This window comes from Leisingera sp. ANG59 (genome assembly GCF_013317235.1).
In the GTDB taxonomy this organism is placed as follows: Bacteria; Pseudomonadota; Alphaproteobacteria; order Rhodobacterales; family Rhodobacteraceae; genus Leisingera.
Genome location: NZ_WLCM01000016.1, coordinates 1 through 57,671, shown reverse-complemented (window position 1 = coordinate 57,671; position 57,671 = coordinate 1). Strand labels below are relative to the sequence as shown.

Here is a 57,671-nt window from a genome sequence, read left to right as displayed (position 1 = left end):
GGTAGATGTGATCGACCCGCTGGGTATTGAACGACGAGGCCCGGCGCTTGATCCCGTGCACCTCATAGCCCTTCTCCAGCAGAAACTCGGCCAAATAAGACCCGTCTTGGCCCGTGACACCGGTGATAAGCGCTTTTTTCATGTTGTGACCTGTCAAAGAGTGGCTCATGCCGTCTGGCCCCATACTTAGGGGGGGGGGCAGCGGAAGAGAAGCAGATTGTATCTTTATACGTCCCGCATGCGGCTTGCAGGGGAGCGCCAGGGAGGGGCATGCGGATCCGGATCATACCCCAGCCGGGCGCAGAGACTGTCATAGGTAGGCGCCTGCGCCAGGTCCGCCAGTACGGCTTCGGGCACTGCCCGGCGCGGGCGGGCCGCAATAACCGCGCCGCTGCGGCCGCTGTCACCGGATAGGCTCAGCGCTGCGATCCGCTGCTGAAAATCCCTGCTGGCGGGTAGTTCCAGCACTTGGCAGATCTTGCGCATGCCCGCGTCGGGCGCGGCTATGAATGCCTCATAGCACAGGATCTCCGTGCCCGCGTAATGATCCAGGAACAGATGATAGCGGCGGGCATATTCCTCCAGCGTGGCTGGCGCGAAATGCACCCAGTCCTGGCGCTGCAGGCTAAGCCAGGAATCCAGCGGGTGGCGCACGGACACCAGGCTAAGAAGTCGGTAATCCGCCGCCAGCAGCTCTTTCATCGAGGGCCGCTGCGGCAGGCCGCTGCCCGTGGCGACATTGGTGCAGAAATGACTGTGGCTGTGATCGCGCAACACCAGGTCGCGCCCCTCCGCTCGGGTGTCCGCCTCCAGCGCGGCCAGCCCGGCCCGAAAAATACGGGCCAGAACCGCCTGCCCCGGCGGGTTGGAGCCTGCCTTGGCCAGGCTGATCAGATCACGCGGCGCAAAGGGCATTTGATAGCCCAGTTCGCTGAACGGATCGACCTCACTCAGCAGCCGGGTGCAAGGCAGGGCGGCAATGGCTTTGGAAAACAGCGTCCCGCCCGTGCAGGCAAAATGATGCAGCGTACGCAGCACCGGCCGTTCCGGCTGCGGCAGCGCAGCCCGGCACTCCGCCAGAAGGCGGGCAATCTCCGGCCGCGGCAGCCTGGCCGCCAGCGCCTCCGGTCCGGCGACCAGGAAACGTTCAAGCTGAGCTCGGGCCGGTTCGCCGGAGGCATGACCGGGGCCAGCCCCGGTCATGCCTCCGGCTCCGCTGCATTGCCGCCGGGGTTGTTGCCGGCCAGTGGCGCCAGCCGGTCAGCCAGCCGCCGCAGCAGGTCCTCGTACGCTTCTTTCTGGTGCAAAAGCGCGCCGTAGCGCTGCTGCAACTCGGCCAGATCGGCCGCACAAAGGTCCAACCGTTGTTGCAGACCGGCCTGCGCCGCGCCGCTTTCCAGCGCCGCCGCATTGCGCCAGGCCACCGCGTGCGGCCGGTCAGGATCTTCCGGCGCCGCTTCGAGCCAGCTTGCATATCCCAGGTCCGCCAGCCGCTGCTGCAACTGTTCCAGGGTTGGCGCCGCCTGGTACAGGCTCTGGCGGCCCTCCTGCACCCGGATCGTCTGAAAGCGCTGCAAAAGGGACGCTGCCTGCAATGCTTCCAGAAGGGCCAGCGCCTGGCCCGGCGCTTCGATGACCAGCAGCCCCCGGCCCGCCTCCGGCAGCCCGCAGCCTTTCAGAATATCCGCAACCGCGCGCGTCTCTACCGGCAGCCGCGCCTCGACCCGGAGACCGGGGAACAGGCGGTACAGCGCGTCCGCCGGTTCACTCAGACTGTTGAGACCGGAAAAATTGCAGCGCATGAAAGTAGCCGGGCCGCCCTGCGGCGAAACCACGGCCTCCACCGCCTGCACCGGGCCAAAACGCTGCGCCAGAGCCTTCAGCCCGGGGAGCGCTTCGGAATCTGCTTCGACCAGAACTACCGGATCGAGCCCGGCCCTGACATATCCTTCGGCCGCCGCGCCGCTGCCGGCGCCGATATGCAGCACATAGTCTGCCGGAAAGCAAAGAGTAAATACCGCCATGATCTAACGTTTGCCGCGCAGAGCCCGGCGGGCCCGGCGCATCGGAGCCATCAGCCGGAAGGACCGGGAGTTGCGCAGCTGCTGCATCTGCGTCTTCAGCCTAGTAACGTTCTCCGCCTGGGCCCCGGCGGCCTGTTCCAGTCCGGCGATCCGGGCGCCGGCGGCCGCCAACACCTCTGCCTTGGCCTGCAGTCGACCTTTTAAGACTTCAGCTTCCACTTGCAGGCTGCCGAACCGGCCGCGGGCCTGCTCCAGCTGCCGCTCCAGCTGCAGCTTTTCCCGGTACAGCGTTTCCAACTGTTCATACATGCTGCGCTGCTGAGCCTGGAGCAGCGCCCGCTCCTCAGCCCCCGCTTGGCCCGAAAGAAACGCTTCCAAGGCCGCATCCGGATCCGCATCCGGCAGCAGGGCCGCAGCCGAAGCTGCGAATTCGCCCTCAAGGCGGTTCAGGCCGGGCTCCGCCTGCAGCCGGGCGCGGGCCAGAGCCAGAAGCACAGCATCGGGCGCAGCTCCCGCCGCCTTTTGCAGGCTTGCCTGCGCCGCCTCGCTTGCAGGCAAGCCGCAATAGACCAACAGGGCGCTCGGCGCTGCCCGGGCCGCAGCCGCATCCAGCAGCAGAATGCGCCGCCGGTTCTGGCGCTTCAGCGCCAGAACCGCTGCGGCTTCCTCCTGAGCCGCGGCCAAGGCAGCAGACAGCTCCAGCCCCTCATTCAGCGCGGCGCACAACACCCCGGCCGGCGGCCGCGCCAGTAGCAAAACCACGCCTACCGACGGCGGCGCAGCAGGCAGCGCGCGATGCCAGGTGACCGGATACTGCTCCTGCAGCGCGGCATGCAGCGCATCGCCCAGCGGCGCCTGTGCTGCCCACAGCACGACTCCCTGCCCCGCACCGGCCGCCGCCAGCGGGGCAATATCTGTCTTCTTGCCTGCCATATGCTCCCCAACCGCCATGCCCCTGCACCAGCGCCTTCAAAACTGCATTTCTGCTCCCGCACCTGCCCGTCAGAGCCGGCCCGCGCCGCAACCTTTTACGTCCCTGCCGGGTGGAATATCAAGGCGGCTCCCCCGAACTGTTTTTTTGCAAGGACACCGGGGCGCCAGGCTGTTATAGCGCCCCGGCACATCCCGGCAGCGGCAGGCAATCGGACGGCATGACATGATACGGATCTTCAGAACAGGCGCGCATGCCCACCGCACGCCGCTCAGCTATCCGGCGCTGGCGCCGCTGTTTAACGGCCAGATCCTTGAGGTGAACACGCCGGAGCAAGCCGATCTCTATGTTTTCGCTCACATTCTGGACATCCAGAATGCGCCGCAGGCGATAGCAGAGGACTGGCGGCAACGGCAGCGACCCATCGTGCTGCTGTCAGAAGAGCCGTTCTGGGACACCCTCTGGGGCCGCCAGCCGCTGGCCCGCCACCGCTTGGCCGACAGCCGCTGGGGGCGGTTTCCCGTACACCAACTGACCCATCACAGCAGCGCCATCTTCCGCTTTGACCGGATCCCCTACTATCTTCTGACCAACCACCGTTTCGCCAATGCCTATGCGGCGAAATTCGCCCGCAACGTCCGCCAGACCCCGGCCGGGTGGCGCCGCAGATTCCTGAAGCGGCGCAGCGATATCGCCTTCCTGTTCGAACGCCGTGACGGCGCGCATCATTCCATCCGCTGGCCGGAGGGCGATATCGCAGGCCTGTGCCACTGGCGCACCCAAGTCGCCGAAGCCTGCCGCCGCGGCCGCATTGAACGGCTGGGGCGCAGCTGGCAGCCGGGTCAGCCCGCCCGCAGTCAGCTAACCGACTGGCACCTGGACAAGCTGACGCTGCTGGACGGGCGGCCCCGGGTGATCGGTGCCTTCGAAAACACCCATCAGCCCAATTACATCACCGAGAAACTGTTTGACGCCTTTGCCTGCGGCGCCCTGCCTGCCTACGCCGCAGGGCCGCGCCACCGGGTGCACGATCTGGGCCTGCCCGGCGCCAGCTGGCTCAACCTTCACGGAACCTCGCCCGCTAGGGCGGCAGCCGTGCTGGACGGGCTGGACTGGGGCGATGCAGCCTGGCTGGAGGCCACCAGCGAGGCCTATGCTGCCGCCCAGCAGCAGCTGGCAGCCCTGCTCGGCACCCCCGGCAACTGGCTGCAGGAGCGCCAGCGGCTGCAGGCCGCCGTGCTGACCGAATTCCGCAGCATTCTTGATGGCGCCAGCGTCTGGCCGGATCTTTCCGCCGCCTAAGCGCCGCCCTACAGCATCAGCAATGGCTCAAGCTGCAGGCCTTCAGTATGCAGGCTGTCGTCCAGGAAAAACAGGTTCAGCTCGCAGCCCGTCGCCCTTGCCGCAAGCTCTGGATCGGAGGCCACATGCAGCAGCACCTCCTGCGGTCCCGGGGGCACCAGCCCGGGGGCCGGGGTATGGCACTCCTCAAAGCCGCCCTCAGGCAGAAAAAAGCGCAAAGCCAGACGGCAGGACAGCACACCGCCGCTGTACAGCGCAAGCCGCAGGCCCGCACGGCGCGCCTGCGCCAGTTCGGCCGCCTGCAGCCGCATTCCCAAGCAGGCCCAACGGCCGCTGTCGGCCTCCGCCACTTCCAGCCCCAGACTGCCCCCGTCCCGGCTCTCCAGCCGCATCCGGGCCCGACCAGCGGGATCGCACGACAGCCACAGGTCGGACCCCAGATCCAAATGCCCGGCCCGCACCTCCCGGGGCTCCCCGTCGGCCAAAGCGGCAATCTGTTCGCGCAAAGACGCCAGCGCAGGCAGCGCGGCAGGGGCATTCGGAAGGGTCACTGGGCAAGTCCTCAGATTGTCATGCAGCGCACAACTTCCGGGAAAACTCAATTAAATGCAAGCCGCCCCGGCCGGACAGTTGAGAACCTCAGAACAGACTGCTACAGGCGGAACTGCCGCCGCCGTGCGGCCGATTTCAGACAGCATGGAAGTCCCGCATGCCTGACTTGCCCGTCCTTGCCATTATCCTACCCTGCCTGACCGGCAGCGGCGGCCTCGACCGCACCCTGCACAACCTGGCGGAGCAGGTTGGCCCCTTCCGGCTGCACTGCCAGGTTGTGCAAGCTGCTCCGGCCCGGTGCCCCGACACTGCGCAGCAGCTGGCTTGGTGGCAGGAGCAGTTCCGCAGCGGCCGCCGTCGCGCGGAGTGCCAAGGCCTGGATTTCAGACATGGAATCGCCGCGGACAGCGGTCTGGCCAGTTGCCTGGAACATGGCATCGAAGCCTGCCCCGCCGACAGCATCTTTGGCTGGATGATGCCCGGGGATACCCTGGCGCCGGAGGTGCTGCAGAGGGCAACCGAAGCGATGCAGCACTTCCCGCCCGAGCAACTCTCCTGGCTGAGCGCCTTTTCCGAGCCGCTGCCGGACCCGGTGCTGCAGGCCGGGCTAAGCGATGGCATCCACTGGGAAGCATTGCCGCCGGCCGGTACGTTTTTCCGCAACTGGCTGTGGCGCAAAGCCGCCCTGGAGCCGACCGTGCAGGACTCGGATCCCGGCACTGCCGCTTGGGCCTTGTGGCGCCAGTTCAGCCAGCATGCAGGTCTGGTACAGTCCGCGCCGGCACAGGCAGGCCCGCGGCCGCAGCCGCTGCAGCCTGACGCCGCTGCGCTAGAAACCCTTCTGCCTGCCAGCCGCCGCCGCGCCGCCTTGGCCGCACTAGCGACACAAGCCGAAGCAGGCCCGCCACTGGCCTGGCGCAGCCTCAGCCGCTGCCCTGACCGGGACCAGTTGGTCATCACCGGTGAAGATGCCCGCCCCGCGCTAGCTCGCCAGTGCAGCCGCCTGCACGGCACCGCACCCGCCTTGCCAGACACCGCCGCCCAGCCCTCCCGGGAGATCGCCCGCGCCGCCGCGCCCGCCAACGCAGCGGACAGGATCACCTTCCAGGACAATATCTTGGCCTATGACAGCGGCTGGCAGTATCCTGCGGTCACCGAGCAGCACGCCTACCGCCAGCTCCGCGACCGGGGGTCGGTGCCCGAAGGGGTGACGTATCTGGCCTATCCCTGGGCTACGCTAATCGACAAGCTGCACCGGAAKACCGCAGATCTACAGCCCCGCCTGGCAGAGTTCCGCGCTTTCTGCGCCCGGGTTCCCAAAGACACGGTCAAGGTTACCGTCTGCCAGCACATCAAGATGAAGGAAGAGCTGGAGCTGTTCCGCCTGGCCGGGGTCACCGAAATCTTCTGGTCGCACGCCACCCATGAGGACACCGCGGCCCTGAACCTCGACGGGCTGCGCCTGCATCCGTTTCCGCTGTTTCCGGTGCAGGCCGCTGAGCCAGACAACGCCCCTGCCGGTTCCGGGCAGCGGCCGCATCTGTTCTCTTTCATCGGCGCGCGCGCCAACCAGCACTATCTGACCGGCTGCCGCAACTGGATCCTGGATCTGCTGCAGGACGACCCGCGCGGGCAGATCACCGGCCGCGACAGCTGGCATTACAACAAGGTGGTCTACGGCCACCAGATCCACAGCGACGGCAGCCGCCTGGCCGCGGCCGGGCTTGTCGACACCAGTGCCTCCAACGAATTCCGCGCCTCGCTGCGGGCGTCGGTGTTTTCGCTCTGCCCCTCGGGCACCGGCCCGAATTCGATCCGCCTGTGGGAAAGTCTTGGGCTCGGCGCGGTGCCGGTGATCCTGGCCGACAACTGGGTGCCGCCGGGCGACCCGGCGCTGTGGCAGGCCGGGGCGGTGTTCTGCGACGAAACCCCGGACACCATCCGCGCCCTGCCGGACCGGCTGGCCGCCTTGGCCGCCGACCCTGATGCGCTGGCGCGGCTGCGCCATGGCGGCCGCCAGCTATGGGCGCTTTATGGCCCGGACAGCTTCATCTATGACCTGCAGAAATTCATGCTGGAGGCGGCAGACGGGCTGGACAGCCCAGCCCGCCTGCCTGCCCTGCTGCCCGGCTTGGCAGAAGAGCTGACCGTCCCGCAGGCACTGAAGGCACGTCCGGAGACTGCCGCGCTGTATCTGAGCGGCCTGGCCAGCCGCCTGCTGCTGGACGGCAGCGCAGCGCTGGAGGCCCATTCCGGAGACCCGCTGGCGCAGGCCGCCGAAGCGCAGGCCCGCGCCGCCCTGGCGCCGGAACATCCGCTGGTGCGGCAGCTGGACCGGACCTTGGCGCTGATGCACCGCCGTGCCGACCGGCTGCCGGCCGCGCAGGCCCCCGCGGCCCCGGCGCTGATCAGGCGCGGCCCGATCCGGGTCTGCTTGGCAGGCAAGCATTCCAACCGCACCCCGCTGGCCTATGAACCGTTTCGAAAGCTGGCCAGGGACCGCATCACCCTGGTTGAAACGCTTCGGGGCGCGGACATCATGCTGACCGGCTTCAGCGCCGATCTGCGCGAAATGGCTCCTGCACTCGCCGCCGCGCAACAGAAGAACCCGGATCTGCAACTGGCGGTTCTATCCGAGGAACCGCTTTGGGACAGCATCTGGAATAATGATTTGATGTCCCGGCACCAGCAGATGGAGGTGGGCAGCCACCGGCTGGACTACCATGTGTTCAACCACAGCAATTCCGCCATTTTCGATTTCGAAACCATCCCCTATTTCCTGCTGACCCGCACCGAATTTCAGGCCCGCTACGGGCTGCTGCTGGCGCGCCATGCGCATCTCAGCCCCCGGGCGCTGCTGCAGCACTGGCACTCGGCGCCCATCCCGGCGGCCTTTTATGCCGAGGTCCGCGAGAACCCGGCCTATTCCAAGACCTGGCCGGAGCAGGAGGTGGCGGGCCTCAGCGTCTACCGCACCGAGCTGGCGCGCGGCGTGACCCTCCCCGGCACCTTGCGCGAGGGCCAGGGCTGGCGCCCCGGCGCCAAGCGCCAAGCGCTGCCCGATTGGCACCTGGACAAGATCGCGGCGCTGGACATGCGCGCGCGGGTGGTCGCCGCCTATGAGAACACCCATCAGGCCTCTTATATTTCGGAGAAGATCTTTGATGCCTTTGTGGTCGGCGGCATCCCGGCCTATTACGCCGCGCCCGGCCACCGCATTCATGATCTGGTCCCTGATGCCGCAATGATCAACACCTATGGCCAAAGCGCCGCGCAGGCGGCCGAACGCATTGCCGGCTTCACTCCTGACTTTGCCTTTGCCGAGGCCTGGCTGGAGACCGCCACCCGGCTGCAGGCGCAGTTCAGCGACCTGCAGGCCATCGCCCAGGACCGCCGCCAGATCACCGACCGGGTCCTCTCTGCCCTGGAAAGCTGCCTGTCATGACCTCGGATCCCCTCTCCTCCGCCAAGGCCGCCGCCCCTTTGGAGCACCGCTCGGGCTACCGCATTGAGCTTTTCCCCCTGGAGCAGATCCGGCCCACCGAAGAGCATGCCCCGGCCCATGCTGAGGCGCTGCGCCAGGACATGGAGATCACCGGCCTGTGGACTCATCCACTGTTGGTCGATCAGGCACAGTTTGCCCTGATGGACGGGCATCACCGCTACCATGCCGCGCGGCAGCTGCAGCTTATCTGCGTGCCAGTGATCCTGCTCAGCTATGACGACCCCATGGTAGAGCTGCAAAGTTGGCGCCCCGGTGACAGCTACAGGCCGCAGGATATCTGGGATCTCTGCGCCACCGGGCGCCTCCTACCGATGAAATCCACCCGCCATGTGATCCACGCCCAATTGCCCTTCAGCCGGATCCCGCTGGCGCGGCTGCGCGAGGCCAAGGCCATTGGCCAGGAGGTCCCCGCCGTCGCCGCCCATCCGAGCCGCGTGCAATTGCTGAGCAGCAGCTACCACGGCTTTGGCGCCCGGATACCGCTGCGCACCGCCTCGGCGGCCGCCCTGGATGTCGAGACCGCCAGTTCCCTGGTACCCCATGACGCCCTGCGCCAGCGCCTGGAGCAGGACCCTGCCATGGCAGCACTGATGACCGCAACCCCCTGCCGCATTGCCCTGGGACGGCAAGAGGATTTCCCCTTCCGCCTGGTGTCTCCAGATCTGCTGCTGCTGCCCCCCAGCCTGCTGGACAGCAGCGCCGCCCTGGCCGCCTGCGCCCGCTGGGGCATGGAGGCCGCCTTTGCCTGGCAGCAGGGCGCCCCCGGCGCGGCGCGCCTCGCCGCCCTCATCCGCCACGGCGCCGCCCTGATGCAGGCCCTGCCGCATGAGGCCCGCGCCCTCTTGCAGGCCCATGCGCCCCAGGGTCTGCCCGCAGCGCTAACCTCCAGCCTGGCAGAGGCGGCCGCGATACCCGCGCCTGCAGAGCTGGGCAGGCCGGAACTGCATGGACCGGAACTGCTGGCCTGGATGGCGCACTGCATTGGCCTTCCCCAGAGCGCGGCAGAGACCGGTACCTCTGGTCAGGAAACGGGCAAAAGAGGCTCTAACATGGGGGGAATAAAGGATTTGACACTGGCCCTGCAGCCGCTGGAGGCCCCGGTCGAGAGCCTGCTGATCTCCAATAGCGACAGCCGCCTGCACCTGGATCCGGAAACCGGCAAGAACAAATACGGCACCACCCCGCGCCCGCGGCCCAAAGCTGTGCATTTTTCCTCATCCACCGCCTCCTCGATCTCCAGCTACGGCTTCCTCTATTGCGATGTGCTGCGGCGGGATCTGCTCAACCACGTGCTGGAGGGCAGCCAGGATCCGCGACGGCTGCGCAGCAGCCTCTGCCAGGCGCTGGTGCAGGAGCTTTGCACCCTATGCGGGATCGGGCCCGGCGCCGCCGATGGCGTCATCGCCCCCTCCGGCACCGATACCGAACTGCTGGCGGTGCTGCTGGCGCGCGCCGCCGATCCGGAGACACCGCTGGTCAACATCCTGATCTCCCCTGCCGAGACCGGCCGCGGAGTCCGCCTGGCCGGAGCCGGGAAGTATTTTGATGAACAAAGCGCCACCGGAGCGGCGATTGCCAAGGGGGTCCCGGTCTGGGATGACGCCCGGATCGATCTGGCCGAGATCCCGCTGCGCGACAGCTGCGGCAGGCGCCTGGCACTGGCGAAGCTGGATGCCGCCTTTCTCAAGGCCGGGCGCGCCGCCCTGGCGCGTGGTGCACGGGTGCTGGCCCATGTGCTGATCGGATCCAAGACCGGTCTCTGCGGCCCCAGTGCCGAGGCGGTCGATGCGCTCTGCGCCGAGGCCCCCGAGCGTGTTGACGTGGTGGTGGATGCCTGCCAGATGCGGGTTGACTTCGCCCAGCTGGGACAATGGCTGGAACGCGGCTGGATGCTGCAGGTCTCGGGTTCGAAATCCCTGACCGGCCCGCCCTTCTCGGGCGCCCTGCTGATGCCGCAAAGCTACCGCCGCCGCGCCGAGGCCGCCCGTGGCCTGATGCGTCCCGGCATCTGCTATCCCGAAGACTGGAACGGCTGGTGGGCCGGGCGCATGGGCGAAAGCACCGGGGTGCCCCCCTTTGGCGCGCCGCTGCGCTGGCTGCCGGCCCTGCTTGAAACCAAGCTGCTGGAGCAGGTGCCCCAGGCGCTGCGCAGCCATGCGCTGGACACTTTCCGCCAGGCGGTGACCCAGCGGCTGGAGGAAAGCCCCTATCTGGAGGTCTATCTGCCAGGTAACGGCCCAGTCGGCACCGGCCCCGAGGTCGGCCAGCTGGCCCGCCATTCGATCATGTCCTTTCAGGTCCGGGTGCCCGCCCGGCCCTCTGATACCGGCCCCGGTGCCCCCCTCACCGCCCTGGATGAGCTAGGCTGCCGCCATCTGTTCGAGACCCTCAACAGCGATGCCAGCGCGCTTCTGCCCATGGTTCCGCCCCCGGAACGGGCGCTGCTGCGGCAAGAGTTCCACATCGGCCAGCCCGTGGTGCTGGGACAAGGGAAGGACAGCCACTGCATCCTGCGCCTAGTGGTCGGCATGCGCTTTTACAATATTGTCGCCCATGCCGGCCCCGGCGCCGCGCGCGCCGCGCTGGAATCCGAGATCTCGGACCTCCTGCGCGCCATCGGCAAGCTGGAAATCCTGGCGCGGCACTGGCACATCTGGACAGGGGATCGGTAATGCGCCTCTTTCCCGCACATGAGACAACAGAGCCAGGGACACCAAATCCGGAGACAGCGGGGCGGGGCCTTTGCAGAGCTGCCGCCGCCTCCCCTGCCCGGATCAGCAACGGACAACACCATGCCCAACACTGAATTCAAACGCCGCATGAATGACCGACTGGAGCGCTGGTACAAGGGCGCCAGCCCCCATGACGATCCCAAGAAGCAGAAGCGGCGGCAGTATATTGCCGGCTTGGTCAACAAGACCGCGATGTTTAACTATGCCCGCCGCATGGAGCTGCCGCTGCCGGAGCGCTTTGCCGAGGTGGAACAGCTGGAAGAGATGGATTTCACCAGCCTGCCCGAACGCGTCGTGATCAAGCCCAACAATGCGGCCAACAATGACGGCGTGCTGCTGTTTGACGGCCCGCGCGAAGTCTTCACCGGCGACAAAGTCGCGCTGGAGGAGCGCGCCGCCTATACCCGCCGACGCTATGCGGAAGGGGCCTTTATCAAGGGCAACAGCAAGATCATCGCCGAGGAATTCATCCAGGATTTCGACCCGGTCTATACGGTGCCGCGCGATTTCAAGGTCTATGTGGTCGGCGGCCGCCCCTGGGTGATCCAAGTGGTCAACCGCATGGGCCCCAAAAAAGACTGGAGCCACCGCTACTACAGCCAGGACTGGGTACCCTATGACCACTTCCAGCGCGAGAATGCCTTGGCCCCGGTGATCGAAGCGCCCCGGCACTTTGATGAGCTGATGGCGCTGGCAACCCGGATCGCCAAGGATATCAACTGCTTCATGCGGCTGGATTTCTACATCACCGCACAGCGGGTGGTCTTTGGCGAGTTTACCTCCTATCCCAATGCCGGGTTGCAATTCACCCAGGTGGGTAACAATGTGCTCTGCGATCTGATGGACCGCTACCCCGACCCTTTCTGACCCGGACAAAAAGATCCCAGACCATGCCGCAGTATCTCTTTCTGTCAGGAACCGCCCGGGCCGGTACCAGCGCCCTGGTCAATATCCTGAACCAGCACAACCACATCCTGCTCGGCCAGGAACGCTATTTCAAAAAGTTCCGCCAGAACACGATCACCTGCGCTCATTTCGAAAAGGACCGCTTTCTGGAGATCCGCGAGGGCGATACGCACGCGCATGGCGGGCTGTTCGTGCCTCAGCGCCCCCGCCGCTATGACAATGCCGTCTACATCGGCGACAAGTTTCCCCCGATGTTCCGCCATCTGGACCATGTGCTGGCGGAATTCCCCAAGGCCCGCCATATCTACATCCTGCGCAACCCTCTGTCGGTGGTGGAAAGTTACGAGGCCCGGTTCCGGGACCCTGAGGACACTTGGAACCTTGACTGGCGCGCCGGGCTGGCGGCCTGGAACGACAGCGTCGCCCGCATCGCCGCGCTACCGCCGGAGGTGTTAAAGACTTTCCTCTTCGTGCAGTATGAAGATATCTACGCCAGCCCCCGGGCCCTCAACGCGCTGTTCACCCAGCTGGGGCTCAGCAACCTGGAGCCGGAGACACTAGCGCCGTTTGTGGAGAAATTTTCAGGCCTCAACAGCAAGCTGGTACCGCGCCGCGACGATATCCGCGCCCAGGTGGCCAGAAACGCGGACTGGGCCGCCTACAAGCAGCTCTGCGCGCTGATGCCGCCGCCGGTGGAGGATGATCTGTGAGCGCGCTCCAGCCCGCCCCGCTGTGCCCTGGGCTCGACACCTTTACCGCCAGCCGTCAGGATAGGCCGCTGCAGGCCGCCCGCACGGATCTGGGACCCGGGGTCTTCCTCAATGCCGACCCCGCCCTGCAGCTGGCAGGCAGCTACAGTTCTCCAGCCGGGTATTTTCTCGATCTCAGTGCGGCGCCCGCGGGCAGCGGCAGCTGGTTCGGGCTGCATGTGGTGCTGCAACTCCCGCCGCTACAGGGTATTGCGTATCTTGGCTTTGCCTGCCGCCTCGCCTCGCCAGAGCCGCAGACGCTGCGCGCCAGCCTGCGGTCCGGCACTCATGACGGCGGTTTCAGCGACTGTTTCTTTGACAAACACATCCTGGCCTCAGAACGCGCCCACAGCCATCTGGATGCGCTGTATCTCGACTGCTGCCCAGACCTGCCGCTCAGCGCCCCCTGGCGCGAACTGGTGCTGTTCCTGCCTTGCCGGGACTTTGATCTGAATCTGATGCATCTGCATCTTTTTGCGGTGTAAGGCCCCTCCAGCCATGTCCTCGGATCCGCCCCTCGACCTGACCATCGCCATCCCCAGCTATGATGACAACGGCCAGCTGACCCGGCTGCTGCGGCACCTGGAAGCTCTGAACATTGCGCGGCAGGTGATCGTGGTGGACGACGGTTCCCTGCCCGCTCCCGCTCTCGAGGCTCTGGCCTGGGACAGCGGGCTAGCCCCGGACCGGCTGATCCTGTTGCGCCAAAGCCGGGTTCTGGGCGCCGGGGCGGCGCGCAACCGGGCGCTTCTGTATGTGAAAACCCGGCACCTGATGTTTCTGGATGCCGATGACCTGCCCACCCGCGAGCTGCGCAGCCTGTGCCATACCCTGGCGCAGGCGGATCCGTTCGACTTCTGCATTTTCCAGCACCATGACAGCCGGATGGCGCGCGACAGTCTGTGGGGACAGATGCCCTTTGACCAGGATTTCTGGGTTCAGGCAGGCCTGGCCCAGGGCGGGCTGCGCCCGGTTGCGGACGCCGCCGCACCGCTGCTGGCACAAACAGCCAATTATCCCTGGAACAAGATCTACCGCACGGACTTCCTGCTGGACCAAAACATCCGCTGCTCTGAAACCCTGGTGCATAATGACATCGCCCTGCATTGGCAGAGTTTCCTGCGGGCCCGGCGGATTTTGAGCAGCGCCCGGACCGGCGTTACTCACTTTGTGCAGCCGGGCGGCGGCCGACTCACCAACCGGCTGGACGGCGAGCGGCTGCGGGTGTTCGAACCGCTGGAACAGATTGCTTTGGAAATTGCCGCCAGACACCCCGCCGGTGCGCCATATTCTGCAGCGTTCTTCGGCTTTGCCCTCGGGCTGCTAAATTGGGTGCAGGACACTCTGGCGCCGGAGTTTCAGGCCGGGCTGAAAAGCCGGGGAAACGCCTTCCTGCGCCGCCATCTCAGCCGCGGCCTGATCCGTCAGCTGAAACAGCAGCGGCCCGCCGACTGGCAGCGGGCTGCAGAGCTGTTTTCCTTGCCTGGATGAAGCCACGGCCTGGGAGCACCCGCTCCCCCAGGCCCCGCCTCACAGCGGTGCGGTGGAAAACGCCGACGCCGCCTCACCCCGCTCCAGGCAGGCTTCAAAACCGCGGGCCGCATCCAGCGCCTCGCGGATGGTCACATCCATGTCCAGGTAGCGGTAGGTGGCAAGCCGCCCCACGAAGGTGACGCCGCGGGTCTCCTCCGCCAGCTTCACATAGGCCGCCAGCAGTTCTTTCTCCTTCACCTGGCGGATCGGGTAGTAGGGGATATCGCCGGGCTCTGCCATGCGCGAGAACTCGCGGTAAAGCACCGAGCCCTCATGGCTTTCCCAGGGCGCGAAATGCTTGTGCTCAGTGATGCGGGTATAGGGCACCTCTTCCTCACCGTAGTTCATCACCGCGCAGCCCTGGTAGTCGCCCTGATGGGTGAAGCGCTCGAAATCCAGCGTCCGGTAGCCCAGCCGCCCGAGCTCGTAGCCGAAGTAGCCATCCAGCGGCCCGGAGTAGAACACGTGGTCAAAGCCCTCCCCCATCTCCGGGGTGAATTCAGTATCTAATTTGACCGAAATGCCCGGATGATCGAGGATTTTTCCGATCATCGCGGTATAGCCGTTCTCCGGCATCCCCTGGAACTGGTGGAAGAAGTAGTTGTCGTCGTAGTTGAACCTGACCGGGAGCCGTTTCAGGATCGAGGCGGGCAACTCCGAGGGGTGCATGCCCCACTGCTTGACGGTGTAGCCCTTGAAAAACGCCTCGTAGAGATCCTTGCCGACAAAGCGCATTGCCTGCTCTTCGAAGGTCTGCGGATCTGTGATCGAGGTGTCGGCCTGTTCCCGGGTGATGAACTCATGCGCCTCTTCCGGGCGCATGGTCTTGCGGAAGAACTGGTTGATGGTGTGCAAGTTGACCGGCAGCGAAAACACTTCCCGGCCGCCCGACAGCCCGCGGGTGGTCGATTTCACCCGGTTCTTGTAGGGCAGGAAGTTCTCGAACCGGTTTACATAGCCCCAGACTTCGGCATCGTCGGTGTGGAAGATATGCGGCCCGTAGACATGCACCAGGACGCCGGTTTCCGCGTCGCGCTCAGTGTGGCAATTGCCGCCGATGTGGTCCCGGCTGTCGATCACGGTGACCTGATGGCCCGCTCCGGCCAGATGCCGCCCGATGACGGCACCCGAAAGCCCCGCGCCCACGCATAGAATGTTCATGTGCTTGTCCTTTCCTGGGTTGTACCCGCACCTGCCAGCCTGTGCCTTCTGCCGAGCGGTGGAGAAATAGTCACTGCCATTCATAGCACTGCCCGGACCGGAAACTTTAATTTCCCCTGGTGGCGATACTGTTCCAACCGCTTGGTCATACCTGCTCCGATAGGGCGCGATGGCTTAAAACAGAACTGTTTCCTGTGCTCCGCTCTGAATGATAAAGAGCAAAGTCATGCTGCCAGCCGGTCCCATTTACCGCCCTCAGGAATGAGGATGCTACGGAGCACGCTGGCTGAAGGTTTTGCTCATCAGCTCCCCCTCTGGTTCCAGAAGTGAAACAGCATCCAGATTGAAACGGCGACGCATAACTTCACGGGCATGCTCGGCTTCCAAAACCCGGCCCCGGTTCAGGTTTGAAATACCGCCATCGTTATCCCCATGCACGGAACGCACATACATGATCCGCGAGGGATCCATGAAACAAGGATAGAACATGGCTGCGTCCCGGTGCCCTTTCAGATAGTGGTGGCCGATTTCCTCACGCGGGCTAACAATGGTGTAGCCCATCGACAGGGGCACCCGGTCGCAGATGTCGATCAACTGCGACCGTCCCTTACCGTCGTTCTTCCAATAGACGCCACGGGTGGCGCTCAGCACCGTGGGTTTCAGGATCAGCCCCGCATTGATCAGGCGGCGCGCGCGGCGGCGCAGGCTGCCGACGAAGTCCACTGCCAGCGCATCGTCGTCATCTAGCCGAAACAAGCTAACATGCTCGGCTTGCGGGTCAATTACCTGTTCAAAAGCGCGGCGCACCGCTTCGGCCAGCGGCATCTGCGGCAACGCAATGATCCGCGCCCCGGGCACATCCGAGACAATTTCCTCTAACCGACGGCGGTGCTCGGGCGGCATACGTTCGGAGACCAGGTAGATCATTGAGAAATTGCGGTCGCCCTGCGCCTTCATTGAATGCGCATTCAGCAGTTCCAGCATGCGGAAGCGGAAGGCGATCCGGGTTTCATCGAACAGCGCCCGCAGAAGCTGTGCTTCGTCCTGATGATCCCGTGCGGCCTGGAACCGGTCGGCTGCCGCATAGGAGAAAGGAACAATTCCGATAATCTGGTTCTTCAAGGCTGTGCGATCCTGCGTCAAAGAGGTAAAAGCTATTCTTTGACTAGCTGCCCCTCCCCAGCGCATCAAGGGCAATATCCTCGGACGGCCGGGTGTTGCCACTGTGCTATAGGCCGCGATCTCCCCCCGCCACATCCCGCTGGAGCAACGGCCCGCAAACCGCTATGAGAAGCGGACCTGCACACCGCGGCCCGATCGACAGCGAGGTAACGATGAAAAAGCCAGCATATTCACCTCAGGCGGCTGCGGCAGAAGCCCAGGAAACCGCTGGCAAGATTCACGGATTGCTGCGGGAAGGACGCTTCAGCCAGGCGCGCAAAGCGCTGGAGCATCTCGGAAAATCCAACCTCCAGGTAAAACGCCGCCGGGTCCGGACCCAATCGGCGGATGCGGTGCGGCTCAAGCGCCCGGTGTTCATCTGCGGCCTGCACCGCAGCGGCACGACGCTGCTGCACGACTATCTTTGCGCCCATTACGAAGTAAGCTTCTTCCAATCGGCCAAAGTACCGGAGAACGAAGGCCAGTTCCTGCAGGATGTCTACATTGCAGAGCGCCCGTTCGGCGGGCCTGGCGCCTTTGCCTTCTATCCGCAAATGCAATTTGCACCACTAAAAAAGCCTGAACGGGCCCGCAAAACTGCCAGTCGACTGCTTGCCCAATGGGGCAGCTGGGTGAAGGGGGAATCCCCAGTGCTGCTGGAGAAATCACCGCCCAATATCGTGCGCATCCCCTATTTCCGCAGCCTGTTCCCCAACGCTCGGTTCATTGTTTGGACCAGAGACCCCCGGGCCGTCTCCCTATCGACCCGCAAGTGGCACAATCTGCCAGTGCCGCAGCTCATGGCCCATTGGAACACCGCTTATATGAAAGCTTTCCAAGATCTTGGAGAGGATTGCATCCTAGCCCGGTATGAGGACTTCTGCGAAGATCCAAGTGGCACGGCAAATCGTATCGCGGCCTTCTGCGGCCTTGAAAAACGCAGCGCCCCATTGCCAATGGCCGAGCGCTTCAGCGCAGTGAAGAACTCTAACGCCAAATACATTGCCAATTTCCCCACAACCTACCGGACGCGCAATCTGGTCCGGGCCTGGGAATACTTCGGCTACACTTTTTCCAGCAATCACGGGACCGCTGCCAATGACTGATGCCGCCTCTACCCAAGAGCGCCCCATTGCCGTTCAGATCGGCTTCAACAAATGCGCCACCCTGTCGCTGACCCGCCTGTTCAACCGAAGCGGCGTCAACTCGCTGCATTGCAACTGGTCCAAAGGCAAGGGGCGGCAAGAAAAACCGCTCTACCAAGCCAGGATCCACCGCAACTTGAAAGCCGGCAGGCCCGCTTTCGAAGGGCTTGAGCGTTTCTCCAGCTTCTTCGACCCCGAATTTGATCTCGACCCCGCCTATTGGGAGCATGCCCACAAGACCAGCGACAAAAGCTGGGTCCAGCAAAAGAAAGACCGCTGGAGCAACTTCGATTTCGAGCGCTTCGGCACCTGATGGGAAACCGCCAGTGATACAAGATCTGCTCATTCACACCGGAGACCCCAAGACCGGCACCAGCTCGATCCAATCGGTGCTGAATACCGGCGCCTGGCGCTGCAGCGCGGCGCATCTGGTGCCCCAGAAGCACCTCAACAACGCCCCACTTGCCAATGCGCTGAAGGCAAACGCCGACCCCGCCTTTGTAGAGGCGCAGTTCGGTAGTCTTCGGGACTGGTTCGCATGCCACGACAGCGGCACCGGCGTGATCTCCACCGAATTCCTGGCCCGGCGCAGCCCGCACCGCCTGCAGGAAGTACTGGAAAGCTATTTCCCCGGCCTGCCCACGCGCACGATCTCCTACGTGCGCCCGCATGCCTCACGCGCCCTTTCCGCCTATGGACAGCGGCTGAAAACCGGCACCTTCGACGGCTCGCTGCAAGAATTCTGCCGTTTCATTACTACCGTTCCCACCCTCTATTACGCCAAGAGGTTTCCGGCCTGGCGCACGGTCTTCGGCGGCGGCATGATCCTGCGGCCCTTTGTGCGCAGCGCGCTTCGCGACGGCGATGCGGTGTCCGATTTCTTCTATCACGCTCTGGGCACCGGCAATTTCGAACTGCTGCCCGTGGAGCTGGTCAACGAAGCGCTTTCGGTTGCGGAATTGTCAGGCATGCGCCTTGTTCAGCAGGTTTTACGCCGCCAGGAGCTGGCAGACCATCACAGGCTGGCGCTTGGCGGCGCACTTCAACGCAGTCTCTCCGCACAGTCTGGACGCTGCGGCAAAAAGCCCGTGCTCGACCAAGCCAGCGCCAGCCACCTTCTGGAAGCCTTCCGGGAAGATGCCAGAGCAATGGACCGCCAGTTCTTTGGCCATCCTATTCTGGAGGAAGAGCTGCAGCGCAGCCGCGACAGCACTTCTCATACCAGGCAAGATTTCTCCCCCGAAGCCCATTTCCTTCCTCATCAGAGAACCCGGCTGGATGAAGCAGCAACCCGCATAGGAACCCTGATCCGGAAAATGCCCAAGGCCTGGCGCCAAGAGTACCAGGTTTCGGTATCCCAGCGCGATCCCAGCGACATTGCGGACAGCTCTCCAGCCCACCGCAAGAATGCCAAAAATGTCTGGAATCTTCTGGATGAAATCACCGCTATCTTGGCACAGCCGAATACAGGCTAAGACAGGGAATTTCCTTTGGCACTTGCCTAAAAAACCGCTAAGCACCCCAGAAAGTCACAGGCCGTCGGCCGCAGAACATCACAGGTACCCAGGTTGAAACGCACACTGATCCTTCATATCGGCGCCCACCGGACCGCGACCTCTGCCCTGCAGGAATATCTGCACGCCAACTTCGATCCGCTTCAGGAAAAAGGCTTTTTCTACCCGTTCAAGGTCCGTCGGCACCTGAAGATGATGAACAACCTGTTCAACGGCGAGCGCACCCCCGCGGACGTGACCCAGACCCTCACCACGCGTGCGGATAAGCGGCCGCATCCGATCCGCACGATAATCCTCAGCGACGAAGACGTCTGCATGCGCCGGGATCTCTCCGTGCTGGCCAAATTCCGCGAATGGTTCGACGTCAAGGTTGTGTTCACCCTGCGCCGCCAGGACACGTGGCTGGAAAGCTGGTTCTTCCAGAACATCAAATGGCAATGGAACCAAAAGCTGAGCCATTGCACCTTCGATGACTTCATGGCGATGCGAGAGGATTTTCACTGGATCCACTACGACCGCTACCTGCGCCATCTGGAAAAACTGTTCGGGCAGGACAACATCATCGTGAACGTGCATGAGCGGGGCCAGATGAAGGGCGGCCCGATCGAAACCTTCTGCGACAGCATCGGTCTGACCGACCGCGAGGGCTTCCGCGCCCCCGCCCATATCAACGAAAGCTACTCGCCCGCGATCTCCGAATTCATGCGCTGTCTGCCGCTGGACGAGGCGTCTCCCGGCTACCGCAGCGTGCTAACCACAGCCTGCGCCGAAATCGACAAGGCCCTGCAAGGCGGCGCCAGGAAACAATCGGAACGGCTGATGCCGCCGGAGCAGCGCGCCGCAGTGATGGCGGACTATGCCGCAGGCAACCGCGCCGTCGCGCAGCGCTATTTCGGCCGCGAGGAACTGTTCTTCGACCCGCTGCCGGCTGCCGATGCACCGTTGGCCCGGATGGAGCTGCCCGCCGACAGCTACGCGCTGATGCGCGATCTGGTCACCCCGCTGATGCAGGCGATGATTGTCCACCAGGCAGCTGAAAAGGCGGAACGGAAAGCCGAACAGCAAGGGTAAGCCCAAGATACCCCAGCCCCGGCTGCAAGGGCCGGGGCTGGGGCCGCAAACGCCGCGTCCGGCGCCAAGGCCTATTCCGCTGCCTGGCGCTCCTGTGCTGTAGAAACACCGAGCTTGTCCTGCCAGTAATCGTTGCTGGTTAATTGCCCATAGCTGCCTCGGTAGTCGGCAGCAAGCTGGTCATAGACCTTCAGGAAAGCGCGGGCGTTTGCGGCAAACCGTTTCAGCTCGCGCCAGGCGGCCGCTTTGGAGTGGCGCACGGTGTAGAACTTCGCGCGCTCCGCGTTGAGGCAGGTGATCTCCGCCGCCCCCCAGGCAAAACCGATGTGGCTGCGGTTCTGTGCCTCCAGGGTGATCTTACTGCCGAAGCGGGCAAAGCCCGGGATCAGCAGCCCGTTCAAGCTGAGCTTCATCAGATTCCGCTTCCAGGCCGCGGGCGGGTGGTGACGCACCGGCGGCAACGCCTGGTGCGGGTCCAGATCCTGCCAGGCCTCGGCCGCCATCAGCGCCTTGATGTCGGCCCGGCGCCCGGCCATATCGGCGTGCTCGTCAAAGAACTCCGGCCCCTTCATCACATCCTCGACCGCCAGGTTGATGGCGGCCAGCGTGTCGTAATGCATCCGCGGTAGGTTGCGCAGGAAGAACCAGGCGGCGATTTTCAACACGCCGCGCGCGCCCACCTCCAGCTGCGGCAGGCTCAGGTGATGCGCCATATGGCTGCGCAAGTCCAGGTACCAGGTCTGCGGGCTTTCCTTCTCGGTAAAGCTTTCCTGAAAGGAGACCACCCCGTTGAGGGTGATGATATTGAAATCATTGGCCAGCGAGAAGCTGACATCGTCGCCGCGCACGAAGAACGGGAAGGCCAGATGCTCCGCCTGCTCCACCGGGAAGGCGAAACACCACCAGCCGCCATAGAAATCCTCCGGCACCGGCTGCGCCGCTTCGTGCTCCATCGCCAGCATCTGGGTCATGTCGCGCAGATCGGTGCCCATGTGCAGCGGCTGGCAGCGGGTGAAGAAGCGGGCGCCGTTCTCCCAGATGGCCCAGCGGTGCTGCTCGCTGATCATCGCGCCGGCCACTGCGGTCCCGGGATCCCTGGCATAGGCCAGCATCATCCAGGTGCGCTCCAGGCTCTCCATGTGGATCGAGGCGTCATCATCCATGAACAGGCAGTGCGAGGCGCCGCGGGCGCGTGCCTCCAGCAGGCCGCGGGTAAAGCCGCCTGACCCGCCCAGGTTTTCATTCGGCACCAGGGTGACGCCTTCCTGCGGCGCCAGTTCCACCGACTGGCCGTTGTCGGTGACGATCATCTGCACATGCGGCTTCATCCAGGAGCCTTCGCGGAAGGTGCAGAACCGCTCCACCGTGCGCGCCACCGCCGCCTCGCGCTTGAAGGTGGTCACCGCCAGCGCCAGTTGCGGCTCCCGCCGCGGCGCGTCCAGCGTCTGCCAGCTGGCTCCGGTCAGCCGCCCTGCCCCCAGCGCGCGCAGCTCGAAGAACAGCACACCGGGCGTGGCGCCCGGCTGCAGCAGCTGGTCCAAGCTGATCTCCAGCCGCCCGTCCGCAGGGAATTCCACGTAGCGGCTCACCACCCGGTCCCAGGACCGGCCGCGCGGCGCCAGAATCACCGATAGCTCAAAGGCGCCCTCGCCCTCCAGCGCCAGGCTCAGGCTCTGCAAACCGCATTCGCGCTGCCATTTTTCCAGGTTGAACAGGTTGAACCAGCTGCCGAAGGACACATGGCCGCCGACCGCAAAGCGCAGCTCGCGCTGCTCCGACGACACCGCCACCGGCCCCTGCGCCCGCAGGTAGAGGTCGCGTTCGGTGCAGATGCCGAATTCCGGCCACATCAGCCCCTGCAGCGCTGCCTTACCTGTTGCAGTCGGCATATCCTTCACCATTACTAAAGCTCCTGTGCACCGCACCCGCAATCGTACTGGAGGCTGCATACTGGAGCTGCCGCCGGAAATAAATTGCTCTTTACCGCGCAGCTGCAGATTCCTGCCGACAGGACGCTAGCTGGCACGTTTTGCAGGCACTTGCGCATTATTCCAGCATCTCCTGATGCAGTTCGATGGCCTCTTCAAGGTCATCGAAATAGCGCACCCGCCCGCCTTCCAGCACCAGGCCGGCATCGCAGAACTGGCGCACCTGGTTCATCGAGTGATTGACCATGATGGCACTGGACAGCTTCATGCGGTCGGCAAAGACGGCGCGGCTTTTCCGCTTGAAAGCGGCGTCGCCCACCGCGGTGACCTCATCAACCAAATAGGTGTCAAAGCGGATCCCCATCGAAGCGCCGAAGGTCAGCCTCGAGCGCATGCCGGAGGAATAGCTGCGCATCGGCATGTGGTAGAATTTTCCCAGTTCGGCAAAATCGCCGACGAAATTCACCAGATCATCGGTGTCGACGCCGTAGATCCGGGCGATGAATCGGACGTTCTCCGCGCCGGTCAGATCGCCGTGGAACGAGCCGCCCAGCCCTACCGGCCAAGAGATCGTGCCGTCCGAGACCACCCGCCCGCTGTCGGGCCTGAGGGTGCCCGCGATGATCTGCAGCAGCGTCGACTTGCCCGCGCCGTTACGCCCCAGAAGCGCCAGCGAGCGTCCCGACGGCAGCGTCAGGTTCAGATTGTCGATCACCACCTTGCGCTCGCCCTTGAGCCGGAAGCTCTTGGTCAGGTTTTCCAGCCGGATCATCGCCCAGTCCTCAGCTGCGGTCGCGGACCGAGTAATAGACCAACGCCCCGATCGACCAAGCAAGCAGCAGGAACAGCCCGGCCAGCCCCACCAACATTAACCGGCGCGGGTATTCCGCCTCCTCGGCCAGTGTCGGGGTGATATAAGTGGCCAGATAGCGGCTCTGGCGCGCGGCCTCATCGCGCGCCACCTCCAGCGCCGCCAGCGCCGCGCGGTAGGTTTCCTCGGCAAATTCGCGGTCCACCGTCAGCCGCTCGAATTCGGAGATCAGCGTCGGGTAATCCTCGCCGACGCCGCCGGTGTCGGTATTGCTGGAAGCAAAGGTCTGGCGCTCGATATTGATGCGCTCGCGAATCACGTCGATCTGCTGCTGCGCCTTCTTCAGCCGCACGTCGCCCGGCGCCACGCTGCCCGCCAGCAGGTCGTATTCGATCAGCGCCTCGGCCAGCTGCTGTTGCAGGTTGTTCATCACCCCCATGCGGCCCTGGATGTCGGCCTCCGGGTCGACGATGCGGGTACGGGTGCGGAACCGGGTCAGCTCCTCGCGCGCGGCCTTCAGCCGCTCCATGGCTTCCTCCAGATCGGTCTCGGCATAGCGCATTGCATCGGCGCGGGCCTGGTCATTGAGCGCATTGATGCGGATCTGGCTTTCCTCGACCACGGCGCGGGTGATTGCCCGGGCGGTCTGCGCATCAAAGGCGGTGACCTGCACCTCGGTCAGCCCGGAGCTGCTGTCATAGGAGATGCGCGCAATGCGATGCCAGAACCAGACCAGCTCCTCAAGGGTCGCATCGGGCCAGATCGAGAACGCCCAGTCGCCGGGCCAGTGCTGGCTGTAATGGGCGCGCAGATCGACCCGGGCATTGACCGCCTCGGCCATTTCCTGGCTCTGGATGAACTCATAGAGGATGTCGCTGTCCGAGGCGGTGGAGGCGCCGGCAAAGGTGGCCAGCCCGCCCAGCAGATCATTGGCGCCGGAGCTATCCTGACTGCGAACGGTAAAGCCGGCGGTGGAGGCATACTGGTCCTCGGCCACCGCAAACAGATAGAAGACCGCGGCGGCCAGCGGCAGCAGCACCAGGGCTGCGAAACTGGCGATCAGGCCGCGATGGCGCGCCTTCATATGGGCAGGCCGCGCCACCGGAAAGGCCGGGGTCTGCGCGATCTGCTCTTCCAGCCGACCCGCCTTCTTTGCCAGCGCGGCCTGCTTCGCCTCGGCCTCGCGCATCTTGCGGCGCAACTTCCTGAGTTTCTTGCCGCCCTGGCGGTTCGGCGCGTCGGGCTGCTGTCCGGCATTGGCGGCGTCCCGGCTGGCCTCTGCTTTGGCCGCTGCCGTCTCCAGGTCCGCCGGAGGGCTTGTGTCAGAACGTTTGCGGCCAGTGCGGAATTGAGCGGCAGCCTTCTGCCGCGCCGCCGGGCGATCCTGTGTCATAATCTGCTATCCCGGCCTGCAGCCGTTTGTAATTGCCTCGTCTTTCTTTCATAGTATCGCTTGCACCACGCGTATTCACAATGGGTATTCATGACCACCACACGCCCTGCGGCTCGGCCGCCTGCCCTGCCCCTGGTCCAGCGGCCTGCCGCCGGGCGCGCCCGCCGTTTTGCCTCCCTGCGCACGATGGCGGCGCTGGTGCTGCGCGAGATGTCGACCCGCTACGGCCGCACCCCCGGCGGCTATCTCTGGGCGGTGCTGGAGCCGCTGGCGGCAATCCTGTTCCTCTCCGTCGGCTTTTCGCTGGTGATCCGTACCCCGTCTCTGGGTACCAGCTTCCTGCTGTTCTACGCTACCGGCTTCCTGCCGTTCGACCTCTATAACTCCATTGCCAATACCACTGCCCGGGCAGTGAAGTTCTCCAAACCGCTACTCAAGTTCCCGGCGGTGACTTGGCTGGATGCGGTGTTAGCCCGTTTTCTGCTGAACAGCCTCACCAGCACCCTGGTGGCCCTCTTGCTGCTCACCGGCATTCTCACCGTCATCGACAGCCGCGCGGTGCTGGACCTGCCGTCGGCGGTGCTGGCAATGGCGCTAGCAATGGGGCTGGGGCTGGGCGTGGGCACGTTCAACTGCGTGCTGATGGGACTTTACCCGCTGTGGGAGACCGCCTGGTCAATCATCACTCGACCGCTATTCCTGGCCTCCGGAGTACTGTTCCTGTATGATGACTTGCCACCGCTGGCGCAGGATATCCTGTGGTACAACCCGCTGATGCACATCACCGGGCTGATGCGCACCGGCTTCTATCCCAGCTATACCGCCTCTTACGTCAGCGTGACCTTTGTCCTACTCACTAGCCTGATCCTGCTGGGGCTGGGTCTGGTGCTGATGGGCCGCTACCACCGCGACATCCTGAACCGCTGAGTCGGCTCCGCCCTACTCAACCTTCACCGGCCAGCTCCAGCACCCTTGCATGGCGCATCGCGGTGCAGCGCAGCAGCCCGTCGCGCAACGCATGGCCCATCAGCCGCAGAAAGGCGCGGCGGCAGCCGCCATGCTGGCGCGCTTTCAGCAGCCATTTCGGCACGATCACCAGCAGCACCGGCCAGAACAGCCAACCCGCCGCCAGCCGGTACAGGAGCAGCAGGTTGCGGTGGTAGTAATAGGCCTTCCACAGCGGCACGAAGCGGCCGCGCTGCGCCGCATCCGCCTTCCCCTTGGCCGGATCCTTGGCGCCGGCCTGGAAGGTCGACAGGTCATGCTCGAAGCGCACCGAGGGCTCAAAGCCGATGCGGCCGCCCGCCTTGGTCAGCCCCAGCGTGTAGATCCCGTCATCGCCATAGATGAACAACTCCGGATCCGGGAAGCCGATGCGCCGCACCGCATCCGCCGAAATGAAGAAGCCCACGAAAGAGGTGACATCGATCTGAATCCCCTCCCCTTCGTAATCCGAGGGCTGCACGTGAAAGCCGGAACGGCCGCCGCCGAACAGGGTGCGCAGGAATTCGCGGGCGTGCCAGAACGGGTTGCGCGAGGGGCGGTTCATCTCGCAGATGCGGCCGTCCGGGAAATAGACCGCCGCCGCCACCGCATCCCAGCCGCCTGCCGGCTGACGGTGCATAGCCAGCGAGTGGAACGCCGCCAGCCCGCCAGGCGCCGGGCGGCCGTCGTCATCCATCACCACCAGCCAGTCCGGGCCGTGCGCCTCCATCGCCCGGCGCATGCCCATCTCGAAGCCGCCGGCGCCGCCGCGGTTCTCGGCACTGGTGCAGATGTCAAGCCGCGAATCCTCCTGCGCGGCCAGCCAGGCGCCGGTACCGTCGCTGGAGGCATTGTCGGCCACCACCACCGCCGCCAGCTCATCTGCAGGGCTCTCCAAGAGACGCGCCAGCGTCATCTTCAGCTTGTCCAGCCGGTTGTGGGTCACCACCACTGCCACCAGGCGACCCGCGCCTGCGGGGGCGGCGGATGCCGGGGATGTGGTGCCGGGGGCCTCTGCTGCTGACGCCAAAGGATGCTCCTTGCCTGTTAGATGAATCCAGTGCTGCATGTGCGGGTGCGAAAACTCATAAATCCCGGCCCCTGTCAAACCCTTTCCCGCCGCTTTCTCACTCACGGCGCCACAATAAGTCCGCTTCGGTCCAAATGTTTCGCGCGCGAAACATTTGGACCGAAGCGGACTTATTTTCCACCCTGCAGCCGTCCTGCCCGGCGGCTGCAAAAAACCGGTTTCCGCCCTGCCCGGCACTGTATATCCTCCTAATCTCAGGACAAGGACGGCAGCCAAGCCGCCGCAGATCGATTGGGGAAAGGGCAGCGCATGCGCATTGCAATGATTGGCACCGGGTATGTCGGACTCGTGTCCGGAGTCTGTTTTTCGGATTTCGGCCATGACGTGATCTGCGTCGACAAGGACGAAGGCAAAATCGCCCGGCTGAACCAGGGCGAGGTGCCGATCTACGAGCCGGGCCTGGATCAGCTGATGGAGAAGAACGTCGCCGCCGGGCGGCTCAGCTTCACCAGCGATCTGGCGGCCGCAGTGGACGGGGCAGAGGCGGTGTTCATCGCGGTCGGCACCCCGACCCGGCGCGGCGACGGCCATGCCGACCTCACCTATGTGATGGCGGCAGCGGAGGAGATCGCCGGGGCGCTGACGGAGTATGCGGTGGTGGTCACCAAATCCACCGTGCCGGTGGGCACCAACCGGCAGGTGAAACAGGTGATCGCCAAGGCCAATCCGCAGGCGCAGTTCGATGTCGCCTCCAACCCGGAGTTCCTGCGCGAGGGTGCCGCGATCGAGGATTTCATGAAACCCGACCGGGTGGTGGTCGGCGTTCAGAACGACCGCGCGGCAGAGGTGATGGCGGAGATCTACCGCCCGCTTTACCTGCGCGACTTCCCGATCCTGACCACCGACCTGGAATCGGCCGAGCTGATCAAATACGCCGCCAATGCGTTCCTCGCGGCCAAGATCACCTTCATCAATGAAATCGCCGGCCTCTGCGAGCGGGTCGGGGCGGACGTCAAGGAGGTCGCCCGCGGCATCGGCTTTGACGGCCGCATCGGCAACAAGTTCCTTCATGCAGGGCCCGGCTACGGCGGCTCCTGCTTTCCCAAGGACACCGCGGCGCTGGCGCGGATCGGCCAGGACCATGCCTTCCCCTTGCGGATCACCGAGACCGTGATGCGGGTGAATGACGAGGTGAAGCACCGGATGGTGGAGAAGCTGCGCGATGCCTGCGAAGGGTCCTTTAATGGCAAGACCATCGCCGTCCTCGGCGTCACCTTCAAGCCCAACACCGATGACATGCGCGAGGCGCCCTCCCTCACCATCGTGCCCGCCCTGGTCGGCGGCGGCGCCCGGGTGCGGGTAGTGGACCCGCAGGGCCGGGCAGAGGGCGAGGCGCTGCTGCCCGGGGTCAAATGGGAGGAGGACCCCTACAAGGCGGCGCAGAACGCCGACCTGGTGGTGCTGCTCACGGAATGGAACGAGTTCCGGGCGCTGGACCTGAAGAAGCTCGCGCGCAAGATGGAAACCCCGCGGATGGCGGACCTGCGCAATATCTACTCCCCCAAATCCGCCAAACGGGCCGGTTTCGAGACCTATACCTCGGTCGGGCGGGGGGACCTGAGGTAGATCCGGTTCGGACCAAATGTTTCGCGCGCGAAACATTTGGTCAACCATGCTGACCCATTATCAGGCTCTAACAAGGCAAAAGAAGGGCGCGGAAACCGCGCCCTTTTCGTTCCCACAGGCTCTGATCAGAGCTTTTTCAGCCAGGCCTCCAGCATCTTGGCCAAGGTGGCGTCAACAGCCGGGCCGCTGATCTCAACCTTCTGGTCGCTGGGGGTGTAGGTCAGCCGCACCCCCCGGGGCGCGTTCAGAACGATCCGCTCGCCGGGCTGGTGCACCGCGTCCCAATCATCGGCACCGCGCACCCGCGGGCCCTTGACCAGCGGCGGCACCGGGGGCAGGGACTGTTCCGCATCCCGGCCCGCGTTCCGCGCCTTCGCCTGTGCCGCCAGTTGTTCCAGGGACGGCGGGGCAGGGGGTATATCAGGCTCAAACTTGGGGTTTTCGGCAGATCCGCCCTCCACCAGGCGGGTCAGAACCTCCAGCTCTGCCTCAGGGCTGGACCGGTCAGCTGCTTGCAGCATCTGTTTCGCGCGCTCCGCAAAACCTTCATCCGCCTCGATCCCGCGCACCAGCGCCAGGCCCAGCTTCTCACTGATCTCGGTGGGGTAGAACAGCACCGCATCCAAGGCTTCCACCAGGGTGACAAAGCTGCCGATCTTGGAGCGCTTGGCGCGGGTGGCATTGCCGAACAGAGCCTGCAGCGCATATTTGCGGCGGGTGAAGACGCCTTCCTTACAGGCGCGCACCGCAATCCGGGCGCGTTCGTAATGCGACAGGTTCACCCGGATCTCGTTTTCCTCGACCATCGCCACATAGGCCTGTTCGGCGCTGTCGGGATTTATGACCAGCGCCTTCAACGTGGCGAATTGCGGGTCTGAAGTCTCTTCATAGAGCCTGCGAAGCGCGGTCAGGCGGCGCCAGCCGGAGATGAGGCCATGGGTGCGCCCGCCAAATGTATCCTCCAGCGGCACCACTTCTGCCGGGGTCTGCTGGCCGCGGGCGCGGATCGAGTCCATGAGCGACTGCAGCTCTTCCTCGTCCTGCTCGATGCGGTCGCGCACCAGGTGGTTTTCGTCGATCGCCGCCAGCGGCAGCTCTTCGATCATCAGTCCCTTGGCGCGGGCGTTTTCCAGCACGCCGCTGAGTTCCTGCAGCGCCGCCTGGGCGGCGGCATCAGACGCCACCTGGGCAATCGGCGCGGCGCCAACACTGGACGGGGTGCCAAGCGCGGGTTTACCGGCAGGCGCCGCTGTCAGGTAATCACTTTGCGCCGGGGAAAGCCGTTTGCGTTTTGCCATGGTCCTCGTGCCTCTTTCCGGGTGGGGCGGTCAGACTACCCCAAATCTCTTGTTAAGGCCTTAGCCCGCCGCGCGCTGTTTGGCCTCTTGATGCAACACCTCGCGCCGCCAGACGCCGATCAGCAGCTTCTTGAAGGCGGCATAGGTCTCGTCAAAGGTTTCGCGGCCGCGGGCATAGGTCTCGCGGTTGAAGTCGCGGTAGTCGGCCTCGTAGATGCCGCTCACCTGCTCCCCCGCCTGGCCGATCAGCGCGGTGAAATCCTGCTTATGGGGGGAGAGCACCCGGCCCATATAGGCCTGCATCAGCGCCGCCAGTTCGCCCTGCTGGGCGCCGTCGTAGCGGGTGATCACCGCGCGCACCGCGTCCCATTCGAAACTGAGGCCAGGGCGGCCCAGGGCGCGGGCGGCCAGGTTCTCACCCTCCTCGATGGAGGCAAAGGTCGAATGCAGCATGTCGAAGAAGCGGCCCGTCGAGTCGAACTCCAAGAAGGACGCGCCCATCGGCACCAGCAGGATGTCGGCAGCTGACAGCCCGTTGATGGTCAGGTAGCCAAGCGCCGGCGGGGTGTCGATGAAGATCACATCATACTGGTCCAGCACCCCGTCGGCCTCCAGCCGCTCTGTGAGCGCATCCCACAGCTTCCAGCTGCGCGCCGCCATCCGCCAGACCGGGATCTGGAACTCCGCCCAGTACAAATTCAGCTGCGCGCCGATCAGGTCGATGTTGGGCCAGTGGGTGGTCTGGATCACGTCCTGCGCGGTCATCTCCATCGCCGCATCCAGTGCTTCATCCAGCGGCTGCGGGGCGTCGCCGCGGTCGAGCCGGCGCTGGTTCTCCAGCCGCAGATGCTCACCGTAGTGGCGCGCCAGGAGCGGGAAGGCGGTCTGCCATTCGTCGTCCACGCGGCCGCCGAAGACCGAGGTCATGGACCCTTGGGAATCCAGATCAATGACCAGCACCCTGTAGCCGTCGAGCGCCGCCGACATCGCCAGATGGGCAGCTGTAGACGTCTTGCCAACGCCGCCCTTGAAGTTGGCAACCGCCACCATCTTGGCGGGCAGCCCTGCGGGACGGTAGGGGGTATAGTCCTTGGCCTTCGATCCTTGGGCGGCAAAGAAGGCGCGCAGGCGCAGCACCTCGTCGAGGGTGAACCACTTGGCGCCGCCCTCGGTCTCGCTGCGGCCCTGGGGCAGATCGGAGTTGGCTTTCAGCACCCGGCGGAAATGGGCCTGGGCAACCGGGATCAGGTAGCGGGTGATCTCCCAGGTGGAGAACAGGCGCAGTTCCTTCCGGCCTTCCTCATTGAGGCCCCGGCTGGCGAGGTCGGCGCGCCCTTGCGCGCAGGCGCTCGCAATCTCGGCAAAGCCCGCGGTGCTGGTGGGGCTGTCCAGCTCTGCCAATGCGGTGTCCGGGTCGATGCTGAAATAGGGGGGGAGGCTTGCGTTCGCCTTGTGGATATCTCTGGCCATGAGGATCTGCCTGCTGTCCTTGGACCTGTGCGGCCCAGCTCATGTGAAGTGGTTGTGGTTCTGGTTCTGCTCTGCTCTGCAGCCCCGATGTGCCGCCTTTTGGACAGAATACCCAAAAACACGGCACATGGAAGAAAAATACGCATCCCATTTGGTTTTTCTAAGCAAATCCAGCGGTTGCGGCAGGGGAAAGCGGGGTGTTTCAGGGCGTGCAAAAAATTCTGCCCTGTTAAATATGGGTTATTTATAAGTTACAGGGCAAGCATGACTCGCGCAAAGCCCTTTTTTTATGGGTGATCGGGGCGGATTTCGGGGAAGAAATGACTCTGAAACCCCGTTGAAATGACTCCGAACCCCCGATCCGGCGATTCCGAACCCCCGTTGCGGTAGGGTGTGGATAACCCTAGGGTGAGTGTAATCAAAACCACGATAAAGCGAGTCGCGGGACCGGTGCAGAAGATTCCGGCGGACGGCTGAGCAGACGGCGGACAGGCAGATGGCAGCAGGGCTGACGGCGGGGGGAGTCTCTCCGGAAGGGCAGGGGGATTTCTTCCTCTGCGATATCTTCGGGGCGATCCCCAAGAACGACCTGGCGTCGATGGAGCATCCGCTGTTCTCGCTTGGCACACGGCCGGACCGGCGCATCCTGAACTACCAGCACAACGGCGCCGAGATCACCGTGACGCCCTCGGTCAAGGGGCTGGCGACGATCCATGACAAGGACATCCTGATCTTCTGCATCAGCCAGCTGATGGCGGCGCTGAATGCCGGGCGGCAGGTGAGCCGGGTGCTGCATCTGAAGGCGCATGACCTGCTGGTCGCCTGCAACCGCGAAACCTCCGGCGATGCCTACCGCCGCCTGCGCGAGGCCTTCGAGCGGCTGGCGGGCACCCGCATCACCACCAATATCGTGACCGGCGGGCAGGAGGTCACCACCGGCTTCGGCCTGATCGAGAAATGGGAGATCGTCCGCAAGGCGCGCGGCGGCAAGATGGTCAGCGTGGCGGTGACGCTCAGCGACTGGCTGTACCGCGCGGTGCTGTCGAAATCGGTGCTGACGCTCAGCCGCGATTACTTCCGGCTGCGCAAGCCGCTGGAGCGGCGGATCTACGAGCTGGCGCGCAAGCACTGCGGGCGGCAGAACAGCTGGCAAGTCTCGGTGGAAACCCTGCTGAAGAAATCCGGCTCCGCCAGTCCGCGGCGGGTGTTCCGCAAGATGATCCGCGACATGATCGAAGCCCAGCCCCTGCCCGATTACGCGCTGGAGGAGCTGGAGGGCGACGTGATCCGGTTTTCCCAGAAGGCGGCGGTGACCGAAGCGGTGCTCAATGCGCCGCAGCTGAAGCCGCAGACGCTGGAGGAGGCGCGGACGCTGATCCCCGGCGCCGACGCCTATGCGCTGGAGGCGGAATGGCGCGCCATGTGGCTGCGCTCCGGCAGCCCGCGGCTGAGGATGCCGGATGCGGCCTTCCTGGGCTGGGTCCGCAAACGTGCCGCGGAATAGGCGTCCTCTGCCCCCGCAGCGGCCGGGGAATTGGGTATTTGATACCAGAAAGAAGCAGGCGGCTCAGCTCAGGCGGCGTTCGAAGCGCCAGACGGTGAGGGTGAAGCTGCCGTTTGGCACCTCCAGTGCCTCGTCCTGCTCGCCGCTGCAGGTCCAGCCGCATTTACGGTAGAAACGGGCGGCGCGCTCATTGCCGATGGAGCAGGCCAGAACAGCGCGGCTGTGGCCCGCCTGGCGGACGATGTCCTCGGCGTCCCGGACCAGCGCCCGGGCTGCGCCGCTGCCGCGGGCGCCGGGGGCCACGTAGAGCTGGTAAAGCTCATTGCCGCGGATCATGGAAAAGCCGAGCAGGCGCCCTGCATCCCGTGCCACCCGTGTGGCGGGCGGATGCCTGGCGGTCCGGGTGGCAAAGCTGTCCGGTGTTCTGAGCCGGGTCAGCGTCTGCGGCACGATGGCGGCATGGGCCTCGTGCCAGCCGCTGTTCCAGAGCGCGGCGAGGGCAGGGATATCGGCGGGGCGGGCGGCTTCCAGGGTGATCTGCATGCAGGCAGTATCAGGATCCGGCCCGCCTCTGGCAATTGCCGGAGGCCCGCTGCGCCGGGGCTGTCATTAAGGTCAGCAATGCTGACCAAATGTTTCGCGCGCGAAACATTTGGTCCGATCCGGACTTATTTTTCGGGAGGGCGCCGGCGGGGCAGGACCTGTCGCCGGGCCGCCTCTGTTAACAGGCCCGCCCCTGCCTTGCGGCAGACGCGGGTCTGGCAGGCGGGCGGCCCTTCCCCCCCTGGGCCGCGGCCTGTTCTGCGGCAGCTCCCCCTCAGCTGCTGCCTTCCTTCAGAGCGCCGGACATGCTTTGCAGCACCGGACTGATCAGATAGTCGGCCAGGGTCTGGCGGCCGGTCTCGATCATCGCCTGGGCCGGCATGCCGGGCAGTGTCTTCACATTGGGCAGGGCGGCTAGATCCTCTTCGCTGATGCGGATATGCACCGGGTAATAGGGCTGGCCGGTGGCCTGATCGAGGCTGCTGCCTGCGGCCACCATCACCACCTCGCCCCGCACCGGCGGGGTGGAGCGGAAGCTGTAGGCGGTCAGCTGCACCCGCGCCTGGCTGCCCTCGGAGACCTCGTCGATATCGGCCACCGCAACCCGGGTTTCCACCAGGAGGCCGGCATCCTCGGGCATCAGCTCCAGCAGGGTCTGGCCGGGTTCCACCACCTGGCCGAGGGTGTTGACATTGAGCCCCACCACCCGGCCGCCGCGCGGCGCGCGGATGGTCAGCCGTTCGGCCACATCGCGGGTGGCATCCAGGCGCTGGCGCAGGTCGAGTATCTGTTCCTGCACCTGCTGGCTTTCGGCGGCGATCCGCGCCGCCCGGTCGCGGCCCGCCTGCAGCCGCCGCTCTTCCATCTCGCCGATCTGCTCCAGCACGTTGCCGCGGTCGCTTTCCATCGCGCCGAGGGTGCCCAGGAGGCCGCTCTGCTGCATCTGCCGCTGGCTTATGCGGGTCTTCGGCACCAGCCCCTTTTCGAACAGCCCGGCCAGGTCCGCCAGTTCGCTTTGCACCAGCGCCAGCTGCTCCTCGGTGGCGCGGATGCGGGCATCACGGCCCTTGAGCTGGTCCTTGAGCTGGGTGATACGGCCGCGGATGATCTCCATCTGGCCCTGGTAGAGCGCCCGGTTGGAGGCCAGCAGATCGTGCTGCACCGCCACCAGCTGCTTGAGCTCCGGCGCCTGGGCGGTGAGCCGGTCCAGCTCCTCTCCGGGCTGCAATGCAACTGTCCCTTTCAGTTCCGCCTGCAGCCGGCCCTGCTGCGCCAGCAGGCTGGCCAGCTGGCCGTTCAGGATCGCCATCTGCGCCTGCACCCGGCGGTCGTCGAGCCGGGCGATCACCTCGCCTTCGGCGACCCGGTCGCCCTCGGCAACGTTCAGCACGCGCAGGATGCCGCCCTCGAAATGCTGCACCGCCAGCCGGTCGCCGGCCACGTTGAAGGCGCCGGGCGCCACCACCGCGCTGGTCAGCTCCGCCTTAGTGGCCCAGACCACCAGCCCGCCGAACAGGCCGAAGCCGCAGACCACAATCCACAGCACCAGCTGGCGCACCCGGGTCGGCGGGTGTTTGGGCAGCGGGATGTCCTGGCTGCTGCTTGCGGGCATCAGGTCGCGGAAGCCGCCCCGGGCAGGCACGCGGCCGGTCTCTGCGGGGCTGCGGGTCTCTGGGTCCACCAGGCTCATGCGTTTGCTCCTTCAATGCGGGGGCCGCTGGCCCCCTCTCCCTCACCGCCCTCGGCGCTGCGGTGGCGGAACGGGGCGATCTTGGGATCGTCATGGCCCGGGCTGCGGGCCAGCGGCTGCGCCGCGGCCTCGATCACGTGGCGGGCCTCGCCGAAGCGGATGATGCGGCCCTCCTGCAAGAGCGCCGCATGGCTGACCCGGCGCAGCAGGCTGAGCCGGTGGGTCACCGCCACCACCGCGGCGCCGCGGGCGCAGGCCGCTTCGATGGCGGTGGCCAGCGCCTCTTCGCCCTCGGGGTCGAGATTGGCGTTGGGTTCATCCAGGATGATCAGCTTGCGGGTGCCGAAGAAGGCGCGCGCCAGGCCGATGCGCTGGCGCTGGCCGGCCGACAGGAACTCGCCGCGCGGCCCCACTTCGGCGTTGTAGCCGCCGGGCAGCGCCAGGATCATTTCATGCACCTGGGCCAGCTTGGCGGCGGCCACCACGTCGGAGGGCCGGGCGCCGGGGTCCATCAGGGCGATGTTTTCCGCCACCGTGCCCTGGAACAGCTCGACCCGCTGCGGCAGGAAGCCGATATGCTGGCCGATCTGCGCCGGATCCCAGTCTGTGAGCGCGGCATCGTCGATGCGGATATGGCCGCGCACCAGCGGCTGCAGCCCGGCCAGCGCATGGGCCAATGTGGTCTTGCCGGCGCCGGAGGGGCCGATCAGCCCCAGCGACTGGCCCGGCTTCAGCTCAAAGGAGATGTCCAGCAGGAGCGGATCCGGGCGGCCCGGCAGCACCACGGTGGCGCCCTCCACCGAGATCCGGCCTTCCGGCTCGGGCAGCTGCAGCCGCTCCGGCGCGTCGTCGAGATGGGCCAGGAACTGGTTGAGCCGCGATTGCGCGCCGCGCGCGTTCAGAAAGGCGCGCCAGCCGGCGATCGACTGCTCCACCGGCGCCGCGGCGCGGCCCAGCAGGATCGAGGCGGCAATCATCAGCCCCGGGGTCAGCTCATTGTTGATCACCAGCACCACGCCAACGGCCAGCACTGCGATCTGCAGCCCCATGCGCACCGCCTTGGCTAGCGAGGTGATCAGCGCCACCCGGTCGGTGGCGAGCGTGTTGAACACCAGCGCCGCAAACGCCTTGAGCTGCCAGCGCGCGATCAGCGGCGCGGTCTTGCCCATGGCGTGGATGAGGCCCGCGTTCTGCATCATTTCCGCCACCGCGGCATTGGTCTCGGCGGCCTGTTTGCCGGCCTCCTCCGTCGGTTCGCGGGCGGCGATTTCATTGAGCAGCGCCAGGGTGAACAGCAGCGCGATGCCGACCAGCGCCACCAGGCCCAGCAGCGGGCTGAACAGGAAGATCAGCGCCAGGAAGATCACCGACCAGGGCGCGTCCAGCAGCGCCAGGAACAGCGGGCTGGTGACAAAGCCGCGCAGCTCCTGGATGTCGCGGATGGGCTCGGCCTGGCGCAGCGCCGGCGGCACCCGGCCGCCGATCATGCCGCCCAGCACGGCGGGGCTGAGCCGCGCCTCGAGCCGGGATCCGAGCCGCGCCACCAGGCGCTGGCGGATCATGTCGAAGAGAAAAAAGAACACCAGCGCGATACAGGCGCCGGTGGTCAGGGCAATCAAAGTGGGAATGCTGCCCGAGGCCATGACCCGGGCAAACAGTTGCAGCATGTAGAGCGGCGCTGTCAGGACAAGGAGGTTTACAAAGATGCTTGCCATGAAGATGGCGGCAAGCACGCCCCGCTGACCATCAAATACCCGTCGTACCTTCATTGTCGTAGCCCCCCGGCTGCACGAATTGAAGTTTTTTCATCTGGAGAACAGCGCCCTGGTCCAAGGAAGCAATCCTTGGCCGGGGACCAAATCGCTGTCCTGAACCAGGGCTGGACGGGCCCGGGGTTGCCCCCGGGCCCGCCGTTCCTAAGGCTCAGAGAGCGTGACCCCAAATGTTGTCGTAGCTGTCATCGAAGCCGGTGTCGGATGTCAGCACCCGGATCGCCTCGTAAGAGCCCGCATCACCGGTGGTTACCGCATTGATGCCGACGCCGCCGATCGGGATCGCGTCCTGTCCCAGCGAGGTGAACGGCGCCTCGCGGCCAGTCAGGCCGAGGATGTTCACCGTGGCGCCGCCCGCCGTGATGGTGGTGTCGGTGCCGTTGTCGGTGACGGTGGCACCGCCGCCGTCCAGTGCAGCAAAGGCATCCTGCGCCGAGGTGCCGGTGCCGCCGCCCACATTGGTGACACGGAACAGCAGCACATCGTGGTCCTGGTCGATGTCGAAGTCCTTGATGGTGTCGGTGCCATCGGTGGAGCTGAACGCCGCGCCGTCCCAGGTCAGGTCGATGATGAAGACATCCTTGCCGTTATCGCCGTAGAGGCAGTCGTCGCCTTCGCCGCCTTTCAGGAAGTCGTTGCCGTATCCGCCCCAGAGCGTGTCATTGCCGGCGCCGCCGTCCAGGAAGTCGCTGTCGCTGCCGCCAGAGAGGCGGTCATTGTCTTCCTCGCCATAGAGGCAGTCGTTGCCGCTGTTGCCAAAGAGCGTGTCGCGGCCGATGCCGCCTTCCACCACATCGTTGCCGCGGCCGCCGTATCCGCGGTCATTGCCGCTTTCGCCGTCCAGGAAGTCATCGCCGTCATTGCCCTTCAGCTTGTCGTTGCCGGAGCCGCCCTTGACGATGTCATTGCCGGCGCCGCCGCACATGTAGTCGTGGCCGTTGCCGCCGAACATCTTGTCGTCGCCATCACCGCCGAACATAGTGTCATTGTCGCTTTCACCGAACATGGTGTCATTGCCGGTGCCGCCCTTCACGGTGTCGTCGCCGTTGCCGCCGAACAGCTTGTCATCGCCGTCATTGCCATGCACGCAGTCGTCGCCGTTGCCGCCGAACAACGTGTCATGGCCGTGGTTGCCATAGAGGCGGTCATCGCCTTCACCGCCAAAGCCCAGGTCATGGCCGCGGCCGCTGACGATCACGTCATCGCCGCCTTCACCGAACATGGTGTCATGGCCGGAGCCGCCGCGGATGCGGTCATTGCCCTCGGGTCCTTCGTCAATGGGCGTGTAGCAGTCCGGGCAGTCGACTTCCTTCAGGCCGTCGGTTGCGGCATGGGCTTGGACTTCGCCGTTCGGCTCCTCGTCGTCGCAGCAGCTCCAGTCGATGTCGTAGCCTTCTACTGCGCCATGGTCGCCGAAGATCAGGTCGCCCTGGGCACCGCCTTCCAGCACGTCGTTGTTGGAGCCGCCGCGCAGGGTGTCAATGCCGGCGCCGCCGTTGACGTCATCGCGCCCGGCGCCGCCATCCATCAGGTCGTTGCCGCGGCCGCCCTGCATCAGGTCGTCGTCGGCTTCGCCGAACATGGTGTCGTCGCCGCCCTGGCCGTCCATGGTGTCATTGCCATAGCCGCCCAGCATGCAGTCGTCGCCGTCGACCTGCTCCGTCTTGTTGCCGGTGCCGCTGTCGGCGCCGAAATCAAGGTCGTCGTTCTGCGACTGGCGTTCGTCGCCGAACATCTCATCATCGCCGGAGCCGCCGATCACCAGGTCGTCGCCGAGGCCGCCTGCCATGCGGTCATTGCCGCCCTGGCCATGCATGCGGTCGTCGCCGTCGCGGCCGTACATGGTGTCGTCGCCGTCATAGATGGTTTCGCCGGACTGGCCGTTGTCGCCCCACATGCAGTCGTCGCCGCCTTCGCCGTCCATGCAGTCGTCGCCGAGCTCGCCATAGAGGTAGTCGCCGTCATCGCCGTCGGCATAGCTGTAGTCGCCGTCGGCATCGTCGCCGAAGATCACGTCATCGCCGGTGCCGCCGAACACGCTGTCACTGTGCTCGCCGCCCAGAAGGGTGTCGTTGCCGGTTTCGCCGTCGATGTAATCGCAGCCTTCTTCGCCGTCGATCCAGTCGTCGCCGTCATCGCGGGGATCCAGCGGGTCGCCGATGCCGTCGGCATTGCCGCCGAACAGGTAGTCGTTGCCGGAGCCGCCGTAGATCTCGTCATGGCCGTCCTGGCCTTCGATGTAATCCTGGCCTTCCTCGCCATCGAGGCGGTTGTTGCGCTCGTTGCCGTAGATCGCGTCATCGCCGTGCCCGGCCGAGGCATTGTCGCCGGCGTCGTGGTCGTTGAGATCGATCACATTGCCGTCGGTGCCGCCCCACTCGGTGGTGCCGTCGTTGTAGTCCGGATCAAACTTGTTATCGCTGTAGCGGATATCGCATGTCGGATCACAGACATCCCAATCGGGATTGCGGTCTTTAATACCCATAGTAAACGTCCTCCTCATTAACTGTTCGGGGCAGGGCAGCAGTTGCTGCCTGGGTCCTGCCCCCGCCGGTGCCGCGGCCGCTCAAAGCGGTTCGGCAAAAAGGCGTCGTGTTGCCTTCCGGTGGTATTGCAGCGCAGATGCAGGGGCTGCGCTGCCCCCAAATGGGGACAAAATCAGCGCTTCAGGCCGCGCTGCCTAGCCAGCCTGCCAGGATTTGGGCGGCGGTTTCCGCCGCCTGCTGCAGCGGCTCGTGCCACCAGGCGCCTGCCGCCAGGGCGGCGCCTGCCAGAAGCGCCGCCGCCAGCGCCCCCCGCCAGCGGCGGCGCGGCTTCGGCGCGGATTGCGTCAGCGCCTCGGCCACCGCGGCCTTCAGCACCGGTTCGAACTCGATCCTGAGCGCCCCCTCCATCCGGTTCACCGCCTCCTCCAGCTGGTCGATGCGGGCGCTCAGCGTGGCCCGGTCGGCAGCCGCCTTCTGTTCGGCCCGTGCGCCGAGGCCTTCGTTCAGGGTGGTGAACATCTCTGCGATGCGCTTGTGCAGCGCCACCAGGTCGGCCTGCGCCGCCAGCGGCGGCGTGTCCGGCCCGCCCTGGCGCAGGGCATTGGCGATCTGCGCCAGCACCGCGGTGCTCAGCCGCGGCGGCTGCACCGCCTGGTTCCGGGCCCCCCGGGGCTGCGGTCCGGGGGCGGGCTTGGACTTCGCTTTGGGGTCCGGCTTGGCGTCCGGGTCCGGCCGCGCCTGCGCGGCTGCGGCGGGGCCGTCGGCCGGGGCAGGCGGGCCCTGGAAGGGCGCGCCGAGCGACAAAGTGTTCATGACACCCTCCCCAGCGAGGCCTGCCAGGTCAGCCGCTGCGCCATCTCGGCGCGGCCCGCCGACTGCAGCTTGGCCAGCACCCGCTTGGCATAGGTGTTGAAGGTCTGCTCCTTAAGGCCGGCGATATGCGCTGCCTCGCGGTTGGACAGGCCCAGTTGAATCAGCGCCGCCACCCGGGCCTCGGCCGGCGACAGGCCCATCTTCTGGGCCAGCATCTCGATGCGGCGGCGGTCGGGCTGGCGCGGCAGGATTGCCACCACCAGCGGCTGATCGGCGCCGGCGCAGCGGTAGCGGGTCAGTGACACCGGCAGCCGCATGCAGCTGCGGCGGTCCTCCAGGAACAGGATCAGCTCGCGCGGACCGCGGGCGCTGCCGCGGCGCGAGCGGGCGCATTCGGCCACCGCGGCGTAAAACCCCGCGGTTTCCTCCGGGCGGGCGCAGCTGAGGCGGCCGGACCGGTCGCTGAGCAGGTCGCCGCTGTCGAGCATGTCGCGGCCCGCTTCATTGCAGTGCAGCAGCTGCCCTTCGCTGTTGAGCACCAGCACCGCAGAGTCGGTTTTCTTGGAAATGGTCCACAGCAGTGCGCTGGTCACCGCCGCCTGGGTTTCGCCCGCCAGCTCACGCAGGGCATCCTCGCGCAGCACCGGCCAGATCGCCTGCAGGATGTCGCCGCAATGGGCGTCATGCGGGCCGCCGCCGAGCTTCAGCGCGATCAGGTCCTCGCTGCCGTCCTCGAAATCGCAGGAAAACAGCGCCCAGCCGCGGCCCCCGGCCAGATCCGCCGCCAGTGACTCCGGCAGCCGTGCCGCCAGCGCCAGCGCCGCCTTCCCCCTGGGGCGGCGCTGGCGCAGCTCCTTGGCCGCGCCGGGGTGCAGCTGCCGCCGCAGCACCGCGGCTGCACTGCCCGGGCAGGCTGCGCCCAGGTTTTCGGCACTGGTCAGCACCGGGGCCCTGCGGTGTCCCGGCTGCACCAGTGCCAATTGTGTCAGAGAAGAAATTTGCCTGTGAAGTGACCTTGAAAACAGCGTATTGCCCGTTTGCGAAACGGACGCACCCAACATACTCATGTTGCCCCCCGGCATGACATAATGAATGTCTTGAAGGTAGCACAGAGCCGTCCGGGTCAAACCGGGCAGAGGGGGTACGCCAAAGGCCGGGGCGCAGGCCGCCGGAGGCCGGAGCGGGGCGGCAAAATACCACCATGGGGGTAGCCGCCTGGGGGGGAACCAGCGAATCGCAGAAATCTATGATTGTTTTTGTGTAAAGATAAAACACCCTAAAATTGCAGTATCAGGATTGGAAACACAGTGTTTCCCTAATGGGGATAATGCCAACGGGGTACGCAAGCCGTCCCGGTTCGCTTGGAAAATCAACTGGATACGGAAAATACTCCGGGCGCGGGCGCGGGGCGCTGCCAAAAAGCACTGCTCTGGGAGGGGAAGTTTCTTAACAATAAAGGATAGATTCGCTACGGTTTATCCACAGCAATGCGCATCAGAAGTGTTTGAACGCTGGCTTGCGCTGCCTGGCCCGGAAGGTTTTTCCGGGTGTGTTCTGTATTTATCACGATCCGGAAACGGCGGCGCGGGGGCGCTGCCGGGGCCTAGGCGGCGGCAAGCAGGTGAAGTGTGTTCCGGGGTGCGGCGGCGCATTGCATAAAGACGGCCTGCCGGGGGCGGGCCAGCCATAACAGCGCTCCAGGGGGACGGGCCGGATCAGGGGTCCGGCATGTTACGAGTAAAGGAGTTTTATTGATGCCTGTTCACGTTGTGGGGGAAAGCAGGCTTCTCAGGGACATGTTTCTGACCATCTGTGAAGCAAACGACTATGAGACCGGGCGCTGCTGCGGCGCCCTGGCGGAGCTGCCGCCGCTGACCGCACCGGATATGGTGCTGTGCTACAGCCACGCCGCTGGCACAGAGCTGCAGGAGGAGCTGCAGGCCTTCCGCATCCGCAACTGCGCGGTGCCGCTTATCCTGATCACCGGCGATGACTGCCCGGCGGCCGATCAGGTGCAGCTCAGCCGCTATGCCGAGGCGGTGATCCCGGAGCGCAAGTCGGCCGGGGCGCTGATCGCGGCGCTGCAGGTGGTGCAGGACGGCTACCGCATCGTGCTGTCCGGAGCCGCGGATGCCGCGCCGGAGCTGCTGAACGGGGCGGGCCCGCAGGTGGCGGAAGCGTCGGCCGCACCGGTCCGCCAGAAAATGCGGCACGGGCTGTCGGACCGCGAACAGCTGATCCTGGCCAAGCTGACCGAAGGCGCCACCAACAAGAGCATCGCCAATGAGCTGGGCATCTGCGAGGCCACGGTGAAAGTGCATCTGCGCACCTGCTTCCGCAAGATCGGCGCCAAGAACCGCACCCAGGCCGCGCTCTGGGCCTCGGAGCAGCTGCCGCCGCAGGCGCACCGCCACTGAGTGCAGCCGCGGCCGCAGCGCCAGACATGCAACAGGCGTCCCGGCCCTGAGGCCGGAGGCGCCGCTTGCCGGATGCGGGCGGGGCCGGGGCCCGCCGCATCCGGCCGGTGCGCAAGCCCGGCGCTTGTTTTGCTGGGAGGCGCTTAAGAGGCAGGCCTGCCTCTCAAGACACCCTGCCCGTTCCGGCGCAGAACTGCCTGTCTTAGAGACTGAATGCCTTTGCCTCCGGCTGCGGCTTTATCCGCCGCGCCTCCGGCTCAGATTTTGATCCGCCGCGCCTCCGGCTCAGATTTTGATCCGCCGCGCCTCCGGCACGAGGGCATTGATCTGCGCAATATGCTCCGGCAGGCAGCGGGTCAGGAAATCATATTTCTCCACCGCATGGGCGCGGGCCGCCGGGCCGATATGGGCGTAATCGCCAGGATTGGCCAGCACATCCGCGACCTGATCGGCCAGCTTCTCCGGGCTGAAGAAATCGACCAGCAGCCCGGTCTCGCCATGGGTGATCGCCTCGCGCACCGGCGCCACATCCGCCGCCACCACCGTGGCCTGCATCGCCATCGATTCCAGCAAGGACCAGCTCAGCACAAAGGGCATGGTCAGATAGATGTGGCAGCGGCTGATCTGGATGATCCGGCAGAGATCGCCGTAAGGCACCTTGCCCAGAAAATGCACCCGGCTCCAGTCGACGCTGTCCCCCAGTTCCTCCTCCATCTCGCCGCGCAAGCCCGCGGGGTGCTTGCTCTCGGCGCCATAGGAGGTCTCGTTGCCGCCGATCATCAGGATGCGCGCATTGGGGCGCTGCGCCTGGATCCGCGGCAGCGCCCGCATCATGATGTGGAAGCCGCGGGCGCGCTCCATGTTGCGGGCGATATAGGTCACCACCTCGTCGTCGCGGGTCAGCGGCCTGTCCAGCCGCCCCAGCCCGATCGAGGCGCTGGGATCGGGGCCCAGCGTATCGGTGCGGATGCCGTCATGGCAGAGATACATACGGTCGCGGAAGCTTTCCGGGAAGCGGTCGCGCTGCCAGGCGGTGGGCACATGGCCCAGGTCCACCTGCTCGATGCTGGCGTAAGGCACGGTGTTGCGCGCCTCGGCAAAGAAATAGGCCTGGTCGTTGGCCGGGTTTTCGGGGTCAAAGCCGACCAGCCCGCCCTGGGTGCGGTAGAAATATTCGAAGAATCCGATGACGGGCACATCAGGGTAGGGGTCCTTCATGAACAGAAGCTCGCCCCAGCCGGTGTGGCCGATGATGATGTCGGGGGTGAACCCCTGCGCCTTCAGCTCGCGTGCCGCCAGCGCCGCGCCAAGGCCGGACCCGGCGGCCGCCTCCCAGTCCCTGGAGAGGCCGAAGGCATCCTTGGCGGGGGTGCGGAAGGGCTTGTAGACCACGGTTTTGATGCCCGGCAGCTGCACGCCCTGGCGCTGGGTCAGAAAGACGATTTCATGGCCGCCCTGCGCCGCCAGCCAGGGGGCAAGCTCGCGGTACTGGCCGGGCATGTTCTGATGCACAAACAGGATTTTCATGGGCTCATGCTTGCCGGGGAGGGGGCCGCGATGCAAGGCGGAGCTGTGCCGGTTTTGCTGCCGGCGCCGCGGCTGTGCCCGCGCGGCCACTGGCGCTGGCGGTCCGCGGCGGGTAGGAGAGGGATGGAAACACACAAGCGGGAGCCGGGGCAGGCGCGATGAAGATAGAAGAGACTGGATTGCCGGGGCTGATGGTGCTGACGCCGGCGCGTTATGGCGATGAGCGTGGCTTTTTCAGCGAGAGCTGGAGCCGGCGGCGGATGCGGGAGGCAGGCATCGATCTCGATTTCGTGCAGGACAATCATTCGCTGTCGGTGGCGCCGGGCATTCTGCGCGGCCTGCATTACCAGTCGCCGCCCCATGCCCAGGACAAGCTGGTGCGCTGCGGCCACGGCGCGATGTTCGACGTGGCGGTGGACATCCGCAAAGGCTCGCCTAGCTATGGGCAATGGTTCGGCATCGAGCTGACGCCGGAAAACGGCCGCCAGCTGCTGGTGCCCAAAGGGTTTTTGCATGGGTTCATCACACGGGCAGCCGATACCGAGATCATCTATAAATGCACCGATTATTATGCGCCCGAATGCGACGGTGCGGTGGCCTGGGACAGCTGCGGCATCGACTGGGGGTTCGCAGCCGCGCCGGTGCTCTCTGAGAAGGACGCTGCGGCGCCCGCGCTGGCCGATTTCGACAGCCCCTTCACCTGGGAGGGATAAGGCATGAAGCTTCTTGTGACCGGCGGCGCCGGCTTTATCGGATCCGCGGTGGTGCGGCTGGCCATCGCCCGCGGCCATCAGGTGGTGAACCTCGATGCGCTCACCTATGCCGCCTGCCTGGACAATGTGGCGGAAGCGGCTGAAAGCCCGGACTATGCCTTCGAGCACTGCGACATCCGCGACCGCGCCGCATTAGACACTGTTTTTGAGCGCCATGCCCCGGATGCGGTGATGCATCTGGCGGCCGAAAGCCATGTGGACCGCTCGATCGACGGGCCGGGCGATTTCATCGAGACCAATATCACCGGCACTTTCAACATGCTGGAGGCGGCCCGCAAGTACTGGACCCAGGCGGGCAAGCCCGAAGCCTTCCGCTTTCACCACATCTCGACCGATGAGGTCTACGGCTCGCTGCCCGCCAACCCGGAGGTGCAGTTCACCGAGGAGACCGCTTACGATCCGCGCTCGCCCTATTCGGCCAGCAAGGCCGCCAGCGATCACCTGGTCCGGGCCTGGGCCGAGACCTACGGCCTGCCGGTGCTGCTGACCAACTGCTCCAACAACTACGGGCCCTATCACTTCCCGGAGAAGCTCATTCCGGTGGTGATCCTGAATGCGCTGGCGGGAAGGCCGCTGCCGATCTACGGCGACGGCTCCAACGTGCGCGACTGGCTCTATGTGGAGGACCACGCCGATGCGCTGCTTCTGGTGGTGCAAAAGGGCGCGTTGGGCCGCTCCTACAACATCGGCGGCGAGAACGAGCGGTCGAACCTGGAGCTGGTCAACACCCTCTGTGAAATCCTGGATGAGAAACGCCCGCGTGAGGATGGAAGGTCTTACAAGGACCAGATCACCTTTGTCACCGACCGCCCGGGCCATGATGCGCGCTATGCCATTGACCCCAGCCGCATCCGCGAGGAGATGGGCTGGCGCCCCTCGGTGACGGTTGAGGAGGGGCTGGAGAAGACCGTGCAGTGGTATCTCGACAATGAGAGCTGGTGGCGCGCTCTGCAGGACCGCGACGGCGTCGGCCAGCGGCTGGGCACCGGCAAGTGAGCGCGAATATGCCACTGAGGGCAGCGCCCGGCCCGACGGGGTGGAAGCGCAGGGCGGGAGATTTTGGAGAGTGCAAATGATCCTGGTTTTCGGCGAAACCGGCCAGCTGGCGCGGGAATTGGCGGCGCAGGGCGGCACAGTCTGCCTCGGGCGCGATCTAGCGGACTTCACCGACCCATACGGCCCGGTGGCACGGGTGGAGGATACCGGGGCCGATGCCGTGATAATCGCAGCAGCATATACTGCTGTGGACAAGGCGGAGAGCGAAGAAGATCTGGCCACCACCGTCAATGCGGAAGCTCCCGGTGCCATTTCACGGGCCTGTGCGGCGCGCGGGCTGCCGGTGGTTTATGTCTCCACTGATTACGTCTTTGACGGCAGCGGTGAAGCGCCCTGGCAGCCCGGCGATGCCCCCGCGCCGCTCAATGCCTATGGCCGCTCCAAGCTGGCGGGCGAGGAGATGGTGCGCGCAGCAGGCGGAACCTACGCGATCCTGCGCACCTCCTGGGTGGTGTCGGCGCATGGGAACAACTTCGTCAAGACCATGCTGCGCCTGGGCAAGGAACGGGAGCGGCTGACCATCGTCGCGGACCAGACCGGCGCGCCGACGCCGGCGCGGGACATTGCCGCCGCCTGCCTGGAGATCGCGCGGCAGCTGATCAAGGACCCGGGCAAATCCGGCACCTATCATTTTGCAGGCGGGCCTGAGACCAGCTGGGCAGATTTCGCGCGCGAAATCTTTGCCCAGGCGGATGTGGCTTGCACGGTGGAGGACATCCCCACCTCCGCCTATCCGACGCCGGCGGCGCGGCCCTTGAATTCAAGGCTCGATTGCACCGCATTAGACACTGTTTTTGGTATCCCGCAGCCGGACTGGCGGCTGGGGTTGAATGATATTCTGAAGGATTTGGGAGAGCTCTCATGACAGAAGGCAAGCCCGGCTCGGGTCGAAAAGGCATCATCCTGGCAGGCGGCTCCGGCACGCGGCTCTATCCGATCACCATGGCGGTGTCGAAACAGCTGCTGCCGCTCTATGACAAGCCGATGATCTACTATCCGCTCAGCGTGCTGATGCTGGCGGGCATCCGCGAGATCTGCGTCATCACCACGCCGCAGGACCAGGAGCAGTTCATCCGCCTCTTGGGCGACGGCAGCCAGTGGGGGGTGGAGCTGACCTATGTGGTGCAGCCCTCGCCCGACGGGCTGGCGCAGGCCTTCATCCTGGCCGAGGAGTTCCTCGCAGGCGCCCCCTCGGCGCTGGTGCTGGGCGACAACATCTTCTTCGGCCATGGCTTGCCGAAACGGCTGGCGGCGGCAGATGAAAAGACCGCCGGCGGCACCGTCTTCGGCTATCACGTGGCTGATCCCGAACGCTATGGTGTGGTGGCCTTCGACAGCGGCGGCCGCGCCCGCGAGATCATCGAAAAGCCCAAGGAGCCGCCCTCGAACTACGCGGTCACCGGGCTTTATTTCCTCGACGGCACCGCGCCGGAGCGGGCGCGCCGGGTCAAACCCAGCCCGCGCGGTGAGCTGGAGATCACCGACCTGCTGCAGATGTACCTAAGCGAAGGCCTGCTCTCGGTGGAAACCATGGGGCGCGGCTATGCCTGGCTCGACACCGGCACCCACGGCTCGCTTTTGGATGCGGGCAATTTCGTGCGCACGCTACACGAGCGCCAGGGGCTGCAGTCGGGCTGCCCCGAGGAGATTGCCTGGCAGCTGGGCTGGATCGATGCCGCGCAGCTGCAGGCGCGGGCAGAGCTGTTTGCCAAGAATTCCTACGGCGCCTATCTGGAGCGGCTGCTGAGGTAGTGCCTTTGCTGGCTCGTCCTAGCTTTCGCGGAAGGCTTTGTTGAAGTAATCCGCCAGCGGCTTGACCAGATAGCCCAGCGGCGAGCGGTCGGCTGTGCGGATGTAGCTTTCCACCGGCATCCCCGGGATCAGCACTGTGCCCGCAGGCAGGCGGCCCTGCTCCCCGGAGTTGAGTTCAATCTCGGCCCGGTAATAGGTCAGGCCGCTGCCCTCGTCCTCGAACGCGTCCGCCGAGACCTGGGTCACGCGGCCGAACAGCTCCGGTGTCGAGCGCTGATCCAAGGCCGAGAACCGCAGCGTCACTTCCTGCCCGGTGAACAGCTGGTCGATGTCGGTCGGCGCAACCTGCGCTGCAATCACCAGCGGTCGGTCTTGCGGCACCAGGTAAAGCACAGGGTCGGCCGGGCGGATCACCGATCGAGGGGTCTGCACCTGCAGCCCGTAGACAACACCCGAGACCGGTGCGGTGATGTCCAGCCGCGCCAGCCGCTGCTGGAGGGAGCGGCGGGTTTCGGCCAGTTCCAGCTCCCGGTAGCGCAGGTCACGCAAGCGGGTGATCGCCTCCTCACGCTGGCCAGTGCCCAGCTTTAGGATCTCAATATCGATCTCGGTGATCCGCCCCTCAGCCTGCGCCTCTGCGGCGACCAGCTCGCCCAGCTGCCCGTCCAGGCTGGCCTGCGTGCGGCGCAGGTTCAGAACCGTCGCTGCCTGTGCCAGACCGCGGTCCAAGAGTGATTGCTGGTTGCCCAGTTCCTCACCGATCAGATCCAGCTGCACCTTCATGGATTTCTGCTGCGCCTGGATCCCGCGGATCTGCTCCTGGATCTGCGCCCGGCGTTTCTCAAGCTGCTCGATCTCACGTGCGGTGGTGTCCCTGCGGGCCTGGAACAGCCGCCGCTGGCCTTCGACCAGTTCCTTGACCTCCGGCTGGGCTTCGGCAGCCTCCAACAGCTCCCGATCAAAGGTGACCTCCGCCGCCTCGTCCCGCTCCGCCTCCAGCCGGCCGCGCCGCGCCATCAGCTCGAACAGCTGGCCTTCCACGATCACCAGCTGCGAGGTCAGCTCGTTGGCGTCCAGCCGGATCAGGGTATCTCCTTCGGCAACCGTATCGCCCTCATCCACCAGGATTTCGTCAACAATGCCGCCATCCAGATGCTGCACCACCTGCCGGTTGCGGTCGACCTCGATCCGCCCCGTCGCCACCACCGCGCCGGATATCGACGACAGCACCGACCAGGAGCCGAAGCCGCCGACCAGCACCACCATGGCCAGCAGGCCGATGATCAGCGGCCCGCGCGCGGGCCATTTGCTTTCGATGCTCATCGCACGCCTCCTGCGCCGGTTGCCTGGCGGATGTTCTGATGGTTGGCGACCATTTCCTGCAGCACCTTGTCCTTGGGGCCAAAGGCGGTCTGGGTGCCCTTGTCGATCACTAGCAGCATGTCGCATTCCTGGATCGCGGCCGGGCGGTGCGCCATGATCAGCACCGAGCGCCCCTCGGCCTTGATCTGCTTGATCGCCTGGTTGAGCGCGATCGAGCCCTCGTTGTCGAGGTTGGAGTTCGGCTCGTCCAGGATCACGATCACCGGATCGGCATAGAGCGCCCGCGCCAGGCCAACCCGCTGCATCTGGCCGCCCGACAGCCGCCCGCCGGTGGCGGTGACCTTGGTGTCATAGCCCTCGGGCAGCTTCAAGATCATCTCATGGGCGGCCGCCTTTTGGGCCGCTTCCACCACCTTGGCGGCATCCGGCTCCGGCTGCAGCCGGGCGATGTTCTGGGCGATGGTGCCGTCAAACACCTGCACCCGCTGCGGCAGATAGCCGATATGGCCGCCCAGCACATCCGGCGCATACTGGTCCAGTGCCGCCCCGTCCAGCCGCACCGAGCCCGCGGCCGGCGGCCAGACCCCGGTCAGTGCCCGCGCCAGTGTCGACTTGCCCGACCCCGACGGCCCGATCACCCCGATCGCCTGGCCCGGCTGCACCCGGAAGCTCACGTTGCGCAGTAGCGGCGTCTTGCTGCCGGGCGGCACCACCGCCATCCCCTGCACTTCCAGGAGCGCCTTGGGCTTGGGCAGCGCGGTGCGGGTCTCCTCCTCCGGCACCTTGGCCAAAAGCTCGGCCAGGCTGTGCCAGCCCTTCATCGCCCGCTGCACCAGCGCCCATTGGCCCAGGCCCAGCTCGATCGGCGCCAGGGCCCGGCCCATCAGGATCGAGCCTGCGATCATCGCCCCCGGCGTCACCTCGCCCTGCAGCACCAGATAGGCGCCCAGGCCCAGCATCGCCGACTGCAAAAACAGCCGCAGCGTCTTGGTCAGCGTGGTGAAGCCGCCGCCGGTGTCATTGGCCGCCACGCTGTCGGTGAGCGCCGCATTGCGGGCTTGTTTCCAGCGGCTGAAGGCGGCACCGCGCATGCCCATCGACTGGATCATCTCCGCCTCGTTGCGGATCTCCTCGGACATCAGATTGGCCTTGTGGCCGGTCATATTGGCCTGCTGCATCGGCGCCCGGGTGAAGACCTGGTTGAACAGCGCAATCACCACCAGCACCGCGCCGCCCGCCAGCGCCAAAAGCCCGAGCCAGGGGTGGAACAGGGCGATGCCTGCCAAGAACACCGGCGTCCAGGGCAGGTCGAAGGCGGCAGTCAGCACCGGCGAGGCAATCAGCCGCTGCACCGATTCCAGGTCCTGCAGCCCGGTCTGCGCCACCGGATCCTGCGCCACCGCCGACCGCTGGATCATCGCATCGAACACCCGTTTGTCGAGCGCCGCCTGCAGCCGCGCCCCCACCCGCGCCATGATCCGGCCGCGGGCAAAATCCAAAAGCCCCATCATGCCGTAGAGAAAGACAACCAGCAGCGACAGCGCCAGCAGCGTCGCCTCCGACCGGCTGCCCAGCACCCTGTCATAGACCTGCATCATGTACAGAGGTCCGGTCAGCATCAGCAGGTTCACGAAAAAACTGAAGACCCCGGTGAACCAGTACAGGCCGCGGCTCTGCTGCCGCACCGCGCGAAGCTCGTCATAGCCGTTCTTATAAATGATTTTATTCATGGTCAGGGACATGGACCTTGTGCCAGGGTCTGCGGTCCCGGTCAGGGACGCGCGCATCTATGTGCCAAACCGCGCGCAATGAAAACCGGTTTTTGCTCCCGGTAGCACCATTGCGGTGACAGGGCTGGCATTCCGGGAAAAAACGCGGCATGGAACCGGGGAGGAGGCCGGGACGGCCTGATGTGCAGCAGACCGGAGACTGAGCCGTTGACATGTCCAAAGCTTACGATGACGCTGCTGGTGCGCAACGAAGCGGATATCCTAGCTGACAACATCCGGTTTCATCACGCCATGGGCGTCAGCAGTTTCATCGTGATGGACAATCTCTCCACCGATGCCACCCCGGAGATCATTCAGGCGCTTTCGCAGGACCTCGACATCGAGTATCTGCACCAGCCCGCCGATGACTACAATCAGCGGGAATGGGTCACGGCGATGGCGCGCAAAGCGGCGGCAGAGCACGGTGCGGATTGGGTCATCAACAACGATGCGGATGAGTTCTGGCTGCCGGATAGCGGCGATCTGCAGGATTTTTGCGCATCCCTGCCGGAGGCCGCGGGGACGGTGATAGTACCGCGCCACAACGCGGTTGTGCCCGCGGTCCCAGGGGCCCTGCTTGCCGGGCGCTGCGGGCCACGGATTACGGAGCTGTTCGAGCGGGAGAGCTGCAATGCTGAAGGGCAGCCGCTGCCCCGCAAAGTGCTGCACCGGGCTTCGGCAACCGCGGAGGTGGCGCAGGGCAGCCACCGCGTCAGCAATGTGCCAGGCTATGCCAGTGACGGCCAGGGCAGAATCCGGATCCTGCATTACCCCTGCCGGGCGCTGGCCCAGTACAAGGACAAGATCCGCCTGGGCGGCGCTGCTTATGCCCGCAATACCGCCTTGCCGACCCGCGCCGGGGCGATCTGGCGGGCGCAATATGAGGGGCTGGAACGCGGTGCGGTGGAGCAGTTTTGGCGTGATCTAGCGCTGGCGCCGGAAGAGCAGGAGATCGGTCTCTTGCGCGGTGATCTGATGCGGGACGGCCGGGTGGCCGGTTTTTTTCAGCAGGAGGACCGCTGCGCCGCCCGGAACGCGTTGCTGGCGGCCTGTAAGGACCTGCTGGTGCACAGCCGCGGGATGGCAGATGAGTTTGCCAAGTCCCAAGCGGAACTGATTGCCCGGGTGCCGCGGGAGCAGCGCTGGGAGCGGCCGATGTATTACAATCTGCGTTTCGCCGTCCGCAGCGCCCAAGCGCATCTGGAGCAGCTGGAGGTGTTGACAGACGGCGAGGACGCAGCGGCGCTCTGCGCCCGCTTCGGGCGCTTGCGCGATGTATTCTCGCTGTTTCCCCGCAACAGGCATCTGCCCGCCTTCCTGGCCCGGCTGCTGGAGCTGGCATCTCCGCTGGATGTGCAGCGTCTGCGTGCCGATTGCGCGGGCAAGCGGGTGATCCTGCATACCAGTTGCCATCCGCGGCTGCAGGAAACGCGCCGGAGCGTGGCGTCGTTTGCCGCATTGGGACAGGAAAACTATCATCACATCATCCTGCTGGGGAGCCGGGATGCGCGCCCGGAACAGGACACCGGCCTGACGCTCAGCTATGACGGGCAGGTGCTGCAGGTGCCCGCCCCCGATACCTATGAAGGTCTGCACCGGAAATTGTTTTATTCCTACATGCTGCTGGATTTGCTGACCGCTCCGGCGCAGGTGGTTAAAATTGACGACAATATCCTGCTGCAGGATGCCGACCGCTTTGCCGCCTGCCTGGACCGGGTGGCGGACAAGGGCGCAGCTTATGCCGGGCGGCGGGTCGGCACCCGGCGCCATCAGGACCAGTGGCATGGCTGGCACCTGGGCAAATGCGCCGGTCCGGAGGTGGAAATGCGCGGCTATCAGTACCCGCTGCCACGGGATTACGCGGCGGGTGGCTACGGCTATGTGCTGGGCCCGGAGGGGCTGGCCGCCTGCAGCTATATGTATCTGGCGATGAAGGAATTTTTCGCAATGCCCGCGGTCGGTCTGGAGGATGCCTGCGTGGGCCATGCCATCTATGCCCAGCGGCTGGAGCTGATGGACATCTCGCAGGGACACGGGCTCTTGGCGATGCCGGGGCTGACCACCAAGGAGCGCCAGCGCCTGGAGGCGGAACGGGCAGAGTGGGAGATGCCGCTGGGTGCGGCGAATCCGCAGGCCGGATCCGGTGCCTGATCAGGGCTTGCCGACCGGCTTTTGCCATTTCATGTGCAGCAGTTTGCGCTCCAGCACCGCTTCCACCAGATCCAGATCAAAGGGTTCGCCCAGGAAGGCAAACAGCGCCCTCCAGGCCGCGGGATCTCTGGCGTAGTCGTTGTAATGCATCGCCAGGCAGCGGCCGGGATGCGCCGCCTGCCAGCGGCTGTACAGGGCCTCCGCCGTCTGTAGCTGCTCCAGCACCGCGGCGCGTTTCATGCCGCGCCACCAGCCGGAGTTGCGCACCTCCTCGTGGTCGCGGGTGTTGAAGATGAAATGCGCCCGCGGCATGTATTTTGCCAGAAACTCCAGCATCGGCGGAAACAGCGCCGGATCCTCGTGCCAGCGGATTTCCTTGAACCCGGTCACCCGCGTGTCCGGTCCGGGCCGCAGCACCTGGCGCAGAAAGGATTCGGCCAGATCGCGGCCAAACCGGTCCGCGTCGATCGCCTCATAGCCGTACCAGGGCTGATGCGGGCCGGACGGCGTGCCCCGCGCGCGCATCGACGCCGCCTGCTCCGAGTGCCGCAGCCCGTGCCAGGCGCGCACCAGCGGCGCCAGCAGATTGGCGTTCTCGCCGCGCAAGGCATAGCCCGGCAGCGCATTCAGCATGTTCTGCAAGAGCGTCGAACCGGATCGCCCGTAGGTGATGATGAACACCGTTTTCCCGATCTGCCCGCACCGGTCTTTCGCCATCTTCCGCCTCCTTTGCGCCCCTGCCGTTCCTAGGTCTTCGGGCGGCAAAACCCAAGCCCGGAATGCCGCGCTCCCCATGGCCGTCCCCGTCTGATGCAGGTTGTGCGAAATGCGAACTACTGCCGCTTGGGAATAAATATACTAAGGTTGTGCTAATACATTCTGAAGAATCGTGTTGCCCGCCGGATGTTGCAGCCTGGGAATGCAGGTTTGACCCGACACTCTCTCTGTTTCCCTTGATTTACCGCTTTGGGGGTAGCGGAATCAAATCAGGCCGGCCTGCGTGGAAATGATGGAAATTTTATCTTAAGAAGATCAACCTTTGGATAAGTTTCCGTGATTGCGCCCGAACCGCTTGTTTTGTTGCAGCCGCGCCGCAGTTTTCCCGGCTGACAGATGCGGCGCAGCGTCACCCGCGAATCCCTTGTAAAGAGAACGGAAAATGGGTCTATTGACCGCGCGCAATGCCGTCGCAACCTCGGAGCCGTCAGCGGGAGACAGCAAAGTGAGCAGTTTTGGTGACACTCCTCATGCGGGTGGACGCGTCTATGGGAGCAGTGCTTGACATGCAAGCAAGGCGCCTGATAGCGGAAGTGCAAAGCGCCCATTAGGGGTATGCGCTTTCTGGATGTAATTAAAGATAGCTCTCAAGCAGGAGACTAAAGAATATGGCAACTTTCAACGGGACACCTGGCGCTGACCAGATTGCAGGTACCAATGATGATGACATCATCACTGGCTTGGCAGGTGCGGACGAAATCAATGGTGCGGACGGCAACGACGACATCGATGGCGGCGCAGGCGCAGACGTGATCGTCGGCGGCGCAGGCAACGACACCATCGACGGCGGCGCCGGTGCGGACAACGTCGACGGCGAAGCGGGCGACGATACCTTCGCCGGCCCGAACGATGCCGGCGACACCATCACCGGCGGCGATGGCACCGACACCCTGATTGCAGACCTGGCAGACGGCGAAGACCTGAGCTTTGGTGCGGCTGATGTCGTGAACGGTGTGGCCCTGACCGGCGCAACCATCACCGGCATCGAGCGGGTGCAGGTGTCTAACGCGAATAACTTCGTGATCGACCTTGAAAGCGGCGCAGACCAGTATTTTGCCTTCGACCAGTCGCTGACCAGCAACGACTACGCAGCCACCACTGCGACGGACATCGTTGGTGCAGTCTATGCCGGCGCAGACGACAGCATCACAGCTGACGGCACCGCGGCCTTTGACGAAGCCTCCGGCATCGTCATCAACGGCACCACCTACGCGTCCGGTGACACCTACACCACCGCAACCGGCGGCACCGTGGCGATCACCTTCGCCGCAGGCGAGTGGCAGCTCAACTACACCGCAGCACAGCAGTCCACCATCGAGGCGGGCAGCACCGTTGAAGACGAAGTCCTGTCGGTTCAGATGACCGAAGCAGACTCCGGCGACCTGAACACCGTTGACGTCCAGGTGACCCTGAACAGCGCCATCGGTGCAGACGTCGACCTGTCGGGTGAAACCGATGACTTCACCCTGAACGGCAGCGCAGCTGTAAACGTTCTGGAAAGCGGTGACGGCAACGACACCATCGTTGGCGGCGCAGGCGGCGACACCATCACCCTGAACCAGGGCAACAACCGCGTTTGGGCCGGTGCGGATGACGATGCTGCCGACACCATCGTTGTGACCGGCGACGGCGACAACATCATTGCTGGCGGCGTAGGTGCCGATGACATTGACATCGACGGCGACGGAGCTAACCAGGCCTGGGGCGGCGCTGATGCGGATCTCATCGAAATCGCAGCAACCGCAGATGGCAACAACATCGTCGGCGGCGGCGCAGGTGCCGACAACCTGGACGTTGCGGGTACAGGCGACAACGCAGTCTGGGGCGGCGATGACGCAGATGACATCGATGTGACCGGTGACGGCGCCAACACCATCGGCGGCTCCGATGGTCTGGACAACATCCAGATCGATGGCGACGGCAACAACACCATCTTCGGCGGCAACGATGATGATGCGGATATCATCACCATCAATGGTGACGGCAACAACACCATCTACGGCGGCGGCACCACCGCAGGTCTCGGCGCAGGCAGTGACAACCAGATTGCCATCAGCGGCACTGGCGCCAACACCGTTTACAACGGCGGCGGCGACGATTCTGTGGTGATTGCAGACACCGCAGTCGGTGCCAACGTGCTGTATGCAAGTGCAGGTGACGATACCTTCGACTTCAGCACCTCCGGTGTTGGCACCATCATCGTGGAAGACGGCTCTGGTGCGGACAGCATCGACGGCTTCCGCTTCGACGGCGGCACTCTGGTCGACCTGTCGGCTCTGGGCTTTGCCGATGCAGATGATGTTATCAACAGCATGACCGATACCGGCGCTGACGTGTCGCTGTTCGTGACTGCAGGCCAGACCCTTACCTTCGAAGGTGTTGACCTGACTGACTTCCAGTCCGCAGACCCGGCAGACTGGCTGATCCTGTAATCCAGACGGGATTTTGAGAGAGCTAGAGAAAAGGGCCCCTCCGGGGGCCCTTTTTGCATGCGGCGCCGGCCTCGGCCGCCGCTGCAATGCGGCGCCACCAGTAGTCCAGCGACAAGCGCTGGCGCAGCGCGGCGCGCGCCGCCCCGTCCATCCGCGGGCAGGCCCAGGCGTGCCAGCGCTGCAACTGGCCGGGGTTGATGCTGCCCGGCAGCCACCCCGACACTTGAATAACCGGCAACTGGCCATAGGCCTCCGCCAGGCTGGGCGCGTGGATGAGCGGCACCGCGCCCTGAATCAGCGCAGCCCAGGCCTTGGGCGAGGGATCCAGCCCGCCACCCTGCGCGCAGATCACAAAGGCATGGGTGCACAACAGCTGGCCGAACTCCGTTTCCGAAATCTCATCCTCCACCACCGTTGTCCAGCTGCGCCAGGGGCCGCGGGCCAGCGCGCTTACCTGGCGGCGGACCTCCCACTGTGCCCCCTCGCGCACCCGGTGAGCGCAAAGCACCCGCAACGGGCGGGTGGCCAGCGGCGGCACCTCGGGCAGAACCAATGGCTGCGCGGCGTCGCCATCGGGAAAGACCAATCCCAATGGCAAGGGTGCCATCTTCGGATGGCTGGCATCGTCGAGGTTTTCGGCAAACCAACGGATCAGCAGCGGGCTGTCCAGGATGGCCTGGATCGCGGCGCACTCCGCCATGTTGAACTTGCGCCAGCGCTGATCCGTCTGCCGGGGCAGGGTGATGTCCTCGGAGCCGCTAATCAGCACAAACGGCGCTGTCAGCCGTGGCAGTACTTCATGGGCGAAATGTAAAAGCGCCGGGAAGGGCGCGCGCAGCGACAGGAATATATGACGCGGCGGGCCGGACCGCTGCGCGACCTCGCGGATCTTCGGTTTGTGCCAGTCCGACAAGATCACATGATCGCAGCGTGCCGCCAGTCCGGAGATCCGGCAGGAATCTGCACCCAGGCCCTTGGGGAACAGACGGGTGGAGAGAACTGGTGCGGATGTCATGGCGCCGCTAATCCGCGCGGGCGGCCTCGCGCAGGGCGGCGAGGGTCCGGTCGACCTCTGCGGGCAGCGCCAGTTCCGGCGCCTTGCCGCTGTTGCGCGGAATACTCGCATCAAAGAAGGCAGGCGCCGTTGGCGGTGTAAGACCTGCGTGGGAAATCAGGCGGGAAATGCCTGATCGCATCACCTCCGGGTCCGGAACGAATTCCATCACCGGCACGCCGTGGTCACGGTGCAGCTCCAGCAGGCGACGGTTGTAGGCGTTCCAGATCCGAAAGCCCTTTTCTAGCTCGAAGCCGTTCCGGTCCTGAATCGAAAGCGCCACCTCGCGGGGGTCTCGAAAGATGCCGACCCCCGTCCAATCGGGCAGCGCTTCGATCCATTCCTGCGCCACCAGCAGCGTGCGTGGTTCCTTGAAGCCCCAGGCTCCCTGGCCGCGGCGGGAGTCGATGAACAGGTCGCGTACCGATTTGTGCAACGGTTGCCAGCTGATCTGCTCTGGCGGTTCGTGCCAGGCCCCACCGTTGGCTTCTAGCAGGTTCTCATGCATGTACACGAGGGCCGAGGGTTCCTGTAACCCCTTGGGATTCAGGCCAAAACCATGGTCAAGCACACGTCCCATATAGAGACCCGCTTCGCGAAAACTGCCCGCCAACGCACTGGTGCCGCTGCGGTGCATGCCAAGGATCAGCACACAGCGCCCGATCTGCGGCTCTGTTGCGGTGCCGGAACTGGGACCCGGGTCCGGGCGGGTTATGCCTGCCCGGAATTTGGTGAGGAAATCAAAAATCATCGGGGGAACCGGTTACTCGATCACGCCGGCGCGGCTGAAGACGCCGAAGAAGTTGCCGAAGATGTTGGAGATGGTAAGCGCATCGTTGATCGGGGATTCGGTGGCCATCACCAGGTCGCCCGGGTTGATCCGGAACTGGCGCGCCGAGAACAGCCCGTCCGCCGAGGTGAGGTCCAGCGAGAACACCACCCGCTGCTGACGCGGCCCGCGCACCCCAGGCGCCACTGCCGAGGCAGGGTATTCGCGCAGGATCAG

The 57,671-nt window shown here is 65.2% G+C and carries 46 protein-coding genes and 1 pseudogene (1 of these 47 running past the window's edge); 21 read left to right on the top strand and 26 right to left on the bottom strand.

Annotated elements, in window-relative coordinates:
• From gmd to GKC28_RS14995, 4 genes are all read right to left on the bottom strand, one after another.
• Positions 1-142 carry the beginning of a GDP-mannose 4,6-dehydratase gene (gene gmd / locus GKC28_RS15010; RefSeq protein WP_174147838.1) on the bottom strand. The gene continues 977 nt to the left of window position 1, outside the view, so only the first 142 of its 1,119 coding nucleotides appear in the window; its start codon is at positions 140-142; its stop codon lies beyond the left edge, outside the window.
• 83 nt (positions 143-225) lie between these two features.
• Positions 226-1,203, bottom strand: coding sequence for a sulfotransferase family protein (locus GKC28_RS15005; RefSeq protein WP_174147837.1), 978 nt, complete (start codon positions 1,201-1,203; stop codon positions 226-228).
• Positions 1,200-2,024, bottom strand: a complete 825-nt coding sequence (locus tag GKC28_RS15000) for a hypothetical protein (protein ID WP_174147836.1) — start codon at positions 2,022-2,024, stop codon at positions 1,200-1,202. Before GKC28_RS15000 ends, GKC28_RS15005 begins: the two co-directional genes overlap by 4 nt.
• A 3-nt stretch (positions 2,025-2,027) precedes the next feature.
• Positions 2,028-2,957, bottom strand: coding sequence for a hypothetical protein (locus GKC28_RS14995; RefSeq protein ID WP_217434100.1), 930 nt, complete (start codon positions 2,955-2,957; stop codon positions 2,028-2,030).
• Positions 2,958-3,180: 223 nt separating this feature from the next.
• Here GKC28_RS14995 and GKC28_RS14990 point away from each other — a divergent pair, with 223 nt between their 5' ends.
• Positions 3,181-4,257 (top strand): hypothetical protein, encoded by a 1,077-nt coding sequence (locus tag GKC28_RS14990; protein WP_174147834.1) that lies wholly within the window; start codon positions 3,181-3,183, stop codon positions 4,255-4,257.
• 8 nt (positions 4,258-4,265) lie between these two features.
• Here GKC28_RS14990 and GKC28_RS14985 read toward each other — a convergent pair whose 3' ends face one another.
• On the bottom strand, positions 4,266-4,808 hold the full coding sequence (locus tag GKC28_RS14985) for a hypothetical protein (RefSeq protein ID WP_174147833.1): 543 nt from the start codon (positions 4,806-4,808) through the stop codon (positions 4,266-4,268).
• Positions 4,809-4,966: 158 nt separating this feature from the next.
• Here GKC28_RS14985 and GKC28_RS14980 point away from each other — a divergent pair, with 158 nt between their 5' ends.
• The 6 genes from GKC28_RS14980 (at position 4,967) to GKC28_RS14955 (ending at position 14,192) form a co-directional block, all read left to right on the top strand.
• The gene (locus GKC28_RS14980; protein WP_174147832.1) at positions 4,967-8,254 is read left to right on the top strand and encodes an exostosin family protein; all 3,288 of its coding nucleotides are present in this window, start codon (positions 4,967-4,969) and stop codon (positions 8,252-8,254) included.
• The gene (locus GKC28_RS14975) at positions 8,251-10,986 is read left to right on the top strand and encodes a ParB N-terminal domain-containing protein (protein WP_174147831.1); all 2,736 of its coding nucleotides are present in this window, start codon (positions 8,251-8,253) and stop codon (positions 10,984-10,986) included. Before GKC28_RS14980 ends, GKC28_RS14975 begins: the two co-directional genes overlap by 4 nt.
• Positions 10,987-11,106: 120 nt before the next feature.
• Complete coding sequence (locus GKC28_RS14970) at positions 11,107-11,913, top strand: ATP-grasp fold amidoligase family protein (protein WP_174147830.1); 807 nt, start codon at positions 11,107-11,109, stop codon at positions 11,911-11,913.
• A 23-nt stretch (positions 11,914-11,936) separates the two neighbouring features.
• A complete protein-coding gene (locus tag GKC28_RS14965; RefSeq protein WP_174147829.1) occupies positions 11,937-12,662 on the top strand; it encodes a sulfotransferase in 726 nt (241 codons plus the stop codon).
• Positions 12,659-13,186 (top strand): hypothetical protein, encoded by a 528-nt coding sequence (locus tag GKC28_RS14960; protein ID WP_174147828.1) that lies wholly within the window; start codon positions 12,659-12,661, stop codon positions 13,184-13,186. The genes GKC28_RS14965 and GKC28_RS14960 overlap by 4 nt, the downstream gene beginning before the upstream one ends.
• 13 nt (positions 13,187-13,199) lie before the next feature.
• Positions 13,200-14,192: a glycosyltransferase family A protein gene (locus GKC28_RS14955; protein ID WP_174147827.1), complete on the top strand. Its 993-nt coding sequence runs from the start codon at positions 13,200-13,202 to the stop codon at positions 14,190-14,192.
• Between the two features lie 39 nt (positions 14,193-14,231).
• Here GKC28_RS14955 and glf read toward each other — a convergent pair whose 3' ends face one another.
• Together glf and GKC28_RS14945 are read right to left on the bottom strand one after the other, a co-directional pair.
• Positions 14,232-15,395, bottom strand: a complete 1,164-nt coding sequence (glf, locus tag GKC28_RS14950; RefSeq protein ID WP_174147826.1) for a UDP-galactopyranose mutase — start codon at positions 15,393-15,395, stop codon at positions 14,232-14,234.
• A gap of 270 nt (positions 15,396-15,665) precedes the next feature.
• Positions 15,666-16,583 (bottom strand): glycosyltransferase, encoded by a 918-nt coding sequence (locus tag GKC28_RS14945; protein ID WP_254604251.1) that lies wholly within the window; start codon positions 16,581-16,583, stop codon positions 15,666-15,668.
• A 29-nt stretch (positions 16,584-16,612) separates the two neighbouring features.
• Here GKC28_RS14945 and GKC28_RS14940 point away from each other — a divergent pair, with 29 nt between their 5' ends.
• The 4 genes from GKC28_RS14940 to GKC28_RS14925 all read left to right on the top strand — a co-directional run bounded on the left by GKC28_RS14940 (position 16,613) and on the right by GKC28_RS14925 (position 20,286).
• Entirely contained in the window at positions 16,613-17,662 is a 1,050-nt protein-coding gene (locus GKC28_RS14940) for a sulfotransferase (RefSeq protein WP_217434098.1), read from the top strand.
• A complete protein-coding gene (locus GKC28_RS14935) occupies positions 17,655-18,014 on the top strand; it encodes a hypothetical protein (protein ID WP_174147823.1) in 360 nt (119 codons plus the stop codon). Before GKC28_RS14940 ends, GKC28_RS14935 begins: the two co-directional genes overlap by 8 nt.
• 13 nt (positions 18,015-18,027) lie before the next feature.
• The gene (locus GKC28_RS14930) at positions 18,028-19,176 is read left to right on the top strand and encodes a hypothetical protein (protein WP_174147822.1); all 1,149 of its coding nucleotides are present in this window, start codon (positions 18,028-18,030) and stop codon (positions 19,174-19,176) included.
• 93 nt (positions 19,177-19,269) lie between these two features.
• Entirely contained in the window at positions 19,270-20,286 is a 1,017-nt protein-coding gene (locus tag GKC28_RS14925; protein WP_174147821.1) for a hypothetical protein, read from the top strand.
• A 71-nt stretch (positions 20,287-20,357) separates the two neighbouring features.
• Here the strand turns inward: GKC28_RS14925 and GKC28_RS14920 are convergent, their stop codons facing one another.
• The 3 genes from GKC28_RS14920 to GKC28_RS14910 form a co-directional block, all read right to left on the bottom strand.
• Positions 20,358-22,187, bottom strand: a complete 1,830-nt coding sequence (locus GKC28_RS14920) for a glycosyltransferase (protein WP_174147820.1) — start codon at positions 22,185-22,187, stop codon at positions 20,358-20,360.
• Between the two features lie 145 nt (positions 22,188-22,332).
• Complete coding sequence (locus GKC28_RS14915) at positions 22,333-22,986, bottom strand: ABC transporter ATP-binding protein (RefSeq protein ID WP_174147819.1); 654 nt, start codon at positions 22,984-22,986, stop codon at positions 22,333-22,335.
• Between the two features lie 10 nt (positions 22,987-22,996).
• Positions 22,997-24,418 carry a sugar transporter gene (locus GKC28_RS14910; protein WP_174147817.1) on the bottom strand — a complete coding sequence of 474 codons (1,422 nt, stop codon included), beginning with the start codon at positions 24,416-24,418 and terminating at the stop codon, positions 22,997-22,999.
• A gap of 90 nt (positions 24,419-24,508) precedes the next feature.
• Between GKC28_RS14910 and GKC28_RS14905 the strand changes: the two genes are divergently transcribed.
• Positions 24,509-25,345 (top strand): ABC transporter permease, encoded by an 837-nt coding sequence (locus GKC28_RS14905; protein ID WP_174147815.1) that lies wholly within the window; start codon positions 24,509-24,511, stop codon positions 25,343-25,345.
• A 16-nt stretch (positions 25,346-25,361) separates the two neighbouring features.
• Here the strand turns inward: GKC28_RS14905 and GKC28_RS14900 are convergent, their stop codons facing one another.
• Positions 25,362-26,432 (bottom strand): glycosyltransferase, encoded by a 1,071-nt coding sequence (locus GKC28_RS14900; RefSeq protein ID WP_254604248.1) that lies wholly within the window; start codon positions 26,430-26,432, stop codon positions 25,362-25,364.
• Positions 26,433-26,741: 309 nt separating this feature from the next.
• Here GKC28_RS14900 and GKC28_RS14895 point away from each other — a divergent pair, with 309 nt between their 5' ends.
• A complete protein-coding gene (locus GKC28_RS14895) occupies positions 26,742-28,058 on the top strand; it encodes a UDP-glucose/GDP-mannose dehydrogenase family protein (RefSeq protein WP_174147811.1) in 1,317 nt (438 codons plus the stop codon).
• 125 nt (positions 28,059-28,183) lie between these two features.
• On the opposite strand, the gene GKC28_RS14890 is transcribed toward GKC28_RS14895, so the two are convergent.
• Together GKC28_RS14890 and GKC28_RS14885 are read right to left on the bottom strand one after the other, a co-directional pair.
• Positions 28,184-29,356 carry a ParB N-terminal domain-containing protein gene (locus GKC28_RS14890; protein ID WP_174147809.1) on the bottom strand — a complete coding sequence of 391 codons (1,173 nt, stop codon included), beginning with the start codon at positions 29,354-29,356 and terminating at the stop codon, positions 28,184-28,186.
• A gap of 60 nt (positions 29,357-29,416) precedes the next feature.
• The gene (locus tag GKC28_RS14885) at positions 29,417-30,826 is read right to left on the bottom strand and encodes an AAA family ATPase (RefSeq protein ID WP_174147807.1); all 1,410 of its coding nucleotides are present in this window, start codon (positions 30,824-30,826) and stop codon (positions 29,417-29,419) included.
• 496 nt (positions 30,827-31,322) lie between these two features.
• Here GKC28_RS14885 and GKC28_RS14880 point away from each other — a divergent pair, with 496 nt between their 5' ends.
• Positions 31,323-32,330, top strand: a complete 1,008-nt coding sequence (locus GKC28_RS14880) for a replication initiator protein A (protein WP_174147804.1) — start codon at positions 31,323-31,325, stop codon at positions 32,328-32,330.
• Between the two features lie 63 nt (positions 32,331-32,393).
• Here the strand turns inward: GKC28_RS14880 and GKC28_RS14875 are convergent, their stop codons facing one another.
• The 6 genes from GKC28_RS14875 to GKC28_RS14850 form a co-directional block, all read right to left on the bottom strand.
• Positions 32,394-32,873 carry a GNAT family N-acetyltransferase gene (locus GKC28_RS14875; RefSeq protein WP_174147802.1) on the bottom strand — a complete coding sequence of 160 codons (480 nt, stop codon included), beginning with the start codon at positions 32,871-32,873 and terminating at the stop codon, positions 32,394-32,396.
• A 274-nt stretch (positions 32,874-33,147) separates the two neighbouring features.
• Positions 33,148-34,563, bottom strand: a complete 1,416-nt coding sequence (locus GKC28_RS14870; protein ID WP_174147800.1) for an HlyD family type I secretion periplasmic adaptor subunit — start codon at positions 34,561-34,563, stop codon at positions 33,148-33,150.
• The gene (locus GKC28_RS14865; protein WP_174147798.1) at positions 34,560-36,332 is read right to left on the bottom strand and encodes a type I secretion system permease/ATPase; all 1,773 of its coding nucleotides are present in this window, start codon (positions 36,330-36,332) and stop codon (positions 34,560-34,562) included. The genes GKC28_RS14870 and GKC28_RS14865 overlap by 4 nt, the downstream gene beginning before the upstream one ends.
• Before the next feature lie 154 nt (positions 36,333-36,486).
• Positions 36,487-38,820: a calcium-binding protein gene (locus tag GKC28_RS14860; protein WP_174147796.1), complete on the bottom strand. Its 2,334-nt coding sequence runs from the start codon at positions 38,818-38,820 to the stop codon at positions 36,487-36,489.
• Positions 38,821-39,001: 181 nt separating this feature from the next.
• Complete coding sequence (locus GKC28_RS14855) at positions 39,002-39,634, bottom strand: hypothetical protein (protein WP_174147794.1); 633 nt, start codon at positions 39,632-39,634, stop codon at positions 39,002-39,004.
• Entirely contained in the window at positions 39,631-40,578 is a 948-nt protein-coding gene (locus tag GKC28_RS14850; protein WP_368041126.1) for a helix-turn-helix transcriptional regulator, read from the bottom strand. Before GKC28_RS14850 ends, GKC28_RS14855 begins: the two co-directional genes overlap by 4 nt.
• 810 nt (positions 40,579-41,388) lie before the next feature.
• Between GKC28_RS14850 and GKC28_RS14845 the strand changes: the two genes are divergently transcribed.
• A complete protein-coding gene (locus GKC28_RS14845) occupies positions 41,389-42,051 on the top strand; it encodes a response regulator transcription factor (RefSeq protein ID WP_254604247.1) in 663 nt (220 codons plus the stop codon).
• Positions 42,052-42,336: 285 nt separating this feature from the next.
• On the opposite strand, the gene GKC28_RS14840 is transcribed toward GKC28_RS14845, so the two are convergent.
• Entirely contained in the window at positions 42,337-43,578 is a 1,242-nt protein-coding gene (locus GKC28_RS14840; RefSeq protein WP_174147790.1) for a glycosyltransferase family 4 protein, read from the bottom strand.
• Between the two features lie 158 nt (positions 43,579-43,736).
• Here GKC28_RS14840 and rfbC point away from each other — a divergent pair, with 158 nt between their 5' ends.
• The 4 genes from rfbC to rfbA all read left to right on the top strand — a co-directional run bounded on the left by rfbC (position 43,737) and on the right by rfbA (position 47,159).
• Positions 43,737-44,291, top strand: coding sequence for a dTDP-4-dehydrorhamnose 3,5-epimerase (gene rfbC, locus GKC28_RS14835; RefSeq protein WP_174147788.1), 555 nt, complete (start codon positions 43,737-43,739; stop codon positions 44,289-44,291).
• 3 nt (positions 44,292-44,294) lie between these two features.
• Positions 44,295-45,347 (top strand): dTDP-glucose 4,6-dehydratase, encoded by a 1,053-nt coding sequence (gene rfbB, locus GKC28_RS14830; protein ID WP_174147786.1) that lies wholly within the window; start codon positions 44,295-44,297, stop codon positions 45,345-45,347.
• A gap of 76 nt (positions 45,348-45,423) precedes the next feature.
• Positions 45,424-46,272, top strand: coding sequence for a dTDP-4-dehydrorhamnose reductase (gene rfbD / locus GKC28_RS14825; RefSeq protein WP_174147784.1), 849 nt, complete (start codon positions 45,424-45,426; stop codon positions 46,270-46,272).
• Entirely contained in the window at positions 46,269-47,159 is an 891-nt protein-coding gene (gene rfbA / locus GKC28_RS14820) for a glucose-1-phosphate thymidylyltransferase RfbA (protein WP_174147782.1), read from the top strand. The genes rfbD and rfbA overlap by 4 nt, the downstream gene beginning before the upstream one ends.
• 18 nt (positions 47,160-47,177) lie before the next feature.
• Here the strand turns inward: rfbA and GKC28_RS14815 are convergent, their stop codons facing one another.
• Both GKC28_RS14815 and GKC28_RS14810 read right to left on the bottom strand, forming a co-directional pair.
• Positions 47,178-48,482: an HlyD family type I secretion periplasmic adaptor subunit gene (locus GKC28_RS14815; RefSeq protein ID WP_174147780.1), complete on the bottom strand. Its 1,305-nt coding sequence runs from the start codon at positions 48,480-48,482 to the stop codon at positions 47,178-47,180.
• Positions 48,479-50,212: a type I secretion system permease/ATPase gene (locus GKC28_RS14810; protein ID WP_174147763.1), complete on the bottom strand. Its 1,734-nt coding sequence runs from the start codon at positions 50,210-50,212 to the stop codon at positions 48,479-48,481. Before GKC28_RS14810 ends, GKC28_RS14815 begins: the two co-directional genes overlap by 4 nt.
• A 207-nt stretch (positions 50,213-50,419) precedes the next feature.
• On the opposite strand from GKC28_RS14810, the gene GKC28_RS14805 reads away from it, so the two are divergent.
• Entirely contained in the window at positions 50,420-52,402 is a 1,983-nt protein-coding gene (locus tag GKC28_RS14805; RefSeq protein WP_174147761.1) for a glycosyltransferase family 2 protein, read from the top strand.
• On the opposite strand, the gene GKC28_RS14800 is transcribed toward GKC28_RS14805, so the two are convergent.
• Positions 52,403-53,119, bottom strand: coding sequence for a sulfotransferase (locus GKC28_RS14800; RefSeq protein WP_174147759.1), 717 nt, complete (start codon positions 53,117-53,119; stop codon positions 52,403-52,405).
• Positions 53,120-53,787: 668 nt separating this feature from the next.
• Between GKC28_RS14800 and GKC28_RS14795 the strand changes: the two genes are divergently transcribed.
• On the top strand, positions 53,788-55,611 hold the full coding sequence (locus GKC28_RS14795; RefSeq protein ID WP_174147756.1) for a calcium-binding protein: 1,824 nt from the start codon (positions 53,788-53,790) through the stop codon (positions 55,609-55,611).
• Between the two features lie 22 nt (positions 55,612-55,633).
• Here GKC28_RS14795 and GKC28_RS14790 read toward each other — a convergent pair whose 3' ends face one another.
• The 3 genes and pseudogenes from GKC28_RS14790 to GKC28_RS14780 all read right to left on the bottom strand — a co-directional run.
• Positions 55,634-56,626 (bottom strand): hypothetical protein, encoded by a 993-nt coding sequence (locus tag GKC28_RS14790; RefSeq protein ID WP_174147754.1) that lies wholly within the window; start codon positions 56,624-56,626, stop codon positions 55,634-55,636.
• Between the two features lie 7 nt (positions 56,627-56,633).
• The gene (locus GKC28_RS14785; RefSeq protein WP_174147752.1) at positions 56,634-57,317 is read right to left on the bottom strand and encodes a sulfotransferase family protein; all 684 of its coding nucleotides are present in this window, start codon (positions 57,315-57,317) and stop codon (positions 56,634-56,636) included.
• 111 nt (positions 57,318-57,428) lie between these two features.
• Positions 57,429-57,671 (bottom strand): annotated as a pseudogene (locus GKC28_RS14780) (polysaccharide export protein); the annotation flags it as partial.

Excerpts from the sequence above, each read along its gene's own strand:
- GKC28_RS14905 (WP_174147815.1), top strand. The coding sequence starts at position 24,509 with ATGACCACCACACGCCCTGCGGCTCGGCCGCCTGCCCTGCCCCTGGTC.
- GKC28_RS15000 (WP_174147836.1), bottom strand. The coding sequence starts at position 2,024 with ATGGCGGTATTTACTCTTTGCTTTCCGGCAGACTATGTGCTGCATATC.
- GKC28_RS14855 (WP_174147794.1), bottom strand. The coding sequence starts at position 39,634 with ATGAACACTTTGTCGCTCGGCGCGCCCTTCCAGGGCCCGCCTGCCCCG.
- GKC28_RS14800 (WP_174147759.1), bottom strand. The coding sequence starts at position 53,119 with ATGGCGAAAGACCGGTGCGGGCAGATCGGGAAAACGGTGTTCATCATC.
- GKC28_RS14840 (WP_174147790.1), bottom strand. The coding sequence starts at position 43,578 with ATGAAAATCCTGTTTGTGCATCAGAACATGCCCGGCCAGTACCGCGAG.
- GKC28_RS14975 (WP_174147831.1), top strand. The coding sequence starts at position 8,251 with ATGACCTCGGATCCCCTCTCCTCCGCCAAGGCCGCCGCCCCTTTGGAG.
- GKC28_RS14965 (WP_174147829.1), top strand. The coding sequence starts at position 11,937 with ATGCCGCAGTATCTCTTTCTGTCAGGAACCGCCCGGGCCGGTACCAGC.
- GKC28_RS14880 (WP_174147804.1), top strand. The coding sequence starts at position 31,323 with ATGGCAGCAGGGCTGACGGCGGGGGGAGTCTCTCCGGAAGGGCAGGGG.
- GKC28_RS14995 (WP_217434100.1), bottom strand. The coding sequence starts at position 2,957 with ATGGCAGGCAAGAAGACAGATATTGCCCCGCTGGCGGCGGCCGGTGCG.
- GKC28_RS14870 (WP_174147800.1), bottom strand. The coding sequence starts at position 34,563 with ATGAGCCTGGTGGACCCAGAGACCCGCAGCCCCGCAGAGACCGGCCGC.
- GKC28_RS14895 (WP_174147811.1), top strand. The coding sequence starts at position 26,742 with ATGCGCATTGCAATGATTGGCACCGGGTATGTCGGACTCGTGTCCGGA.
- GKC28_RS14890 (WP_174147809.1), bottom strand. The coding sequence starts at position 29,356 with ATGGCAAAACGCAAACGGCTTTCCCCGGCGCAAAGTGATTACCTGACA.
- GKC28_RS14810 (WP_174147763.1), bottom strand. The coding sequence starts at position 50,212 with ATGAATAAAATCATTTATAAGAACGGCTATGACGAGCTTCGCGCGGTG.
- GKC28_RS14935 (WP_174147823.1), top strand. The coding sequence starts at position 17,655 with ATGACTGATGCCGCCTCTACCCAAGAGCGCCCCATTGCCGTTCAGATC.
- GKC28_RS14790 (WP_174147754.1), bottom strand. The coding sequence starts at position 56,626 with ATGACATCCGCACCAGTTCTCTCCACCCGTCTGTTCCCCAAGGGCCTG.
- rfbD (WP_174147784.1), top strand. The coding sequence starts at position 45,424 with ATGATCCTGGTTTTCGGCGAAACCGGCCAGCTGGCGCGGGAATTGGCG.
- rfbA (WP_174147782.1), top strand. The coding sequence starts at position 46,269 with ATGACAGAAGGCAAGCCCGGCTCGGGTCGAAAAGGCATCATCCTGGCA.
- GKC28_RS14915 (WP_174147819.1), bottom strand. The coding sequence starts at position 22,986 with ATGATCCGGCTGGAAAACCTGACCAAGAGCTTCCGGCTCAAGGGCGAG.
- rfbC (WP_174147788.1), top strand. The coding sequence starts at position 43,737 with ATGAAGATAGAAGAGACTGGATTGCCGGGGCTGATGGTGCTGACGCCG.
- GKC28_RS14990 (WP_174147834.1), top strand. The coding sequence starts at position 3,181 with ATGATACGGATCTTCAGAACAGGCGCGCATGCCCACCGCACGCCGCTC.
- GKC28_RS14910 (WP_174147817.1), bottom strand. The coding sequence starts at position 24,418 with ATGACACAGGATCGCCCGGCGGCGCGGCAGAAGGCTGCCGCTCAATTC.
- GKC28_RS14920 (WP_174147820.1), bottom strand. The coding sequence starts at position 22,187 with ATGGTGAAGGATATGCCGACTGCAACAGGTAAGGCAGCGCTGCAGGGG.
- GKC28_RS14795 (WP_174147756.1), top strand. The coding sequence starts at position 53,788 with ATGGCAACTTTCAACGGGACACCTGGCGCTGACCAGATTGCAGGTACC.
- GKC28_RS14970 (WP_174147830.1), top strand. The coding sequence starts at position 11,107 with ATGCCCAACACTGAATTCAAACGCCGCATGAATGACCGACTGGAGCGC.
- GKC28_RS14845 (WP_254604247.1), top strand. The coding sequence starts at position 41,389 with ATGCCTGTTCACGTTGTGGGGGAAAGCAGGCTTCTCAGGGACATGTTT.
- GKC28_RS14815 (WP_174147780.1), bottom strand. The coding sequence starts at position 48,482 with ATGAGCATCGAAAGCAAATGGCCCGCGCGCGGGCCGCTGATCATCGGC.
- GKC28_RS15005 (WP_174147837.1), bottom strand. The coding sequence starts at position 1,203 with ATGACCGGGGCTGGCCCCGGTCATGCCTCCGGCGAACCGGCCCGAGCT.
- glf (WP_174147826.1), bottom strand. The coding sequence starts at position 15,395 with ATGAACATTCTATGCGTGGGCGCGGGGCTTTCGGGTGCCGTCATCGGG.
- rfbB (WP_174147786.1), top strand. The coding sequence starts at position 44,295 with ATGAAGCTTCTTGTGACCGGCGGCGCCGGCTTTATCGGATCCGCGGTG.
- GKC28_RS14865 (WP_174147798.1), bottom strand. The coding sequence starts at position 36,332 with ATGAAGGTACGACGGGTATTTGATGGTCAGCGGGGCGTGCTTGCCGCC.
- GKC28_RS14885 (WP_174147807.1), bottom strand. The coding sequence starts at position 30,826 with ATGGCCAGAGATATCCACAAGGCGAACGCAAGCCTCCCCCCCTATTTC.
- GKC28_RS14875 (WP_174147802.1), bottom strand. The coding sequence starts at position 32,873 with ATGCAGATCACCCTGGAAGCCGCCCGCCCCGCCGATATCCCTGCCCTC.
- GKC28_RS14860 (WP_174147796.1), bottom strand. The coding sequence starts at position 38,820 with ATGGGTATTAAAGACCGCAATCCCGATTGGGATGTCTGTGATCCGACA.
- GKC28_RS14945 (WP_254604251.1), bottom strand. The coding sequence starts at position 16,583 with ATGCGCTGGGGAGGGGCAGCTAGTCAAAGAATAGCTTTTACCTCTTTG.
- GKC28_RS14955 (WP_174147827.1), top strand. The coding sequence starts at position 13,200 with ATGTCCTCGGATCCGCCCCTCGACCTGACCATCGCCATCCCCAGCTAT.